The 56,386-nt window shown below is 71.6% G+C and carries 52 protein-coding genes and 1 riboswitch (2 of these 53 running past the window's edge); of the genes, 27 read left to right on the top strand and 25 right to left on the bottom strand.

Annotation, left to right across the window (positions count from 1 at the left end; translation table 11 throughout):
* The 4 genes from Saso_RS35220 to Saso_RS35205 form a co-directional block, all read right to left on the bottom strand.
* Positions 1-1,198, bottom strand: the 5' portion of a protein-coding gene (locus tag Saso_RS35220; RefSeq protein WP_189919902.1) for a ribonucleoside-diphosphate reductase subunit alpha. 1,190 nt of this gene lie to the left of the window's left edge; 1,198 of the gene's 2,388 nt are visible here — the first part of the coding sequence; its start codon is at positions 1,196-1,198; its stop codon lies beyond the left edge, outside the window.
* A 123-nt stretch (positions 1,199-1,321) separates the two neighbouring features.
* A riboswitch (cobalamin riboswitch) is annotated at positions 1,322-1,457 on the bottom strand.
* A gap of 210 nt (positions 1,458-1,667) precedes the next feature.
* The gene (gene mctP / locus Saso_RS35215; protein ID WP_189919899.1) at positions 1,668-3,296 is read right to left on the bottom strand and encodes a monocarboxylate uptake permease MctP; all 1,629 of its coding nucleotides are present in this window, start codon (positions 3,294-3,296) and stop codon (positions 1,668-1,670) included.
* Positions 3,293-3,583: a DUF3311 domain-containing protein gene (locus Saso_RS35210; protein WP_189919897.1), complete on the bottom strand. Its 291-nt coding sequence runs from the start codon at positions 3,581-3,583 to the stop codon at positions 3,293-3,295. Before Saso_RS35210 ends, mctP begins: the two co-directional genes overlap by 4 nt.
* A 99-nt stretch (positions 3,584-3,682) precedes the next feature.
* The gene (locus tag Saso_RS35205; protein WP_189919895.1) at positions 3,683-4,447 is read right to left on the bottom strand and encodes a GntR family transcriptional regulator; all 765 of its coding nucleotides are present in this window, start codon (positions 4,445-4,447) and stop codon (positions 3,683-3,685) included.
* Positions 4,448-4,820: 373 nt separating this feature from the next.
* Here Saso_RS35205 and Saso_RS35200 point away from each other — a divergent pair, with 373 nt between their 5' ends.
* From Saso_RS35200 to Saso_RS35185, 4 genes are all read left to right on the top strand, one after another.
* Positions 4,821-6,101, top strand: a complete 1,281-nt coding sequence (locus Saso_RS35200) for an extracellular solute-binding protein (RefSeq protein WP_189919893.1) — start codon at positions 4,821-4,823, stop codon at positions 6,099-6,101.
* 119 nt (positions 6,102-6,220) lie between these two features.
* Positions 6,221-7,219 (top strand): carbohydrate ABC transporter permease, encoded by a 999-nt coding sequence (locus Saso_RS35195; RefSeq protein WP_189919891.1) that lies wholly within the window; start codon positions 6,221-6,223, stop codon positions 7,217-7,219.
* Entirely contained in the window at positions 7,216-8,082 is an 867-nt protein-coding gene (locus Saso_RS35190) for a carbohydrate ABC transporter permease (RefSeq protein ID WP_189919889.1), read from the top strand. The genes Saso_RS35195 and Saso_RS35190 overlap by 4 nt, the downstream gene beginning before the upstream one ends.
* A gap of 8 nt (positions 8,083-8,090) precedes the next feature.
* The gene (locus Saso_RS35185) at positions 8,091-9,617 is read left to right on the top strand and encodes a glycoside hydrolase family 3 protein (RefSeq protein WP_189919887.1); all 1,527 of its coding nucleotides are present in this window, start codon (positions 8,091-8,093) and stop codon (positions 9,615-9,617) included.
* A gap of 89 nt (positions 9,618-9,706) precedes the next feature.
* Here Saso_RS35185 and nagB read toward each other — a convergent pair whose 3' ends face one another.
* The gene (gene nagB / locus Saso_RS35180) at positions 9,707-10,492 is read right to left on the bottom strand and encodes a glucosamine-6-phosphate deaminase (RefSeq protein ID WP_189919885.1); all 786 of its coding nucleotides are present in this window, start codon (positions 10,490-10,492) and stop codon (positions 9,707-9,709) included.
* 533 nt (positions 10,493-11,025) lie between these two features.
* Here nagB and Saso_RS35175 point away from each other — a divergent pair.
* Positions 11,026-12,501 carry a sensor histidine kinase gene (locus tag Saso_RS35175; protein WP_189919883.1) on the top strand — a complete coding sequence of 492 codons (1,476 nt, stop codon included), beginning with the start codon at positions 11,026-11,028 and terminating at the stop codon, positions 12,499-12,501.
* A gap of 278 nt (positions 12,502-12,779) precedes the next feature.
* Here Saso_RS35175 and Saso_RS35170 read toward each other — a convergent pair whose 3' ends face one another.
* Positions 12,780-13,037 carry a WhiB family transcriptional regulator gene (locus Saso_RS35170; RefSeq protein ID WP_006380970.1) on the bottom strand — a complete coding sequence of 86 codons (258 nt, stop codon included), beginning with the start codon at positions 13,035-13,037 and terminating at the stop codon, positions 12,780-12,782.
* Positions 13,038-13,356: 319 nt separating this feature from the next.
* Entirely contained in the window at positions 13,357-14,325 is a 969-nt protein-coding gene (locus tag Saso_RS35165) for a diacylglycerol/lipid kinase family protein (RefSeq protein ID WP_189919881.1), read from the bottom strand.
* A 148-nt stretch (positions 14,326-14,473) separates the two neighbouring features.
* On the opposite strand from Saso_RS35165, the gene Saso_RS35160 reads away from it, so the two are divergent.
* Entirely contained in the window at positions 14,474-14,914 is a 441-nt protein-coding gene (locus Saso_RS35160; RefSeq protein WP_189919879.1) for a hypothetical protein, read from the top strand.
* Between the two features lie 30 nt (positions 14,915-14,944).
* Here Saso_RS35160 and Saso_RS35155 read toward each other — a convergent pair whose 3' ends face one another.
* The 3 genes from Saso_RS35155 to Saso_RS35145 all read right to left on the bottom strand — a co-directional run bounded on the left by Saso_RS35155 (position 14,945) and on the right by Saso_RS35145 (position 17,071).
* Positions 14,945-16,057 carry an RNA polymerase sigma factor SigF gene (locus Saso_RS35155; protein ID WP_189919877.1) on the bottom strand — a complete coding sequence of 371 codons (1,113 nt, stop codon included), beginning with the start codon at positions 16,055-16,057 and terminating at the stop codon, positions 14,945-14,947.
* Positions 16,054-16,467, bottom strand: a complete 414-nt coding sequence (locus tag Saso_RS35150; protein WP_020130755.1) for an ATP-binding protein — start codon at positions 16,465-16,467, stop codon at positions 16,054-16,056. Before Saso_RS35150 ends, Saso_RS35155 begins: the two co-directional genes overlap by 4 nt.
* A gap of 343 nt (positions 16,468-16,810) precedes the next feature.
* Positions 16,811-17,071, bottom strand: a complete 261-nt coding sequence (locus Saso_RS35145; protein WP_189919875.1) for a UBP-type zinc finger domain-containing protein — start codon at positions 17,069-17,071, stop codon at positions 16,811-16,813.
* 60 nt (positions 17,072-17,131) lie between these two features.
* On the opposite strand from Saso_RS35145, the gene Saso_RS35140 reads away from it, so the two are divergent.
* Positions 17,132-18,730 (top strand): Na+/H+ antiporter, encoded by a 1,599-nt coding sequence (locus tag Saso_RS35140; RefSeq protein WP_189919873.1) that lies wholly within the window; start codon positions 17,132-17,134, stop codon positions 18,728-18,730.
* 75 nt (positions 18,731-18,805) lie between these two features.
* Here Saso_RS35140 and Saso_RS35135 read toward each other — a convergent pair whose 3' ends face one another.
* Entirely contained in the window at positions 18,806-19,690 is an 885-nt protein-coding gene (locus Saso_RS35135; protein ID WP_189919871.1) for a 1-aminocyclopropane-1-carboxylate deaminase/D-cysteine desulfhydrase, read from the bottom strand.
* Positions 19,691-19,865: 175 nt separating this feature from the next.
* On the opposite strand from Saso_RS35135, the gene Saso_RS35130 reads away from it, so the two are divergent.
* Entirely contained in the window at positions 19,866-21,272 is a 1,407-nt protein-coding gene (locus Saso_RS35130; RefSeq protein ID WP_189919869.1) for a family 2B encapsulin nanocompartment shell protein, read from the top strand.
* A 50-nt stretch (positions 21,273-21,322) separates the two neighbouring features.
* Positions 21,323-22,381, top strand: a complete 1,059-nt coding sequence (locus Saso_RS35125; RefSeq protein ID WP_229901194.1) for a family 2 encapsulin nanocompartment cargo protein polyprenyl transferase — start codon at positions 21,323-21,325, stop codon at positions 22,379-22,381.
* Positions 22,382-22,504: 123 nt separating this feature from the next.
* Here Saso_RS35125 and Saso_RS35120 read toward each other — a convergent pair whose 3' ends face one another.
* Positions 22,505-23,113, bottom strand: a complete 609-nt coding sequence (locus tag Saso_RS35120) for a TetR/AcrR family transcriptional regulator (RefSeq protein ID WP_189919865.1) — start codon at positions 23,111-23,113, stop codon at positions 22,505-22,507.
* Between the two features lie 122 nt (positions 23,114-23,235).
* On the opposite strand from Saso_RS35120, the gene Saso_RS35115 reads away from it, so the two are divergent.
* On the top strand, positions 23,236-23,820 hold the full coding sequence (locus Saso_RS35115; protein ID WP_189919863.1) for a dihydrofolate reductase family protein: 585 nt from the start codon (positions 23,236-23,238) through the stop codon (positions 23,818-23,820).
* Between the two features lie 268 nt (positions 23,821-24,088).
* On the opposite strand, the gene Saso_RS35110 is transcribed toward Saso_RS35115, so the two are convergent.
* Both Saso_RS35110 and Saso_RS35105 read right to left on the bottom strand, forming a co-directional pair.
* Positions 24,089-24,859: a CbtA family protein gene (locus Saso_RS35110; protein WP_189919861.1), complete on the bottom strand. Its 771-nt coding sequence runs from the start codon at positions 24,857-24,859 to the stop codon at positions 24,089-24,091.
* Positions 24,860-24,876: 17 nt separating this feature from the next.
* Positions 24,877-25,098 (bottom strand): CbtB domain-containing protein, encoded by a 222-nt coding sequence (locus Saso_RS35105; RefSeq protein WP_189919859.1) that lies wholly within the window; start codon positions 25,096-25,098, stop codon positions 24,877-24,879.
* 306 nt (positions 25,099-25,404) lie between these two features.
* On the opposite strand from Saso_RS35105, the gene Saso_RS35100 reads away from it, so the two are divergent.
* Positions 25,405-25,986: a histidine phosphatase family protein gene (locus tag Saso_RS35100; RefSeq protein WP_189919857.1), complete on the top strand. Its 582-nt coding sequence runs from the start codon at positions 25,405-25,407 to the stop codon at positions 25,984-25,986.
* A 99-nt stretch (positions 25,987-26,085) separates the two neighbouring features.
* Here Saso_RS35100 and Saso_RS35095 read toward each other — a convergent pair whose 3' ends face one another.
* From Saso_RS35095 to sodN, 4 genes are all read right to left on the bottom strand, one after another.
* Positions 26,086-26,865 (bottom strand): VOC family protein, encoded by a 780-nt coding sequence (locus Saso_RS35095; RefSeq protein ID WP_189919855.1) that lies wholly within the window; start codon positions 26,863-26,865, stop codon positions 26,086-26,088.
* Complete coding sequence (locus Saso_RS35090) at positions 26,862-27,275, bottom strand: VOC family protein (protein WP_189919853.1); 414 nt, start codon at positions 27,273-27,275, stop codon at positions 26,862-26,864. The genes Saso_RS35095 and Saso_RS35090 overlap by 4 nt, the downstream gene beginning before the upstream one ends.
* A 9-nt stretch (positions 27,276-27,284) precedes the next feature.
* Entirely contained in the window at positions 27,285-27,686 is a 402-nt protein-coding gene (locus tag Saso_RS35085) for a helix-turn-helix transcriptional regulator (protein ID WP_189919851.1), read from the bottom strand.
* A 160-nt stretch (positions 27,687-27,846) separates the two neighbouring features.
* Positions 27,847-28,242: a superoxide dismutase, Ni gene (gene sodN / locus Saso_RS35080; protein ID WP_020130742.1), complete on the bottom strand. Its 396-nt coding sequence runs from the start codon at positions 28,240-28,242 to the stop codon at positions 27,847-27,849.
* Between the two features lie 145 nt (positions 28,243-28,387).
* Between sodN and sodX the strand changes: the two genes are divergently transcribed.
* On the top strand, positions 28,388-28,822 hold the full coding sequence (gene sodX, locus Saso_RS35075) for a nickel-type superoxide dismutase maturation protease (protein ID WP_189920519.1): 435 nt from the start codon (positions 28,388-28,390) through the stop codon (positions 28,820-28,822).
* Here sodX and Saso_RS35070 read toward each other — a convergent pair.
* The 4 genes from Saso_RS35070 to Saso_RS35055 all read right to left on the bottom strand — a co-directional run bounded on the left by Saso_RS35070 (position 28,726) and on the right by Saso_RS35055 (position 32,320).
* The gene (locus tag Saso_RS35070; RefSeq protein WP_189919849.1) at positions 28,726-29,355 is read right to left on the bottom strand and encodes a CGNR zinc finger domain-containing protein; all 630 of its coding nucleotides are present in this window, start codon (positions 29,353-29,355) and stop codon (positions 28,726-28,728) included. The genes sodX and Saso_RS35070 overlap by 97 nt on opposite strands.
* 233 nt (positions 29,356-29,588) lie before the next feature.
* On the bottom strand, positions 29,589-30,350 hold the full coding sequence (locus Saso_RS35065) for an amino acid ABC transporter ATP-binding protein (RefSeq protein ID WP_189919847.1): 762 nt from the start codon (positions 30,348-30,350) through the stop codon (positions 29,589-29,591).
* Positions 30,347-31,318: an amino acid ABC transporter permease gene (locus Saso_RS35060; RefSeq protein ID WP_189919845.1), complete on the bottom strand. Its 972-nt coding sequence runs from the start codon at positions 31,316-31,318 to the stop codon at positions 30,347-30,349. The genes Saso_RS35065 and Saso_RS35060 overlap by 4 nt, the downstream gene beginning before the upstream one ends.
* Before the next feature lie 39 nt (positions 31,319-31,357).
* The gene (locus tag Saso_RS35055) at positions 31,358-32,320 is read right to left on the bottom strand and encodes an ABC transporter substrate-binding protein (protein WP_189919843.1); all 963 of its coding nucleotides are present in this window, start codon (positions 32,318-32,320) and stop codon (positions 31,358-31,360) included.
* Between the two features lie 610 nt (positions 32,321-32,930).
* Here Saso_RS35055 and Saso_RS35050 point away from each other — a divergent pair.
* From Saso_RS35050 to Saso_RS35035, 4 genes are all read left to right on the top strand, one after another.
* Entirely contained in the window at positions 32,931-34,160 is a 1,230-nt protein-coding gene (locus tag Saso_RS35050; protein ID WP_189919841.1) for an NAD(P)-dependent malic enzyme, read from the top strand.
* Between the two features lie 148 nt (positions 34,161-34,308).
* The gene (locus tag Saso_RS35045; RefSeq protein ID WP_189919839.1) at positions 34,309-35,274 is read left to right on the top strand and encodes a zinc-binding dehydrogenase; all 966 of its coding nucleotides are present in this window, start codon (positions 34,309-34,311) and stop codon (positions 35,272-35,274) included.
* A 113-nt stretch (positions 35,275-35,387) separates the two neighbouring features.
* The gene (locus Saso_RS35040; RefSeq protein WP_189919837.1) at positions 35,388-35,597 is read left to right on the top strand and encodes an HTH domain-containing protein; all 210 of its coding nucleotides are present in this window, start codon (positions 35,388-35,390) and stop codon (positions 35,595-35,597) included.
* Positions 35,597-36,205: a Clp protease N-terminal domain-containing protein gene (locus Saso_RS35035; protein WP_189919835.1), complete on the top strand. Its 609-nt coding sequence runs from the start codon at positions 35,597-35,599 to the stop codon at positions 36,203-36,205. Before Saso_RS35040 ends, Saso_RS35035 begins: the two co-directional genes overlap by 1 nt.
* A 46-nt stretch (positions 36,206-36,251) precedes the next feature.
* On the opposite strand, the gene Saso_RS35030 is transcribed toward Saso_RS35035, so the two are convergent.
* The 3 genes from Saso_RS35030 to Saso_RS35020 all read right to left on the bottom strand — a co-directional run bounded on the left by Saso_RS35030 (position 36,252) and on the right by Saso_RS35020 (position 38,899).
* Positions 36,252-37,442: a helix-turn-helix transcriptional regulator gene (locus Saso_RS35030; protein WP_189919833.1), complete on the bottom strand. Its 1,191-nt coding sequence runs from the start codon at positions 37,440-37,442 to the stop codon at positions 36,252-36,254.
* A gap of 1 nt (position 37,443) precedes the next feature.
* Positions 37,444-38,439, bottom strand: a complete 996-nt coding sequence (locus tag Saso_RS35025; protein ID WP_189919831.1) for a DUF4097 family beta strand repeat-containing protein — start codon at positions 38,437-38,439, stop codon at positions 37,444-37,446.
* Between the two features lie 280 nt (positions 38,440-38,719).
* Entirely contained in the window at positions 38,720-38,899 is a 180-nt protein-coding gene (locus Saso_RS35020; RefSeq protein ID WP_003992906.1) for a DUF6104 family protein, read from the bottom strand.
* 237 nt (positions 38,900-39,136) lie between these two features.
* On the opposite strand from Saso_RS35020, the gene Saso_RS35015 reads away from it, so the two are divergent.
* The 11 genes from Saso_RS35015 to Saso_RS34965 all read left to right on the top strand — a co-directional run.
* Positions 39,137-39,691: a CU044_2847 family protein gene (locus tag Saso_RS35015; RefSeq protein WP_189919829.1), complete on the top strand. Its 555-nt coding sequence runs from the start codon at positions 39,137-39,139 to the stop codon at positions 39,689-39,691.
* An 80-nt stretch (positions 39,692-39,771) separates the two neighbouring features.
* Positions 39,772-42,204, top strand: coding sequence for a VMAP-C domain-containing protein (locus Saso_RS35010; protein WP_189920517.1), 2,433 nt, complete (start codon positions 39,772-39,774; stop codon positions 42,202-42,204).
* A 109-nt stretch (positions 42,205-42,313) separates the two neighbouring features.
* On the top strand, positions 42,314-43,336 hold the full coding sequence (locus Saso_RS35005; protein ID WP_189919828.1) for an AAA family ATPase: 1,023 nt from the start codon (positions 42,314-42,316) through the stop codon (positions 43,334-43,336).
* A gap of 964 nt (positions 43,337-44,300) precedes the next feature.
* Positions 44,301-47,573: an SAV_2336 N-terminal domain-related protein gene (locus Saso_RS35000; RefSeq protein ID WP_229901169.1), complete on the top strand. Its 3,273-nt coding sequence runs from the start codon at positions 44,301-44,303 to the stop codon at positions 47,571-47,573.
* Positions 47,574-47,599: 26 nt separating this feature from the next.
* A complete protein-coding gene (gene fxsA, locus Saso_RS39200; protein ID WP_351003483.1) occupies positions 47,600-47,803 on the top strand; it encodes an FxSxx-COOH cyclophane-containing RiPP peptide in 204 nt (67 codons plus the stop codon).
* Positions 47,804-47,978: 175 nt separating this feature from the next.
* On the top strand, positions 47,979-49,163 hold the full coding sequence (locus Saso_RS34990; RefSeq protein WP_268253209.1) for an FxsB family cyclophane-forming radical SAM/SPASM peptide maturase: 1,185 nt from the start codon (positions 47,979-47,981) through the stop codon (positions 49,161-49,163).
* On the top strand, positions 49,153-50,592 hold the full coding sequence (locus tag Saso_RS34985; RefSeq protein ID WP_189920513.1) for an aKG-HExxH-type peptide beta-hydroxylase: 1,440 nt from the start codon (positions 49,153-49,155) through the stop codon (positions 50,590-50,592). The genes Saso_RS34990 and Saso_RS34985 overlap by 11 nt, the downstream gene beginning before the upstream one ends.
* Before the next feature lie 154 nt (positions 50,593-50,746).
* Positions 50,747-53,758: an FxSxx-COOH system tetratricopeptide repeat protein gene (gene fxsT / locus Saso_RS34980; RefSeq protein WP_189919822.1), complete on the top strand. Its 3,012-nt coding sequence runs from the start codon at positions 50,747-50,749 to the stop codon at positions 53,756-53,758.
* Positions 53,759-53,872: 114 nt separating this feature from the next.
* Positions 53,873-54,262: a CU044_2847 family protein gene (locus Saso_RS34975; RefSeq protein ID WP_229901168.1), complete on the top strand. Its 390-nt coding sequence runs from the start codon at positions 53,873-53,875 to the stop codon at positions 54,260-54,262.
* A complete protein-coding gene (locus Saso_RS34970; protein ID WP_229901167.1) occupies positions 54,259-55,191 on the top strand; it encodes an AAA family ATPase in 933 nt (310 codons plus the stop codon). Before Saso_RS34975 ends, Saso_RS34970 begins: the two co-directional genes overlap by 4 nt.
* A gap of 7 nt (positions 55,192-55,198) precedes the next feature.
* Positions 55,199-56,386, top strand: partial view of a magnesium chelatase gene (locus Saso_RS34965; RefSeq protein WP_189919820.1) — the 5' portion only. The gene runs 681 nt beyond the window's last position; the window shows 1,188 of its 1,869 coding nt (coding positions 1-1,188); the start codon lies at positions 55,199-55,201; its stop codon lies off the right edge, out of view.

The following is a 56,386-nucleotide window of genomic DNA, read 5'->3' as shown; positions in this document are numbered from 1 at the left end:
CGTAGAGGTCACGGGCGGGGATGGTCTTCTTCGCCAGTCCCTTCGCCTCGGCCGACCGGTAGGCCGCGTCGAACTCCTCGCCCCACAGGTCGACCAGCTCGGGCACGTCGGCCGGGGAGAACAGCGACCACGGCTCGTCCGCGTTGACCCGGCGCATGAACTCGTCCGGGATCCAGTGCGCGAGGTTCAGGTTGTGCGTACGGCGGGCGTCCTCACCGGTGTTGTCCCGCAGCTCCAGGAACTCCTCGATGTCGGAGTGCCAGGTCTCCAGGTACACCGCGGCCGCGCCCTTGCGCCGGCCGCCCTGGTTCACCGCGGCGACCGAGGCGTCCAGCGTCTTCAGGAACGGGACGATGCCGTTGGAGTGCCCGTTGGTGCCGCGGATCAGCGAACCACGGGAACGGATGCGGGAGTACGACAGGCCGATACCGCCCGCGTGCTTCGACAGCCGGGCCACCTGGTGGTAGCGGTCGTAGATGGAGTCCAGCTCGTCCAGCGGGGAGTCGAGGAGGTAGCAGGACGACATCTGGGGGTGCCGGGTGCCGGAGTTGAAGAGGGTGGGGGAGGACGGGAGGTAGTCCAGACGGCTCATCAGCCCGTACAGCGCGGCGACCTCGTCCAGCGCGCGGGGCGTGTCTTCCCCGGAGGAGGGACCCTCGTCGGCGAGACCGCAGGCGACGCGCAGCAGGAAGTGCTGCGGCGTCTCGACGACCTTGCGGGTGATCGGGTGCCGCAGGAGGTAGCGGCTGTGCAGGGTGCGCAGTCCGAAGTAGCCGAAGCGGTCGTCGGCCCGCTCGTCGATCAGCGCGTCGAGGCGGGCGGCGTGGACGCGCACGAACTCGGCGGTGCGGTCGGCGACGAGGCCCTCGCGGTGGCCCACGGCGACCGACCCGGTGAACGACGTGACGCCCTGGGAGGCGGCCTCCGCGGCGATGCCGACGGTGAGCAGCCGGGCGGCAAGCTTCGAGTAGGCGGGGTCCTCCGAGATCAGGCCGGCGGCCGCCTCCGTGGCCAGCTCGCGCAGCTCCGCCTCGTCGGCCCGGCCGGACCGGCCGCGCAGCGCTGCGGCGGCGACCCGGCCGGGGTCGGCGTCGGGCAGGTCGGCGGTCAGCTCGGTCAGGGTCCGCAGCAACGCGGTGCCGGGACCGTCGGACTCCGGTTCGGTGGCTGGAACCGGGCCGGCTGGCGCGATGGTCACGTGGGGCTCTCCCTCGCTCGGCGTGGGCCTTGCGCGGGGCAGGGGGCAGCACACGAGCGCGCGGGGGCGTCGCGTCCACCGGCCCACTCCACGAGACCCGGACGTCAGGGCACCCGGACCGGACGGCCGGGCGCGCTGTCGGCAGGACCTCGGACTGAACAGGCGTGCGCATACGGGTATGGATGCACGCGAGTACACCGTTGCGGGACAGTTCCGGATTCGCACCGGATTCCCCTGCGGCGACAGCGAGCATGAGCATACATCTTGTGCTCGCCCGTCACGCCACCCCCAGATGTTGTGTCGCGCTGGTTCCGGAGCGTCAACTGACGGGCGAGCAGAGTGATCCCGCCGGAACCCGACGGAGGGTGTGCCGGGCGGTGCGCTCCCCGCGCACGGGGGCGGGCCGCCGGATCGCTCCGACGGCCCGCCCGTGCCGGACGCGGACCCGCGGGGCCCGCGCCGGCGGATGCTAGTGGGACGTGCCCGCGGTCGCCGGCGGCAGCTCCACCTGGACGCCCGGGTCGCCCGCGTCCGCCGTGTAGTCCTCCGGCTTCGTCTCGTCGACGCCGTCGGGCGCCTTGGCCGCCCGCAGGACGAAGGTCAGCACCACCGTGACCACGACGTTGATCACGAACGCGGTGAGACCGATGTAGCCGATCTCGCCGATGCCCGGGATCTCCTTGGACGACCCGCCGAAGTGCTTCTGGGTCGGGGAGGCGACGCCGTAGGCGGCGAAGGTGCCGTAGACCATGCCGACCGCCCAGCCGGCGAGCAGGGCCCAGCGGTGGAACCAGCGGGTGAACAGGCCGCCGACCAGTGCCGGGAACGTCTGGAGGATCCAGATCCCGCCCAGCAGCTGGAAGTTGATGGCGACCGTCTTGTCCATGGTGAGGACGAAGACCAGCGCGCCGACCTTCACGAGCAGCGACACGATCTTGGAGACGCGGGTCTCCTCCTTGGGTGTCGCGTCCGGTTTGATGAAGTCCTTGTAGATGTTGCGGGTGAAGAGGTTCGCGGCCGCGATCGACATGATGGCCGCCGGCACGAGCGCGCCGATGCCGATCGCCGCGAACGCCACGCCCGCGAACCAGGACGGGAACATGTCCTCGAACAGCTGAGGGATCGCCAGCTGGCCGTTGGTGACCTTGACCCCCGCCGCGATCGCCATGAAGCCCAGCAGCGCGAGCAGACCCAGCATCAGCGAGTACAGCGGCAGGATCGTGGTGTTGCGGCGGATCACCTCACGGCTGCGCGAGGACAGGGTCGCCGTGATGGAGTGGGGGTACATGAACAGCGCCAGGGCGGAGCCCAGCGCCAGCGTCGCGTACGTCCACTGGCCCGGTTCCGCCGGTGCCAGCGCGCCGCGCGGTTTGCCCGTCGCCGGGTTGGTCTGGCTGAACGCCTCGCCCGCCTTGGCGAAGATGTCGTCGAAGCCGCCCAGCTTGATCGGGATGTAGATGATCGCCACCGCGATGACGATGTAGATCAGCGTGTCCTTCACGAACGCGATCAGCGCGGGGGCACGCAGGCCGGAGGAGTAGGTGTAGGCGGCCAGCACGCCGAACGCGATCAGCAGCGGCAGGTCCTTCACGAACCAGTTGGTGTTCTCGCCGCCGCCGACGCCCATCACGTCCAGCACCGCCTGGATGCCGACCAGTTGGAGCGCGATGTACGGCATCGTCGCCAGGATGCCGGTGACGGCGACCGCCAGCGACAGGCCCTTGGAACCGAACCGGCCGCGCACGAAGTCCGAGGTGGTCACGTAACCGTGCTTGTGGGACACCGACCACAGGCGGGGCAGGAAGGTGAAGATCAGCGGGTACACGAGGATCGTGTAGGGCACCGCGAAGAAGCCGGCCGCGCCCGCCGCGTAGATCGCCGCGGGTACGGCGACGAAGGTGTACGCGGTGTACAGGTCGCCGCCGAGCAGGAACCAGGTGACCCAGGTGCCGAACGAGCGTCCGCCGAGACCCCATTCGTCGAGGCTGTGCTCGTTCTCGGCCTTGCGCCAGCGCGCGGCCAGGAAGCCCATGACCGTGACGGCCAGGAAGAAGAAGATGAAGACGCCGAGCGCGACGCCGTTCACGCCGTCCTTCACCGCGACGCACCGCCCTTCGGGGCGGAGCCGGAGGCGGCCGGGGCGGTGGCGCGGGCGCGCTGGTCACGCCGCCACAGCTTGTACGCGGTCACGGTCAGCACGGCGGAGAGCGGCACCCACAGCATCTGGTACCAGTAGAAGAAGGGGATCCCGATGAACGTCGGGTCCACCTTCGCGTACGAACCCACCCACAGCATCGCCACGAAGGGCGCGAGCAGACACAGGGCGATGGCGACGCGCACAGGCGTCACCACCGGTCCCCTGGTCACTTCCGGGCTCTCTGACATCGGCGGCTCCGCCCCTCACTCGATCGCCTTGATCACAGGTGTAATGCGCAGGCAATGTAAGTGACGGATAAGCCCAGCGGAAGGCCCTCCACAGACCCTCTACTCGGCGGGCCGCTTCAGCCGTGCCACGAACTTGTAGCGGTCGCCCCGGTACACCGACCGCACCCACTCCACCGGCCGGCCCTCCTGGTCCAGCGAGTGACGCGAGAGCATCAGCATCGGCAGGCCCACGTCGGTGCCGAGCTGGCCCGCCTCGCGCGGGGTGGCCAGGGAGGTCTCGATGGTCTCCTCGGCCTCTGCGAGCCGGACGTCGTAGACCTCGGCGAGGGCGGTGTAGAGGGAGGTGTACTTGGCCAGCGACCTGCGCAGGGCCGGGAACCGCTTCGCCGACAGATGGGTCGTCTCGATGGCCATCGGTTCGCCGTTGGCCATGCGCAGCCGTTCGATGCGCAGAACGCGCCCGCCGGCCGTTATGTCGAGCAGGGCGGCGAGGCGGTCGTCGGCGGTGATGTAGCCGATGTCCAGGAGCTGCGAGGTCGGCTCCAGGCCCTGCGCGCGCATGTCCTCGGTGTACGAGGTGAGTTGCAGCGCCTGGGACACCTTGGGCTTGGCGACGAACGTGCCCTTGCCCTGGATGCGTTCGAGGCGGCCCTCGACGACCAGTTCCTGGAGGGCCTGGCGGACGGTGGTGCGCGAGGTGTCGAACTCGGCGGCCAGCGTGCGCTCGGGCGGGACCGGGGTGCCCGGCGACTGCGTCTCCGTGATGTCGAGCAGGTGCTTCTTCAGGCGGTAGTACTTGGGCACACGCGCGGTACGGACGGTCGCCCCACCCTCGTTCTCCGCACTGCTGACATCGGTGCTCATGGCCTGCCTTCCCGGCTTCGGATGCCGAAATGGCCGACACGCCGTCGGCCGCGGCTCACATCGTGGCACGGACGCGGGGGATGCTGCGCCACCGTTCCGTGATCCCTCTGTATACCGTCGCAACCTTTGCTGGTCTAGTCCACCAGGGCAAATGGTCTACCGGAGAGCCGCCCTCCGGAGCCGATGTTTTCGAGGGCTTCTTACTTAAAGGTTCCTGCATATGTAGGTCCCATAACGGCTGTTCGGAGGGGGTTCGGCCACCCTTGACAGGCTTATTGGTCTGAGCCAAGCTCTGCGCACTGGTCTACACCATTGGTCCAGATCGAGGTCCCGGCCCGTGGGCGGGGGGTGTGGCATCCCTGAGGAGGATGGCGTGAAGCGCAAGCTGATAGCCGCGATCGGTATCGCGGGCATGATGGTCTCCATCGCGGCGTGCGGGGACGACAGCGGGAGTGGGGACTCGAAGGGCACCGACGCCAAGGAGCTGACCGTCTGGCTCACCGTCGACGCGCAGAACAACTGGCCGGACCTGGTGAAGGCGGCCGACGCGGCGGTGCAGAAGGCCCACCCCGGCGTCAAGATCAACCACGAGTACTACGGCTGGCCCGACAAGAACGCCAAGCTCGACGCGGTCCTCGCCACCGACAAGGCGCCCGACGTGGTCGAGATGGGCAACACCGAGATGCTCGGCTACATGGTCAAGGGCGCCTTCGCCCCCCTCGACACCGCCAAGTTCGACAACTCCTCCGCCTGGCTCGACGGCCTCAAGGCCTCGGTCACCTACGACGGCAAGACCTACGGCGTGCCGTACTACGCGGGCGGCCGGGTCGGCAACTGGCGCAAGGACGTCTTCGCCGCGGCCGGCGTGAAGACCGCGCCGAAGACCTACGCGGAGCTGACCGCCGCCCTGGACAAGGTCCAGCAGAAGCAGGGCGACAAGTTCTCCGCCTGGTACCAGCCCACCCGTGACTGGTACGCGGCCATGTCCTTCGTCTACGACGCCGGCGGCTCGATCGCCAAGGAGGAGGGCGGCCAGTGGAAGGCCAACCTCTCCTCGCCCGAGTCCGTCAAGGGGCTCAACGAGTTCAAGTCGGTCGTCGACAAGTACATGCACGGCGACAAGACCAAGGACGAGTCCGACCGTTACATCGTCTACGGCCAGGGCAAGTCCGGGATGATCTTCGGTGCGGCCTGGGAGGGCGCGACCTCCGCCGACCCGAAGAACGACAAGACGGGCAAGCTCAAGGACAACCTCGAGAACTTCGTGATGCCCGGTCCGTCCGGCAAGAACCTCCCGGTCTTCCTCGGCGGCTCCGACCTCGCCGTGCCGGTCAAGTCGCACGCGCAGGCCCTCGCCGCCGAGTGGATCAACGCCTTCACCGGCCCCGCCGGGCAGAAGGGCCTGATGGCCAAGGGCAACCTGCCCAACAACAAGACCGACCTCGCCACCCTCAAGAACGACCCGGCCACCGCGGTGCCGGCCACCGCCGCCGAGTCCAACTGGTTCGTCCCGATGGCTCCGGGCTGGGGCCAGGTCGAGAAGGCCCAGGTGCTCCAGACGATGCTCCAGAGCATCGGCACCGGCAAGAAGACGGTCGAGGCCGCCGCGAAGGAAGCGGACGCCGCGATCGACAAGGTCATCAACAACAAGTGACCTGAAGGCAGGGCCCCGCGGACCCCGTAAGGCTTCGTCGGGGCGGGGCCCTGCCTCCCGTACGACCCGTACGGGGCTTCGCCTTCGTACGACCCGAGGGACCGCTGAGGAGCGCGCGGATGAGTGCCGCAGACACGACCACTGCCGAAGTGCCGCCGACGCGGCAGTCACCACCACCACCGCCCGCGGGCGGCCCCGGCGCGAAGAGAGCACGCGGCGGCCGCCGTTTTGGCGCGAGCGCGACGCCCTGGCTGCTCCTCGCCCCCTGCCTGCTGGTCCTCGCCCTCGTCATGGGCTATCCGCTGGTCCGGCTGGTCACCCTGTCCTTCCAGAAGTTCGGCCAGTCCCAGCTGTGGGGCTTCCAGCCGGCCGAGTCCGTCGGGTTCGGCAACTTCTCGGGCGTGCTGGCGGACGGCGAGTTCTGGCAGGTCGTGGTCCGCACGATCGTCTTCGCGGCCGGCTGCGTCATCTTCACGATGGTCATCGGCATGCTGATCGCGCTGCTCCTCCAGCGGGTCTCCGGCTGGGTGAAGACCCTCGTCAACATCGCGCTCGTGGCGAGCTGGGGCATGCCCGTCATCGTCGCCACCACCGTCTTCAAGTGGCTGTTCGACGCCGACTACGGCATCCTCAACGCGGTCCTCAGCAGACTGCCGGGCGTCGAGCTGATCGGCCACAACTGGTTCGCCAGCGGACCGCAGGGACTGGCCGTCATCATGCTCCTCGTCGTCTGGGGAGCCGTGCCCTTCGTGGTGATCACCCTCAGCGCCGGCCTCACCCAGGTCCCCGCCGAACTGGAGGAGGCCGCCCGCCTCGACGGCGCGGGCGCCTGGGGCGTGTTCCGGTACGTGACGCTGCCCATCCTCAAGCCGGTCATCGTGATGCTCACGACCCTGTCGGTCATCTGGGACATGGGCGTCTTCCCCCAGGTCTTCGTCATGCGCAACGGACATCCGGAAGCCGAGTTCCAGCTCCTGACGACGTACTCCTACGACCGCGCCTTCGTCGTCAACGACTACGGCCAGGGCTCGGCGATCGCCCTGATCACCGTGCTGCTGCTGCTCGGGGTGGTCGCCGTCTACATGCGCCAGATGCTGAAGATCGGAGAGGTCGAATGAGCGCCGTTGCCTCCGGGGCGGGCCGGGCGGGAAGCCGCACCGGGCGCCGCCGGTCCAAGCTGGGCTGGAACCTCCTCGGCCTGTTCGTCTTCGCCGTCATGGGCTTCCCCGCCTACTGGATGGTCGACACGGCGTTCAAGCCGGCCAAGGACGCGATCGACCCGGACCCGAGCCTGCTGCCGACGGGGCTCACCCTCGACAACTTCAGCCGCGCGCTGCACATCGCCGACTTCTGGGGCCCGGTGGGCCGCAGCCTGTTCGTCTCGCTCGCGGTCGTGGCGATCGGTGTCGTCGTCGGCCTGCTGGCCGCCCTGGCCATCTCCCGCTTCGCCTTCCGCGGCCGCAAGATCGTCATCGTCGGCATCCTGGCCGTCCAGATGATCCCGCTCGTCGCCATGATCATCCCGGTCTTCCTGCTGCTGAACGACCTGGACCAGTACGACAAGCTCTCCGGCCTGATCATCACCTACCTGACCTTCATCCTCCCCTTCACGGTGTGGACCCTGCGCGGCTTCATCGTCAACATCCCGAAGGAGCTGGAGGAGGCCGCGATGGTCGACGGCTGCTCCCGCACCGGGGCCTTCGTGCGGGTGGTCTTCCCGCTGCTGGCCCCCGGCATGGTCGCCACCTCGGTCTACGGCTTCATCCAGGCCTGGAACGAGTACCTGTACGCCCTGATGCTGCTCAGCCAGAAGAACCAGACGGCGACCGTCTGGCTCAGCAACTTCTCCACCAAGCACGGCACCGAGTACGCCCCGATGATGGCCGGCGCCACGATGATGGCCCTACCGATCGTCGCCCTCTTCCTCCTCGTCCAGCGCAAGATGGCCGCGGGGCTGACCGCGGGCGCCGTGAAGGGATAACGCCCCCGATGACGACAATCGCCAGCGGCACCGACACTCTCACCCGTGACGCCCTGACGGTCCTGCAACCCGGATTCCCCGGCACCACCGCCCCCGACTGGCTGCTGCGCCGTCTGGGCGAGGGCCTGGCGTCGGTGGGCCTGTTCGGCAGGAACATCGCCTCGCCCGAACAACTCGCCGCACTGACCGCGCAGCTGCGCGCCGAGCGGGACGACGTCCTGGTCGCGATCGACGAGGAGGGCGGAGACGTCACGCGCCTGGAGGTGCGCACCGGCTCCAGCTTCCCCGGAAACCACGCCCTGGGCGCGGTGGACGACGTCTCGCTCACCCAGGAGGTCGCCGCCGAGCTGGGCCGCCGCCTCGCGCGGTGCGGCGTCAACCTCAACTGGGCGCCCTCCGCCGACGTGAACTCCAACCCCGCGAACCCGGTCATCGGCGTCCGTTCCTTCGGCGCCGACCCGCACCTGGTCGCCCGGCACACCGCCGCGTACGTCACCGGCCTCCAGTCGGCGGGCGTGGCGGCCTGCACCAAGCACTTCCCGGGCCACGGCGACACCGCCGTCGACTCCCACCACGCCCTCCCACGCATCGACGCCGACCCGGCGGTCCTGGCGGAACGCGAGCTGGCCCCGTTCCGCGCCGCCATCGCCGCCGGCAGCCGCGCGGTGATGAGCGCGCACATCCTGGTGCCCGCCCTGGACCCGGCCCGCCCGGCAACGTTGTCCCCGCGCGTCCTGACCACCCTGCTGCGCGAGGAACTCGGCTACGACGGCCTGATCGTCACCGACGGCATGGAGATGCAGGCCGTCGCCGCCACCTACGGCATCGAACGCGGCAGCGTGCTCGCCATCGCGGCCGGCGCCGACGCCATCTGCGTGGGCGGCGGCCTGGCGGACGACGAGACGGTACGGCGCCTGCGCGACGCCCTGATCACCGCCGTCCGCGCCGGGGAACTTCCCGAGCAGCGCCTCGCGGACGCGGCGCGACGGGTCCGCGAGCTCGCCCGCTGGACCGCTCCCGGGCGCACGGCCGCGGCCGGCACCGGTGAGCGGCCGGGACCGGCCGGTCCGGGCGCCGTGCGGGCGGACGTCGGGCTGATCGCAGCCCGCCGGGCCCTGCGCCTCACCGGCGGGGACGTCTTCACCCCGCTCACCGATGCCCCGTACGTCGCCGCGCTCACCCCGGTCGCGAACATCGCCGTCGGTGACGAGACCCCCTGGGGCGTCGCGGCGGAACTCGCCCGGCTGCTGCCGGGGACGCGGACGGACAGCTTCTCGGGCGCCGGCGCGGGACACGAGGCGCTGGCCGCGGCGGGGGAGCGGCGGATCGTCGCCGTCGTCCGCGACGAGCACCGCCACCCCTGGATGGCGGCGGCCCTGGACACCCTCCTGACGGCCCGCCCGGACACGGTGGTCGTGGAGATGGGCGTCCCCCAGGCCCCGCCCCGGGGCGCCCTGCACATCGCCACGTACGGCGCGGCCCGCGTGTGCGGCACCGCGGCGGCGGAGGTCGTCGCGGGCGGCCCGCACGCCTGAGCGTCACCACGACGAGGCCGCCCGGCTCCCTCAGAGGACCGGGCGGCCTCGTAGTCCTACGGACGGCCCCGCCGGGCAGGAGGCGAGGCCTAGATGCCCTGCCACGCGGGCTTGTTCGCGAACGTGTGGCGGAAGTAGTCCGCGAGCTTCAGCTTGGACGCGGCGGCCTCGTCGACGACGACCGTCGCGTGCGGGTGCAGCTGGAGCGCGGACGCGGGGCACACGGCCGCGACCGGCCCCTCCACCGTCGCCGCGACCGCGTCCGCCTTGCCCTCGCCGGTGGCGAGCAGCACCAGGTGCCGCGCCTCCAGGATGGTGCCGATCCCCTGCGTGATGACGTGGTGCGGCACCTGCTCGATGTCCCCGTCGAAGAACCGCGCGTTGTCGACCCGGGTCTGCTCGGTCAGCGTCTTGATCCGGGTCCGCGAGCGCAGTGAGGAGCACGGCTCGTTGAACCCGATGTGTCCGTCGGTGCCGATCCCGAGCAGCTGGAGGTCGACCCCGCCTGCCGCGGCCAGCGCGTCCTCGTACGCCGCGCACGCGGCCTGCACGTCCTCGGCCGTGCCGTCCGGGCCGAGGAACGCCTCCGTGCCGATGCCCAGCGGTTCGAGCACCTCCCTGCGCAGCACCGAACGGTAGGACTCCGGGTGCTCGGCGGGCAGCCCCACGTACTCGTCGAGCTGCGCGATCCGCGCCCGCGCGGTGTCCGCGCCCCCGGCGCGCACCTGGGCCGCGAGTGCCTGGTAGACGGGCAGCGGGGTGGAGCCGGTGGCCACACCGAGCAGGGCCCGGGGCTTGCGCCGCAGGAGCTGGGCCATGGCCTCGGCGATGAGTTCGCCGCCCGACCGGGCGTCCGCAACGATGACAACTTCCACGCTGGCCTGCCGTTCTGAGAGGGGCTCGGGGGGCCCGGAAGGGCTATGTGGTTTAGACCAATCCAGAGGTCAATCTAACAGAGCCGGCCGTTTCCGTCCGGGGCGTCCGCACGGCGGACAGCGGAAAATGCCTGCCGTATCGGGCCCCGCGCGGGAACCCGCACAGGCTAGGCTGCGTTGTGGATGTAAGAGCGTCCGAAGACCCGCCACGACGAACAACCCTTCCACGCATGGACACCTCCAGTGGTCTAGTCCACAATGGGAAGGGAAAGAACCGAAGAACTTCCGTCTTCCCCGCACAGGAAGGCGGACCGAGGACCCGGAGCTCTCTGCCCTGACTGCCCCGGTTCCTCACCCTTCGGCCGACGGGACCGCACACCCCGCGGCCGATACTGCTCCGGGCTGCGGTGCCGGGTAGGGCTGAGGGTCCCTCCCAGGCGCCGCGGCCCGCGGGTGTTTCCGGGCCAGGCCGCAGCCCCGCGCGCCGCCGACGGGTTTAGGCCACGCACAGACCCGCGGGTACGCTCGCAGACGTGCCCTCCATGAACGAACTCGTACGCCAGCACACCGCACTCGACGACTCCGACCTCGAGTGGCTCCACCTGCTGGTCTCGGAGTGGCAGCTGCTCTCCGACCTCTCCTTCGCCGACCTGGTCCTGTGGGTGCCCACCCGGGACGGCACCCGCTATGTCTCGGTCGCCCAGATGCGGCCGAACACCGGCCCGACGTCGTACCAGGACGACATGGTCGGCCACCTCGTCCCGCGCGGGCGCCGCCCCCTGCTGGACGCCGCCCTGGACGAGGGGCGGATCGTGCGCGAGGGCGACCCGGAGTGGCGCGAGGAGGTCCCCGTCCGGGTGGAGTCGATCCCCGTGCGACGGGAGGGGCGCGTCCTCGGGGTCATCGCCCGCAACACCAACCTGCTCACCGTGCGCACCCCGAGCCGCCTGGAGCTCACCTACCTCCAGAGCGCCTCGGACCTCGCGCAGATGATCGCGGCCGGCTCCTTCCCGTTCCCCGACCAGCAGATGGACATGGACGCCGCACCGCGCGTCGGCGACGGCCTGATCCGGGTGGACGGCGAGGGGATCGTCCAGTACGCCTCCCCGAACGCGCTGTCGGCCTACCACCGCATGGGCCTGGCCTCCGACCTGGTCGGCCAGCACCTCGGCCTGACCACCGCCGAACTAGCCCCGACCCGGGGTCCCGTGGACGAGGCGCTCGCCAAGGTCGCGAGCGGCTGGGCGCCCCGCGAGTTCGAGATCGAGGCCAGGGACGGCGTCATCCAGTTCCGGGCGATCCCGCTCAAGCCCAAGGGCACCCGCATCGGCGCGCTCGTGCTGCTGCGCGACGTCACCGAACTGCGCCGCCGCGAGCGTGAGTTGATCACAAAGGACGCCACCATCCGGGAGATCCACCACCGGGTGAAGAACAACCTCCAGACCGTGGCGGCCCTGCTGCGCCTCCAGGCCCGGCGCATCGAGTCCGAGCGCGGCCGGGAGGCCCTGGAGGAGGCGGTCCGCAGGGTCGGCTCGATCGCCATCGTGCACGAGACGCTGTCTCAGAACCTGGACGAGCGGGTCGAGTTCGACGAGATCGCCGACCGGGTGCTGGCGATGGTCGCCGAGATCTCCCCGGGCAAGGTCTCCGGGCGGCGCAGCGGCCGCTTCGGCATCCTGGACGCCGAGGTGGCCACCCCGCTGTCCATGGTCCTCACCGAGATCCTCCAGAACGCCCTGGAGCACGGGTTCACCGAGGGCGACACCGGCACCGTCGAGGTCTCGGCCGTGCGCGGCGGCACCACGAAGGAGGGCCGTCTCCTGGTCACCGTCCAGGACGACGGCGTCGGCCTGCCCGACGGGTTCGATCCGCACACCTCGGGCAACCTGGGCCTCCAGATCGTACGGACGCTGGTGGAGGGCGAGTTGGGCGGCACGTTCGACATGGTCCGGGCGCCGGAGCGCGGCACGCAGGTGATCCTGGACATCCCGGTGCGCGCGCAGAAATAGCGCACGGGCGGCGCGGGCGATCGCCGGCGCCAGGTGGTGCGGGCGCCGCGTGTTGCGGACACCGCGTGTTACGGACACCGGACGGGCGCGGGCGCCGGACAGCAAGAAGCCCCGGACCGTTCAGGGGTCCGGGGCTCGAATGCTCGTTGCCAGCATGTGCTGCGCATCGGGGGTACTGCGCGCTGCGGCTCGGGGGCGGGAGATGCGTACTCGCTGTCGGCCCTGTCAGGCCGGCAGGCACACGCGCCGCCAAGCTGAGGCTTGCGGGGCGGGTGTTGTCAGGCGGTGGCCTGACGGGCCCGGTTGCGGGCGGCGCGGCGCTTCATGGCGCGACGCTCGTCCTCGCTGAGGCCACCCCAGACGCCGGAGTCCTGACCGGACTCGAGCGCCCACTGCAGACACTGCTCCATAACCGGGCAGCGACGGCAGACGGCCTTGGCTTCCTCGATCTGCAGCAGCGCAGGACCGGTGTTGCCGATGGGGAAGAAGAGCTCGGGGTCTTCCTCGCGGCAAACGGCGTTGTGACGCCAGTCCATGGCTGCTACCTCTCCTTGGTATTACGTGCAAGTTGCTTGTGAATGTGAACGCTTTCACGAATCCCTCAACAAGTGAAGGGCCACCAGCCAGGTTGCCCGGCGCGGTCCTGTTGTTTGAAGAGGGGTTCCGGTGATCAGTGGATGCCGGTGTTGCGGGCTGTCCCGATCGCCACGTAGAGACTCGCAAACCTCAGCGGCGGATACAACCCCTACCGGAAAGTTTTTTTTGATTCCTCGGTGTCGACTAGGTCACAGCCGTACTTCCATGGGGTGGATCCTGGCCTAAACGTTCGAGTGAAAGGACTTCAGCCCTTTCTGCTCACACAATCACACGCAGTGCACGGCGTACGCCTGTGAACGTCACGCTTGTTCGCAGCCCCAGGTGGTCACCGTCCATCTGAAGGGGCAGAGGGGCCTTCGAATGCAAGGTGAACCGGTCCAGGTCGTGCAGTGAGACCGCGTGCTTTCCGTGCGGGCCCCGGTCGGGGGACGAAGTGAGCAACTGGGTGCCATATCGGGCAACCGAGGCCGTGGACAGGCGGCTGAGACCGAGTACGTCGAGCCCGGTATCGAACGAGGCCTTAGGCGACGCGTACACCGGGCGATTGCCCAGATAGGTCCACGGAGCCGTGTTGCAGACTATGGACAGCACCAAATCGGTCACCGGATCCGCACCCGGCCGCTCCAGGGTGATCGACCCGTGCCGGCGCTGTGACTCACCCAACAACTGGCGGACGGCCTGGCGGATGTAAAGGGAATGGGTGGATCTGCGGCCGTGCTCACGCTGCTGCTCCACTCTTCCCACCACTCCGGCGTCGAAGCCGAGCCCGGCGTTGAAGGTGAACCACCGCGACGGCACCGCCTCGTCCTCCGTGCCCGGCGTCCCGGCGGCCAGGCCCAGCCCGACCGTGCGCTCCGTGTTCTCGCGCAGGGCGTCCAGCAGTGCGCCGGTGGCCTCGACGGGGTCGTTGGGCAGCCCCAGGGCGCGGGCGAAGACATTGGTGGAGCCGCCGGGGACCACCGCGAGCCCGGGAAGGTTCTCGGGGTCGGGCCCGGCGTGCAACAGTCCGTTGACGACCTCGTTGACCGTGCCGTCGCCGCCGAGGGCCACCACCAGGTCGACGTTCCCGCTGTCCGCGGCCTGCCGGCCCAGATCGCGCGCGTGCCCCCGGTACTCCGTGGTGACCGCCTCGAGCTTCATCTCGCTCGCGAGCGCGTGGATGAGGACGTCGCGCGTCCGTGCACTGGTAGTGGTTGCCGCCGGATTGACCACGAGAAGTGCACGCATGAGTTGCAGCGTACCTACTGGGTGGTACCGGGCACAGGCCAGGTGGGGATCGGGTAAGAGATCCGACCGTGAGCCTCGACACGGGCGCCGCGCCCGTGCGGACACGCGGTCCGGGACACCGGCGGAGGGCGCGGGCTACCCTTCAGGGGTGAGCAGTGACCGGACTCCCGACGCCCCCGAGACCCCTCTCTCCCGCCCGCGCCGGCTGACGTACGCCGCCGCGCTCGTCGCGCTGGAGGGGCTGGCGCTGGTCGTCGGCGGCCTGTGGATGCTGGTCCTCGGGATCAGCGGCGACCCGGACGACCGCAGCCAGGCCGTCACCGGCGGGGTCACGCTGATGGTGCTCGCGCTGCTGCCGCTGCTCGCCGCCCGCGGACTGCTGGGCCTGCGCGGCTGGAGCCGCGGCCCCGCCGTCATGACGCAGATCATGGTGCTGCCGGTGGCCTACAACCTGCTCCAGGCCGACAGCATGGCGATCCCCGCGGGCATCGCGCTCGCCGCGGCCGCCGTCGCCTCGCTCGTGCTGCTGGTCAACAAGGAGACGACCCGGGCCCTCGGGATCCGGGGACCGGGCCGCGCGTCGGAGTAGTCGCCGCTGCCGCGCCGGTCCTCCGCCGCCTCATTCCTCGACGAGCAGCTTCTCCCGCAGTTGGGCCAGGGTGCGGGCCAGCAGACGCGAGACGTGCATCTGCGAGATGCCGACCTCCTGCGCGATCTGCGACTGGGTCATGTTGCCGAAGAACCGCAGCAGCAGGATCCGCTTCTCGCGCGGCGGGAGGTCCTCCAGGAGCGGCTTGAGGGACTCCCGGTACTCGACGCCCTCCAGCGCCTCGTCCTCCGCGCCCAGGGTGTCCGCGACCGCCGGCGACTCGTCGTCGGTGTCGGGCACGTCCAGCGAGAGGGTGGAGTACGCGTTGGCGGACTCCAGGCCCTCCAGGACCTCCTCCTCCGAGATCGCCAGTTTCTCGGCGAGCTCGTGGACCGTGGGGGAGCGGCCGTGCAGCTGCGACAGCTCGGCCGTCGCCGTGGTCAGGGCCAAGCGCAGCTCCTGGAGCCTGCGCGGCACCCGTACCGCCCAGCCCTTGTCACGGAAGTGCCGCTTGATCTCGCCGACGACCGTCGGCGTCGCGTACGTGGAGAACTCCACGCCACGCTCCGGATCGAAGCGGTCGACCGACTTGATCAGGCCGATGGTGGCGACCTGGGTGAGGTCGTCCAGCGGCTCGCCGCGGTTGCGGAAGCGCCGCGCGAGGTGCTCGACGAGCGGCAGATGCATCCGGACCAGCTGGTTGCGCATCTCCGCGTACTCGACGCTGCCGTCCTGGAGCTTGCGCAGCTCGACGAACATAGCCCGTGCTCCGCTGCGGTCCCCCGGCGCGGGGGATGCCGGTGGTTCCTGCCGTGCGCCCGGCACGCTCTGTTCGCCGTCTCGCTCGTGCTCGCTCATTGTCCCGCCCGTCGCCCTCTGTCGAGCCCTCGCCTCTGCTCGGCCCGGGGGCGAGCCCCCGATCCGCCTCTCCCGGGGCGAGCCCTGCGCGGCACCCTCCGGCAGAGCCGCCCGCACGAAGGACGCGTCGTCCTCCGGATGCGGCCGGGCCTGCTCGGGAATGCCGTCGACCCCGTCCGCCATGTGTCGGGAACCGTCCGGAGAGACGGGAATCTCGGCGTTGTCGGCCGGCAGCTCCCGTGTGCCGCGCTCTTCGTCCCGCACCGGCCCGTCCCCGTCCCTCACGCCGGCCCGGGTCCCGCGCCGCGCTGTTTGTAGAGGCTGATCGTCACGGTCTTGTCCTCGTCGACGGCGGAGGACACCTTGCCCGCGAGGGCGGACAGGACGGTCCAGGCGAAGGTGTCCCGCGAGGGGGCGTGTCCGTCCGTGGTCGGCGCGGAGACGGTCACTTCGAGCGAGTCGTCGACGAGCCGGAAGACGCAACTGAGCACCGAGCCGGGCACGGCCTGCTGGAGCAGGATCGCGCAGGCCTCGTCCACCGCGATGCGGAGGTCCTCGATCTCGTCCAGGGTGAAGTCCAAACGGGCCGCGAGACCGGCCGTGGCCGTCCGCAGCACCGACAGGTAGGCACCCGCAGCCGGCAGCCGGACTTCCACGAAGTCCTGGGTCGCGGGCTCGCCTGCGATCTGGGACACCCTCACCTCCAAGGTGGTACAAGCTGTTCGGAGCCGAGGGTCGCCCCCCGGGGTAACGCCGTGTGTGGTGCAGCGGTGACGCTATCGCGCTCCCAGGTTTCTGTCCCCGGGACCCCAACCCCCTGACGTCACTCACAGTAAAGCTGTGAACACGCTCCGTGTCTAGAGGGTCCGTCGGCCCAAATGGGAAGAGGGCGCGCCGGGTTGACGTACCCAGACGTCAGACGGTCGAACCGTACCCGCCGGACGGCCGGGACGTCTCATGAGTTCAACGGTCGCCCCGCCCCGATGGTTCACGGGCGGCGGGACCGGACGGGGACCGGCCGTACGTGACATGGTCTCCTCATACGAGGACGTGGTCCACGAAACACCACCGCCAGTTCTCGCCGGGTTCGAAGGTCCGCATCACCGGGTGGCCGGACTCGTTGTGGTGCGCGGTCGCGTGCCGGCTCGGCGAGGAGTCGCAGCAGCCGACATGGCCACAGGTCAGGCAGAGCCGGAGCTGCACCGGGTGGGTGCCGTCCCGCAGACACTCCGGACACGTCTCACCGAGAGGGACGGGTTCGGGGTGGGGCAGCGCGTCGGAGTGCGTGCACTGTTTCATGATTGCCAGATTACGACGGGCGTGCGGAGGACCGCGCGGAAAAACGAGGGCGGGCGAGACATGGACGTGATGCCACTGCTGTTGCTGGTGGCCGGCAGCGCGGCGTTCGCGGCGGCTGCACGGCGCACACCGGTGCCGGCGCCGCTGCTGCTGGTGGCGGTCGGCCTGGTGGTGTCCTACGTACCGGGGGTTCCGGACTACACCCTGGACCCGGACGTCGTGCTGCCGCTGCTGCTGCCCCCGCTGCTGTACACGTCGGCCACCGACAGCTCGTACCTCGACCTGCGCGCCCAGCTGCGGCCGGTGGCGCTGCTCTCGGTCGGGTACGTGCTCTTCGCGACCTTCGCCGTCGGCTGGGCCGCCTACCTGATCGTGCCCGGGCTGCCGCTGACGGCGGCGCTGGTCCTCGGCGCGGTCGTGGCGCCGCCGGACGCCGTCGCGGCGACGGCCGTGGCACGCCGGGTCGGGCTGCCCTCGCGGATCACCACGATCCTCCAGGGCGAGTCGCTGCTGAACGACGCCACCGCGATCACCGCCTACAAGGTGGCCCTCGCGGTCGTCGTCGGCGAGGGCGCCTCCTGGGCCGGCGGCATCGAGGAGTTCCTCGTCGCGGCGGTCGGCGGGACCGCCGTGGGCCTCGTCCTGATGGCGCCGCTGCACTGGCTGCGCACCCATCTCAAGGAGCCCCTCCTCCAGAACACGCTGTCCCTGCTGATCCCGTTCGTGGCGTACGCGGCCGCCGAGCAGTTCCACGCCTCCGGTGTCATCGCCGTGGTCGTCGTCGCGCTCTACCTCGGCCACCGCGCGTGGGAGGTGGACTTCGCGACCCGCCTCCAGGAGGAGGCCGTGTGGAAGATGGTCGCCTTCGTCCTGGAGTCCGCGGTGTTCGCGCTGATCGGCCTCCAGCTCCCCGTCGTCCTGAAGGGCCTCGGCGCCTACGAGGGCCTGGACGCCGCCTGGTACGCCGTCGCCCTCTTCGTCGTGGTCGTGGTGGCCCGCTTCCTGTGGGTGTATCCCGCGACCTTCCTGCCCCGGCTGATGTCGGCGCGTATCCGCGCGCGGGAGGAGAACCCCACCTGGCGGGGGCCGATCGTCATCGCCTGGGCCGGGATGCGGGGCGTGGTCTCGCTCGCCATCGCCTTCTCGATCCCGCTCACCGTGGACCACGGCGACGCGCCCTTCCCCTACCGCAACCTCATCCTCTTCCTCACCTTCACCACCGTCATCGGCACCCTGGTCGTCCAGGGGCTGACCCTGCCGCCGCTGATCCGCCTCCTGAAGTTCCCCGAGCCCGATCCGCAGGCGGCGACGCTCGCCGAGGCCAACGCGCAGGCGCAGGCCTCCCGGGTCGCCGAGGAGCGTCTGGACGCGCTGCTGGCCGACGAACGCAACGCCCTGCCGCCGCCGCTCGCCGACCGCCTGCGCAGCGTCCTGGAGCGCCGCCGCAACGCCGTCTGGGAGCGCCTCGGGCAGGTCAACCCGGTCACCGGTGAGACCGTCGACGACACCTACCGCCGTCTCTCACGCGAGATGATCAGCGCCGAGCGCGAGATGTTCGTCCGACTGCGGGACGGCCGCTACATCGACGACGAGATGCTGCGCACGCTGCTGCGCCGACTGGACCTGGAGGAGGCGGCGGCCTACCGGGAGGCGGCGTAGGCCCGCCGCGGGCCGGCACGCGTGCGTGGCCGCCGGGGACGGGCGGGTGCCGCCGTGCCCCCCCCGTGCCCGGCGTCACGGGAACGGGCGGCCGGTGATCACGGCCGTCACCGTCGTCCCGCGCGGGAAGGCCCCCTCCTCGGCGAGGGCCGCAAGGCCGAAGAGCGACTTGGCGACATAGAGACGTTCGACGGGCACGCCGTGGCGTCGCTCGAAATCCGACGCGAAGGCCTCCAGGGCGGGGGTGACCCGGGCGTAGCCGCCGAAGTGGAAGCGCTCGTCGAGCCGCCACTCGCCCCGCCGGCCGCCGAAGGCCTCGTCCTGGAGCGCCGCTATGGCGTCCCCCAGGAAACCGCCCTTGAGGACCGGTATGCCCAGGGCCAGCTGGCCGGGGGCGAGCCCGGCGGCCAGCCCCGCGAGAGTGCCGCCGGTGCCGCAGGCGAGCGCGACGACGTCGGTACGGCCGCGCAGCTCCTCCCCGAGCGCCCGGCAGCCGCGGACCGCCGCCGCGTTGCTGCCGCCCTCCGGGACGACGTACGCGTCCGGTGCGCCGGCCCGCTCCAGGAGCGTCGCGAGCACGTCCGCCTCCGTCTTGCGGCGGTAGGTCGGGCGGTCCACGAAGTGCAGGCGCATGCCGTCGGCCGCGCACCGGGCCAGGGAGGGGTTCAGCGGCCGCCCGGCCAGCTCGTCCCCGCGCACCACCCCCACCGTGGGCAGGCCCAGGAGCCGGCCGGCGGCGGCCGTGGCCCGCAGGTGGTTGGAGTAGGCGCCGCCGAAGGTGAGCAGCGTCCGCCCCGCCGCCCGTTCCAGATTGGGCGCGAGCTTGCGCCACTTGTTGCCGATCAGCTCCGGATGGATCAGGTCGTCCCGCTTCAGCAGCAGCCGTACCCCGTGCCGTGCGAACCGGTCGTCGGACACTTCCCGCAGCGGGGACGGCAGGCGGGGGCGCAGGTCGGTCACCCGCCCATTGTCGAACACCGTTCGGGGAATCGTGCCTGTTCCCAGCGCCCGGTTGATCCATTCCCGCTCTTTCGGGTAATAGCACGAGCACACACCGTGATGGAAGGCTTGCCGCGTGAACGAAGTGCACCGGCGCAGTTCGGCGCCCGGTGCACGGATCGGGAGGGCATTTCTCATGTCGGTAGGCGAAGAGGTCCGCACGGATTCGGGCAAGCCGCAGCAGAGTCTCGGCACCGCGGCCGCGCGGAACCTGGCCACCACGACCAAGTCCGCGCCGCAGATGCAGGAGATCAGCTCCCGCTGGCTGCTGCGGACCCTGCCCTGGGTGGATGTGCAGGGCGGCACGTACCGGGTCAACAGGCGTCTGACGTACGCGGTGGGCGACGGCCGCATCACGTTCGTCAAGACCGGCGACCGGGTCGAGGTCATCCCGGCGGAGCTGGGCGAACTGCCCGCACTGCGCTCCTACGAGGACGAGGAGGTGCTCGGCGAACTCGCCCAGCGCTGCCGGCAGCGCGAGTTCGCCCCGGGCGAGGTGATCGCCTCCTTCGGCAGCTCGTCCGAGGAGGTCTACCTCCTGGCGCACGGCCGCGTGGAGAAGGTCGGCACCGGCCCCTACGGCGACGACCAGGTGCTCGGCGTCCTCGCCGACGGCGCCTACTTCGGTGAGGCGGCCCTGCTCGACGCCGACGCCATCTGGGAGTACACGGCCCGCGCGGACACGGCCTGCACGGTGCTGGTCCTGGCCCGGCAGGACGTCGAACAGGTCGCGGAACGCGCCGACACCCTGCGCGGACACCTCCAGCAGCTGCGCGCGATCCCGGAGCAGCGCACCAACAAGTACGGCGAGAAGGAGGTCGACCTCGCCGCGGGCCACGCCGGCGAGCCGGACATCCCGCACACGTTCGTGGACTACGACGCCCGGCCGCGCGAGTACGAACTGAGCATCGCCCAGACCGTGCTGCGCATCCACTCGCGCGTGGCCGACCTCTACAACCAGCCGATGAACCAGACCGAGCAGCAGCTGCGGCTGACGGTCGAGGCGCTCAAGGAGCGCCAGGAGCACGAGCTGGTCAACAACCGCGAGTTCGGACTGCTGCACAACTGCGAGTACGACCAGCGGCTCCAGCCGCACGACGGCGTGCCGAGCCCGGACGACCTGGACGAACTGCTCAGCAGGCGCCGCGGCACCAAGATGCTGCTCGCCCACCCGCGCGCGATCTCCGCGATCGGCCGCGAGCTCAACAAGCGCGGGCTGGTCCCCGAGAGCATCGACGTCGGCGGCAACCGGATCCCGACCTGGCGCGGGGTGCCGATCTACCCGTGCAACAAGATCCCGGTCACCGAGGCCCGCACCAGCTCGATCATCGCGCTGCGTCTGGGCCAGGAGGACCAGGGCGTCATCGGCCTGCGCCAGTCCGGCATCCCGGACGAGATCGAGCCGAGCCTGTCCGTGCGGTTCATGGGCATCAACGAACAGGCCATCATCAAATACCTGGTCACGGCGTACTACTCGGCCGCCGTCCTGGTGCCGGACGCGCTGGGCGTCCTGGAGAACGTCGAGATCGGCCGCTGGCGGTGACGTCCGCCGTCCGGGATCAGCGCAGCGGGGCACGCGAAAGGCGGGGGTCCATCGGCAGCCAGGGCGACAGCGGTCGGGTACCGGTGGACACGCACGAGGCGGCGGCGATCCTGGAGCGCTCCCGGGCGTCGGTCGACCCCGAACTGCGCGCCGCGATCGATCTGCTGCCCGCCTCGATGCGCCGGGTCGCGCTCTACCACTTCGGCTGGGAGCACGCGGACGGCACCGCGGCGGCGGGCAACGCGGGCAAGGCGATCCGCCCCGCCCTGGTGCTCGCCGCGGCCACCGCCCTCGGTGGCCCGGCGGCCCGGGCGGCGGCCCTGCGGGCGGCCGCCGCGGTCGAACTGGTCCACAACTTCACGTTGCTGCACGACGACGTGATGGACCGGGACACCACGCGCCGGCACCGCCCCACCGCCTGGACCGTGTTCGGCGACGCCGACGCGATTCTCGCCGGGGACGCCCTCCAGGCCCTCGCCCTGGGACTGCTGGCCGCCGACCCGCATCCCGCGTCCGCGGCGGCCGTCGCACGGGTCGCGGCCTGTGTGGTCGAGCTCTGCGCCGGCCAGCAGGCGGACACGGCGATGGAGAGACGCGGCCCCGCGGACATCACCCTCGACGAGGTGCTCGTCATGGCCGAGGCCAAGACGGGAGCGCTGCTGGGTTGCGCCTGTGCGGTGGGCGCGCTGTACGCGGGAGCGGCCGAGGAGGACGTGGAGGCGCTGGACGCGTTCGGCAGACAGGCCGGGCTCGCCTTCCAGCTCATCGACGACGTCATCGGGCTGTGGGGAGACCCGCTGCACACCGGCAAGCCGGCCGGAGCGGATCTCGCCGCCCGCAAGAAGTCCCTGCCGGTGGTCGCCGCGCTGACCTCCGGCACCCCGGCGGCGGGTGAGCTGGCCGAGCTGTACGCGGCGCCGTACGAGCCGGCCGACCTGGACCGCACGCTGCTGGCCGTCGAACGGGCCGGCGGCCGCGAGTGGGCGCAGGAGCAGGCGGCCGACCGGATGGCCCGGGCGATGCACGAACTGGCCCGGGCGATCCCCGACCCGGAATCGGCCGGCGGCCTGCTCTGTCTCGCCGAGTTCGTGACCCGCCGCAGCAACTGAGCGCTCCGCGGCTCCGGCACCCGGACAGCCGCGATCCGCCCCCGCGGCCGGCTTCGGCCCCGGGGGCGGACTCGGCTCCGGCCCCGGGGCTGCCCTCCGGCTCCCGCGCCCGAGGCGCGCGTTCTACTTGGAGGCCGCCTCCGGGCCGTCCGGCACCACCATGGCCACGATCTGTTCGACCAAGCCTTCTGGGACCGTCACCCCGGGCAGGACGTCGTTCAGGACGTCCGGCAGGGTGAGGTGTTCCAGGAGCATGCCCAGCATCGCCAGGTAGAGGACGACCACGGTCGCGTCGCCGCCGGGCAGCCCCGCCTCGCGGTGGAAGTCCATGCCCTCCTGGAGATCGCCGCGCACGGAGGTGGTGAAGGAGGCGCGCAGTTCGGGGCGCCGGGTCGCTTCGAGGCGCATCTCCAGCAGGGCCAGGTAGCCCGTCCGGTCGCGGGTCGCGCGGGCCGTCAGGTCGTGCATGAACGCCGTGACCAGGGCGCGGTCCCGGGGCCTGGCCATCAGCGCGCCGAGCACCTCGGGGTCGGGCGCCAGCCGGACGTGCAGCCGGGCGTCGATCTGCCGCAGCAGGTCGTCGCGCCCGGTGAAGTAGTTCGAGGCGGTGCCCACCGGGACCGCCGCCGCCGCGTCCACCGCGCGGAACGTCAGCCCGCGCGCGCCCTCCCGTGCGAGCACCTCGACCCCGGCGTCCACCAGGGCCGCCCGGCGCTCCGGATTTCCGGCCATGCGGAACCCTCTCTCTCACTTGGCCCCGTTTCCCGCGTCGCGGGAGAATCCTCTTGCAACCACTACAAGTGAAGTACTACAACTGAAGTGGTTCGGAAGGCAGCCTACGGAAAGAGACCCACTTGCGAAAGCTCACGTACTACGTCGCGTGCTCCGTCGACGGCTTCATCGGGGACGCGACCGGTGACGGCACGGCGATGCTCGCCTGTCTGGACGAGGAGTTCCTCGACTTCCTCCGGACCGAGTATCCGGAGACCGTGCCCACCCACAGCCGCCGCGCCCTCGGCTTCGACGACCTGGAGAACAGGCGGTTCGACACGATCGTCCAGGGCCGCGCCAGCTACGACCTGGCGCTGAAGGAGGGCATCCCGAGCCCCTACGCGCATCTGCGCCAGTACGTCGCCTCGCGCACCCTCGCGGTGTCGCCGTCCCCGGACGTCGAGATCGTCGCGGACGGCCTGGTCGACAAGGTCCGCGAGCTGAAGGCCGAGGACGGCGGCCTGGGGATCTACCTGTGCGGCGGCTCCCGCGTCGCGGGCGAGCTGTACGACGAGATCGACGAGCTCGTGATCAAGACCTACCCGGTCGTCTACGGCACCGGCATGCCGATGTTCGCCGCCGGCTCCGACCTCACCCGGTTCGGCCTCGCCGGGACGCGCACCTTCGGCAACGGCGCGGTCGTGCGCACGTACGCCCGGCAGCGGTGACGTACCGCGGGGAGCGCTCTCGCCCCGGCCGTCCTAGTCTGTAGGGCATGGACCGGGAACAACGCGTCTGTCCCGCTTGCGGGCAGCCTGTGCAGTCCGTCGTCCGGCGTCACAAGACGCTCGGCGCGTGGGTCCCGCGCTGGGTGGCGGGCCCTTGTCACAACACGGAGTGCGAGGCGTACACCGAGCCGGCCCCGCACCACGAGATGGCCCGGGCCGAGACGGAAGAGGAACCCGGGACCCCCGCGGCCCCGGCCTCCTCCTGACCTCAGTGCGCCGCGGGAGCCGCCTGCGCGGAGGCGCCCCGCTGTCCGGCGCCGGCCGGGCGGGGTGACAGCAGCCGCTCCGCCAGCAGCCCGAAGACGAGCCCGAAGGCCGTCCACAGGGTGAGCTGGATGGCGAGGGCGGCCAGCCGGAACTGCCAGAGCAGCGTGCCGGAGAAGTCCTTGGGGACCTCGTTGACGGCCGGCAGGAACGCGTAGGCGAGGCCGACCGTGAGGACGAAGAACGCCCCCGCGGCGATCGTCGCGTTCCACGTGCCCAGGCGGGGTGCGAGCCGCTTGCCCACAATGACCGTGCCGACGGCCAGGAGCACACTGAGCACCATCATCAGGAAGTACAGGGTGGTCCGCCTGCCGATGGTGTCGGGGTCACCGACGGAGGGCGGGTTGGCCGGGTACTTCAGGAACGGCACCACGTAGACGGCGAGCAGGCCCGCGCCCGACAGGAGCAGCGCGCTCGCCCGGGGGCCGAACCGGCCGATCCGGCCGAGCGCGAAGCAGTAGGCGAGGGCGGCGATGCCGCCGAACGCGACGCCGTAGAGCAGCACGCCGGTGGCCAGGCCGCCGGTGGACTGCATCGTGCGGGAGACGAGTTCCACGCCGTGCTCATGGGCGTGGGAGTGGGAATCCTCGTAGGCGATCGCCGAATCGACGCGCGGTTCGCCCAGGAAGTAGGCCACGGCGAGGGCGAGCAGTCCGGCGGCGAGGCCGGCGAGCATGCCGCGGACCAGGAGGTTCCTGACGATTGCGGAGTTCACGGTGTCCGGTTCCCCCGTCAGTGGCAGGGGAAGCCGAGCAGGTGGCGGGCGTCGTGCACCCACTCGTGGACGTCCTCGCCGGAGACCACGGAGGTGGCGCCCTGCTCGGCGCCGACGAAGTACAGCAGGACCATCATCAGGATGCCGAAGAAGACCGCCCAGGGGACGATCGCCCCGATCGGCAGCTTGGCGGGTACGGCGGCGGGGCCGGCGGTCGGCTGGGCGACGGTCTGCGCCATGGCAGGACCTCCTCGGGAGTTCGCGTCCCATCTCGGTGGTGCACGTGACGACGGGTGCGGGTCTGACTTGCTCGGCGTCCGCCACCACCCGTGAGGGGGAGGCTTCCGTCGGCTTACAGTGGCGCGACCGTGCCGGATTCCCACCGGACTTCCGCCGTACCGTCGTCAATGTCGCGCAGAACGTACCGCGTGGCGGCTGCGCGGCCAAGGGCGCATGGGGCGGCGCAGAAGCGCAAGGACCGGCGATCACGCCTCAACGTCCTTGCTGTGCAGGTGAGTTGAGAAGCGAAAGAAGGGCTTGGGAGATTGTCGAACAGTCAGGTGACCTTGATCTCACCGGCACTCTCGCCCGCTCTGCGCGAGGCGCGGTTCGACGACGGCGGCGGTGGGCTGGACGCCGCCGGGGTGCGCGCGGCGCGGTCGGCCGCGGCCCGGCTGCCGCTCGCGGACCGCACGGCCGCCTCCCCCTCCGCGCGGTGCCGGCTGACCGCCGAGGCGCTGGGCCTGTCCGCGCCCGGGGCGCCCGCGCTCGCCTCCCTCGACGTGGGCCGCTGGCGGGGTCTCACCCTCGCCGAGGTGACGGCCACCGAGCCGGACGCGGTGTCCGCCTGGCTGACGGACCCGGCAGCGGCCCCGCACGGCGGGGAGACGGTGCGCGAGCTGTGCGCCCGGGCCGGGGCCTGGCTGGAGGAGACCGGCCGCACCCCGGGCCGGACGATCGCGGTGACGGAACCCGACGTCGTGCGAGCCCTCCTGGTGAGCGGGCTCGGCCTGCCGGAACCGGCCTTCTGGCGCCTGGACGTACGCCCGCTGACCGCGGTGGAACTGAGCGGCCGGGCGGGACGGTGGAACCTCCGGATGGGAACACCGCTCGCAGCGGACTCCTAGCGGACTACTGACGGATTCCTGGCCGGAGGACGCAAGGGCCGGAAGGCTCATGGGCCGGGGGCGGGAGCCCGGGGGCGGCGGCCTTGCGGCCGTGCCCGGTCAGCGGCCCGTGGCGGGTTCCGGGGGAGGGGCGACGGGTTGCGGCAGTCCGCCCGTCCGCGCGTCGCGCCCGGTCAGGCAGTAGAGCCCGCCGGCCGGGTCGCGCATCACCGTCCAGTGGGGACGGCCGGCCACGACGACCGCGCCGAGCTCCTCGTGCCGTGCGCGGACGGCGCCGACGTCCGGGCCACAGGTCAGGTCGAGGTGGGCGCCCGCGGCGCGTTCCGTTTCGAGCCGCTGGAGCAGGATGCGCACCGGGAGCCCCGGCGGCTGCTCGACGACACGGAACTCGGGCCGTGATCCCGGCCGGGACGGCCAGTCGGGCAACAGGGCGCTCCAGAAGGCGACTTCGGTCGCGTACGCCGACGGCGGGACGTCCATGCAGATCTGGTCCACGCGGGCGCCGTCCACCACGGGCGGCCGCTCGGACTCCCCCTGCCAGGGCACCACACAGAGCAACTGCCCGGCGGGTGAGCGCAGTACGGCCCAGCCGTCGTGCCGGGCGGCCGTGCCCGCCCCCGACTCCAGCGCGGCGGCCACGAACGCCGGCACGTCGTCGACGGCGAGGTCGAGATGCGCGCCGCCGTCCCCGTCCGTGACCGCCTGGGCCTTCACGCACGCGTCGGATCCCTCCGGCACCAGGGTGACGAACTCGCCCTCGTCGCCCCTGGGTTGCGACAGGGCCGTCCCCGTGACAGCGGTCCAGAAGTCGCAGGCCCGCCCGAAGTGCGCGGCGGGCCGGTCGGCGAAGACGTAGGACCAGCGGACCGGTCGGCTCATCCGGGCCGCTCCATGAACCGCAGCATGTTCCCGGCCGGGTCACGGAAGGCGCAGTCGCGCACCCCGTACGGCTGGTCGGTCGGCTCCTGGAGCACATCGCAGCCGGCCTCCCGCACGCGCGCGTGCAGCGCGTCGCAGTCGGAGGTGGTGAAGATGACCCCGCGCAGCACGCCCTTGGCGAGCAGCCGGGCCATCGCCTCCCGGTCGGCCGGCGAGAAGTCCGGGTTCGCGCCCGGCGGCTCCAGCACGATGTTCACGTCCGGCTGGAGCGGCGACCCGACGGTCACCCACCGCATCCCCTCGAAGGAGACGTCGTTGCGGACTTCGAGGCCGAGCACCTCGACGTAGAAGTGCAGGGCCTTGTCGTGGTCGTCGACGGCGACGAAACACTGGTGGAGTTTGAGGTCCATGCGCCCAGCCTAGGCGCGCCGGTCCCGCCGCGGGCGGGTGTACGTGCGGGCGACGCACGCCGGGACCACCGCGCCGTCCTCGTGCGACCGCGCCCGGTAGGCGCTCGGCGTCTCGCCGACCAGCTCGGTGAAACGCGAGCTGAACGAGCCGAGCGAGGTGCAGCCGACCGCCATGCAGACCTCGGTCACCGTGAGGTCGCCGCGGCGCAGGAGGGTCTTGGCCCGCTCCACCCTGCGGGTCATCAGGTAGCCGTAGGGCGTCTCGCCGTACGCCTCGCGGAAGCTGCGCTGGAAGTGGCCCGGGGACATCAGCGCGGTGCGCGCGAGCGCGGAGACGTCGAGCGGCTCGGCGTACTCACGGTCCATCCGGTCGCGTGCCTGCCGCAGCCGTCTCAGGTCCTCGAGGGTCACGGGGCCAGCATCGCACGCGGGGCGCCCACGAGGGCGCCGGGCGGGAAAGGAGACCGCACCCGGACCGTCAGGAGCGCCGTGACGGGCGTCCTGCGGGCCGGGTGCGGACAGGCGGACCGGGCGACCGGGCGGTCGCGGGCCGCACGGCTCGATCGGGGGATCAGGCCTTCTTGGTCTCCCAGAAGATCTTGTCGATCTCGGCGATGAGCTCCAGGGCCTTCTCGCCGGTCTTCGGGTCCGTCGAGGCCTTGGCGGCCGACAGGGCCTTCAGGGTGTCGTTGACCAGCTGGTGCAGCTGGGGGTACTTCTCGAAGTGCGGGGGCTTGAAGTAGTCGCTCCACAGCACGGAGACGTGGTGCTTCGCCAGCTCGGCACGCTGCTCCTTGATGACGGTGGCGCGCGCCTGGAAGTGCGGGTCGTCGTTGGCGGCCATCTTCTCCTGGACGGCCTTCACCGACTCCGCCTCGATGCGGGCCTGGGCCGGGTCGTACACACCGCAGGGCAGGTCGCAGTGAGCGCTGACCTTGACCTTGGGGGCAAACAGGCGGGAAAGCATGGAGCGTTCCTTCCTCGTGATCGTCTTCTCAGGTGGGACATTACTCCCTGAGGGAAGCCTTTTCGCGGGTGCCCCCGTGGGCTTAGGACAAAAGTCCGGGGTCAGACTGGGACTGGTGGAGGATCGGACCGGGGAGGTGCCGGCGATGCCGGAGCTGTCGCACGAGACCGAGCGCGCGAGATCGGCCGCGCTCTTCGGACCGGCCGAGGTGAACGGCCCGTCCATGGTGCCCACGCTCTACCACGGGGACCGGCTGGTGGTGCAGTACGGTGCCCGGGTCCGGCCCGGAGACGTCGTCGTGCTGCGGCACCCCTTCCAGCAGGACCTGCTCGTGGTCAAGCGGGCCACGGAGCGCCGCGAGGGCGGATGGTGGGTCCGCGGGGACAACACCTACGCCGGCGGCGACAGCACCGACTACGGGACCGTGCCCGACGAGCTGGTCCTCGGCAAGGTGCGGCTGCGCTACCGCCCGCGCAAGCCGGATCAGCGCTCGCCGCTGGCCGTGGCGCGCTGGGCGCTGTCCGCGGTCAGACCGGTGACGGCCGTGCGGTCGGCCTCCAGGCGCTTGCGGGCCCGGTAGGCGGCCACGTTCGCGCGGGTGGCGCAGCGGTCGGAGCAGTAGCGCCGGGAGCGGTTGGTCGACGTGTCGAGGTAGGCGTTGCGGCAGGGGCCCGCCTCGCACAGCCCCAGGCGGTCGACGCCGTACTCGGTGAGGTGGAACGCCAGGCCCATGGCCGCGATGGCCGCGTAGCCGGCCGTCGCGTTCGACGGGTGGTCGGCCAGGTGCATGTGCCACAGCGGGCGGCCGTCGTCGTCGCGGACGTCGTGGCCGGAGATCTGCGGGCTCACCGGGAACTCCAGCAGCAGCGAGTTCAGCAGGTCCACGGCGAGGGTCTCGTCACCGCCGTCGGCCGCCTCGAACACCGCGCGCAGCCGGGCCCGGACCGCACGGAACCGGGTGACGTCCGCCTCGGTGGCGCGGCGGGCCGCCGACCGGTTGCCGCCGAAGAGGGCGCGGACCGCCTCGACCGAGGTCAGCGCGTCCTTGCCCCGGACCGGTTCCTCGCTGTTGACGAGGCGCACGGCATAATCCGAGTAATAGGCCAGTTCCACTTGTAGTCCTTACGGTGGCGCTCTGCGGTCCGGGTGCGGGCGGGGTAACGGCCGTTCGTGCCTCCAGGGTATTACGGGACACACCCGGACGACGTCACCCCGACGGACGCGCGGCCGGGGTGACGCCCCTTCGCCCGTCCCGCACCCCGGCGGCACGGCCGAAGGGGCGGTACGGAAGATCCGTACCGCCCCTTCGCCGTCGTACCGTACGCGTCACGGCACCGCCGTACGCGTCACAGCACCTTGGACAGGAACGCCTTCGTCCGCTCGTGCTGCGGGTCGGTCAGGACGTCACGCGGGTTGCCGGACTCGACCACCACACCGCCGTCCATGAAGACCAGGCTGTCGCCGACCTCGCGGGCGAAGCCCATCTCGTGGGTGACGACGACCATCGTCATGCCGGACTCGGCCAGGTCGCGCATGACGTCGAGGACGTCGCCGACCAGCTCCGGGTCGAGTGCCGAGGTCGGCTCGTCGAACAGCATCAGCTTCGGGTCCATGGCCAGGGCCCGGGCGATCGCCACCCGCTGCTGCTGACCGCCGGAGAGCTGCGAGGGGTAGTTCCCCGCCTTGTCGGCGAGGCCCACGCGCTCCAGGAGCTGGGCCGCGCGCTCCCTGGCCTGGGACTTGCTCACGCCCTTGACCTGGATCGGAGCCTCGGTGACGTTCTCCAGCGCCGTCATGTGCGGGAACAGGTTGAACCGCTGGAACACCATGCCGATGTCCCGGCGCTTCAGCGCGACCTCGCTGTCCTTCAGCTCGTAGAGCTTGTCGCCCTTCTGGCGGTAGCCGACCAGGTCCCCGTCGACGTACAGCCGTCCGGCGTTGATCTTCTCCAGGTGGTTGATGCACCTGAGGAACGTGCTCTTGCCGGAACCGGAGGGGCCGATGAGGCAGAACACCTCGCCGTTCTTGACCTCCAGGTCGATGCCCTTGAGGACCTCGACCGCGCCGAAGGACTTGTGCACACCCTCGGCCTTGACCATCGCGGTCATGACGCACTCCTTTCGCGGCCGATCGAGAGCAGGTTCGCCCGGATCTTCTGGAAGACCGTGGGCGGCAGGCTGCGGCTCGAACCGCGGGCGTAGTAGCGCTCCAGGTAGTACTGGAAGACGCTGAAGACGCTGGTCATGACCAGGTACCAGATGGAGGCGACGAACAGCAGCTCCATCACGGCGAACGACGAGGAGCCGATCACCGAGGTCGAGCGGAGCAGTTCGTTGTACGTCACCACGTACACCAGCGACGAGGTCTTCAGCATGTTGATGAACTCGTTGCCGGTCGGCGGCACGATCACCCGCATCGCCTGCGGGATGACGATCCGGCGCAGCGTCTTGGCGTGGCTCATGCCCAGCGCGTGCGACGCCTCCGTCTGCCCCTCGTCCACGGCCAGCAGGCCGGCCCGGCAGATCTCGGCCATGTACGCGGCCTCGTTCAGGCCGAGTCCCAGCAGGGCGCACATGAACGGCGTCATGACGTCCGTCATCTCGTCCTTGTAGATCGGACCGAGGTTCAGGACGGGGAAGATCAGCGCCAGGTTGAACCACATCAGCAGCTGCACGTACACCGGGGTGCCGCGGAAGAACCAGATGTACAGCCAGGCGACCGTGCTGGTCACCGGGTTCTTCGACAGCCGCATGACGGCCAGCAGAACACCGAGCACCACGCCCAGCACCATGGACAGCACGCTGATCAGCAGGGTGCGTCCGGCGCCCGCGATGACGGTCGAGTTGAACAGCTGGTCGCCGACCGTGCTCCACTGGATGTCGCCGTTGGCGAAGGCGTTGACCAGCAGCACCATCAGCGCGACGACGATCACCGCGCTGACCCAGCGGCCGTAGTGGCGCACCGGGATCGCCTTGATGGTCTCCGGCGGACCGGAGAACGCCGGGCCCTTGGCGACCGGCGGGGTGTCCTCGGGTGGTGCGCCGCCCGCGGAGGACTTGTCGAGCTTGTCAGTCATGGGGACTGCCCTTCGAAGACTGCAAAAGGTGCGGGTGGATCACTTGCCGCCGTTGATGGCGGAGGCCTTGATCGCCCCGCTCTCGGCGCCCCACTTCTCCAGCACCTTCTGGTACGAGCCGTCCTTGATGATCGCGTCGACGGCCTCCTTGAGGGCGTCGCGCAGCTGCGTGTTCTTCTTGTTCACGACGATGCCGAACGGAGCGGCCTCGTACTGCTTGTCGAGAACCTCGAAGGTGTTGCCGCCGCCGGCCTTGCGGGCCATGTCCACGGCCACCGGGTAGTCGTTGACGCCGGCCACGGCGCCGCCCGACTTCACGCGGGTCTGGGCCTCGGTGTCGTTCTCGAAGGACTCGATCTTGAGGGCCTTCTTGCCGCTGCCGGTGCAGGTCTTGGACTGCGCCTGGAGGGCCTCTTCGTAGGTGGTGCCCCGCTGCACGGCGACCGTCTGACCGCACAGGTCGTCGATGGTCTTGATGCCCTTGGGGTTGCCCTTCTGGACGTAGATGGCGGTGCCGGCGGTGAAGTAGTCGACGAAGTCGACGCCCGTGCCGAGCTTCTTGCCGCTGTCGTCCAGGCCCTCCTGGCGCTGCTTGTTGTCCGTGATCGACGACATCGCGATGTCGTAGCGGCCGGTGTTGACCGCCGTGATCAGGGTGTCGAAGCCGCCGGAGGTGAACTGGAAGTCGACGCCGAGTTCCTTGCCGAGCGCGGCGGCGATGTCGGGGTCGACGCCCACGATCTTGCCGCCCTCGACGGACTCCATCGGCGCGTACTCGGCGTTGGTGCCGACCTTGATGACACCCGCCTTCTGGATGTCGGCCGGGAGCTTCGAGAAGAGAGGGGCCTTGTCGGCGCCGCTCGACGACTCGGAGGAGCTGCCGCCGCTGTCGGTCTGGTCGCCGCAGGCGGAGAGCAGCAAGGCGCCCGCGACCGCGAGAGATCCGACCGCTGCCAGGCGGGTGCGCGCGGCGGTCGTGCGTCGGGTGGAGCTTGCGGTCATGGTGGGTTCCTCCGGCGGATGGATGGAGATGCCGATGGGTCGGCACATGCCGATGGGTCGACGAGAACACACACCTTCGGGTGTCGCGACCTCGTGTGATGACGGCATCTTGCCATTCGGACTACGCCAATCAGGGGGCCAGCCATGTCAAAATCGGATAACGGGCGACCCCCGAACCGCATCACTCCGGTACATCAAGGCCGGACGCAGCCGGATCATCTGCGGGAATCCCCCGTTCCGGCCGAAAGATCTTCGGTTGATCGCAAGATGTGGTCGCTCGACGTGTCCATGGACCGTCGGCGTCGGCCCGTGTCAAGGGTTTTCGGGCGCTCGGCGGGTCCGCTCGCATGAGTCATGTCACTCAGCGTGGCCTCTGTTCAAGGTCCACAGCGTGAGCCGTGTGACCTTGCACGGAATGGACTCGTCGGCTGCGGTCTCCGTCCGGTAAGAAGGATTTTTACACCCCTCATCCGGGGCTCAGGGCGCGTGTGCGGCGCGCCCGACGCGCAGGCGCCCGTACGCATCACCTCTGGGGCCCGCGCGATGCCCGCCCACTTCTCAATCAGGAGTGGCCACCCTCAAACCATGCAGACCTAAGGGGTACAACACAGTGGCAGCGGAGATCGTCAATCCTCGCAGCGAGAACGCCGACCAGACGGGCCGGGAGGGCGGTGCGGAGCCCCTCGACTCCTTCGACCCGGTGTTCGCGCTGCACCGCGGCGGAAAGATGGCCGTGCAGGCCACCGTCCCGGTTCGCGACAAGGACGACCTGTCCCTCGCTTACACCCCCGGCGTCGCGCGCGTGTGCACCGCGATCGCGGAACAGCCGGACCTGGTGAACGACTACACCTGGAAGTCGTCCGTCGTCGCCGTCGTCACCGACGGCACGGCCGTCCTCGGGCTCGGCGACATCGGCCCCGAGGCCTCCCTTCCGGTCATGGAAGGCAAGGCGATCCTGTTCAAGCAGTTCGGCGGGGTGGACGCGGTTCCGATCGCGCTCGCCTGCACGGACGTGGACGAGATCATCGAGACCGTGGTGCGCCTCGCGCCCTCGTTCGGCGGAGTGAACCTGGAGGACATCTCGGCGCCCCGGTGCTTCGAGATCGAGCGCCGGCTCCAGGACGCGCTCGACATCCCGGTCTTCCACGACGACCAGCACGGCACCGCGATCGTGACGCTGGCCGCGCTGCGCAACGCCGCGCGGCTCAGCGGGCGCGGCATCGGTGAGCTGCGGGCCGTCATCTCGGGCGCCGGCGCGGCCGGTGTCGCCATCGCCAAGATGCTGGTCGAGGCCGGCATCGGGGACGTCGCGGTCACCGACCGCAAGGGCATCGTCTCGGCGGGCCGCGAGGACCTGACCGACGTCAAGCGCGAGCTGGCCGGGTTCACCAACAAGGCCGGGCTGACCGGGTCGCTGGAGGACGCGCTGGCCGGTGCCGATGTCTTCATCGGCGTCTCCGGCGGGACCGTTCCCGAGGAGGCCGTGGCCTCCATGGCGAAGGGCGCGTTCGTCTTCGCGATGGCCAACCCGACGCCGGAGGTGCACCCGGAGGTCGCCCACAAGTACGCGGCCGTCGTCGCCACCGGGCGTTCCGACTTCCCGAACCAGATCAACAACGTGCTGGCGTTTCCCGGGATCTTCGCGGGCGCGCTCCAGGTGCGGGCCTCCCGGATCACCGAGGGCATGAAGATCGCGGCGGCTGAGGCGCTCGCCGGGGTCGTCGGCGAGGATCTCGCCGCGGACTACGTGATCCCGTCGCCGTTCGACGAGAGGGTCGCCCCCGCGGTCACCGCGGCCGTCGCCGCGGCGGCCCGGGCCGAGGGCGTCGCCCGCCGCTGACGCGGATCGATGGCCCCGCCGGTTGCGGCGGGGCCATTTCTTTGCCCATGCGGTCACCCACCCGGGTGATGGTCGGCATGTGCAAGAGGGCATGTGTCACACGGCCGTCCGGTTTCGCTCGTCCGGCCCGGAACCTAGGGTCGGTCCCATGTTCGCCGCCTATGCCGCCCGAATCGACCGCGACCAGCCGCTCACCGGCCTGGAGTTGGGGGAGCGTCCGGCCCCCGAGGCCCGGCCCGGCTGGAGCACCGTCCGTGTAAGGGCCGCCTCCCTCAACCATCACGACCTCTGGTCGCTCCGGGGCGTCGGTCTCCCGGAGGGCCGGCTGCCGATGATCCTCGGCTGTGACGCCGCCGGGATCGACGAGGACGGCAACGAGGTCGTCCTGCACTCCGTCATCGGCCAGAGCGGCCACGGGGTCGGACCGGACGAGCCCCGTTCCATCCTCACCGAGCGCTACCAGGGCACCTTCGCCGAGCAGGTCGCCGTGCCGACGTGGAACATCCTGCCGAAGCCCAGGGAACTCTCCTTCGAGGAGGCCGCCTGTCTGCCCACGGCCTGGCTGACGGCCTACCGCATGCTCTTCACCAACGCCGGGGTGCGGCCCGGTGACTCCGTGCTCGTCCAGGGCGCCGGGGGCGGTGTCGCCACGGCGGCGATCGTGCTGGGCAAGGCCGCCGGGCTGCGGGTCTTCGCCACCAGCAGGGACGAGGCCAAGCGCAAGCGGGCCCTGGAGCTCGGCGCCGTGGAGGCCGTGGAGCCCGGTGCGCGGCTGCCGCAGCGGGTGGACGCCGTCATCGAGACCGTGGGCGCGGCCACCTGGTCGCACTCGGTGAAGTCCCTGCGGCCCGGCGGCACGCTCGTCATCTCCGGCGCCACCAGCGGTGACCGTCCCTCGCACGCGGAGCTGACCCGGATCTTCTTCCTGGAGCTGAAGGTCGTCGGCTCCACGATGGGCACCAAGGACGAGCTGGAGGACCTGCTGTCCTTCTGTGCCGCCACCGGCGTCCGCCCCGTCATCGACGAGGTGCTGCCGCTCGACCGGGCCCGGGAGGGCTTCGAACGGCTCGCCTCCGGCGACCAGTTCGGCAAGATCGTGCTGACCGGCGGCTGAGCCTCCGCCTCGGCCTCCGACGGGCGGGTCCGGGATTCCCGGGCCCGCCTTTCGCATGCCGGTGATGTCAACCATGGTTGACAGGGGTCACATGTCAACGTAGGTTGACATGTATGACCGAAGCAACGGATCTCGCCGAGCGGGCCGGTGACCGCGATCCACGGGTGGGCCTGCGGGCCGTCGCCGCGCTGCGCAGGCTGCTGGAGCAGCTGGAGGCGGTGCAGGTGCGCAGTGCGCGCAACCAGGGCTGGTCGTGGCAGGAGATCGCCGCGGAACTCGGGGTCACCAGGCAGGCCGTGCACAAGAAGTACGGGAGGCATTGATGTTCGAGCGGTTCACGAAGGACGCCCGTGCGGTGGTCGAGGGCGCGGTGGGGCATGCCGAGCGGGAAGGCGCGGCCCGGGTCGAGGAGACCCATGTGCTGCTGTCCCTGCTCGACCGGGAGGGCAGTCGCGGTTCCTTCGCGCTGGCCTCGCTCGGGCTGCCGCCCGGCGGACGGACGGCGCTGTTGCGGGACCTGGACGAGACGCGCCGTCGCGGCGGACTGAGCCGCGCCGACGCGGACGCCCTGTCCGGCCTGGGCATCGACCTGACGGAGATCGTGTCCCGGGTCGAGGAGACGCACGGCGAGGGCGCGCTGGCCGCGGCCGGCCGGAGCGGCCTCCTGGGCGGACGGACCGGGCGCCGGCCGTTCGCCCGCGGCGCCAAGGAACTGCTGACGGGAACCCTGCGCGTCGCCGTCGCGCACGGCGAACGGCGCATCGGCGACGAGCATCTGCTGCTCGCGCTGACCGTCCGCCGCGGCGTGCCCTCGGAGGTCCTCGCCGACCACGGCGTCACGCACGCGTCCCTGACCCGGGTGCTCTACGGCGAGCAGGACCGAGGGGGCCGCCCCGGGACCGGCACCGGTCCGCAGGCCGAGGCGAGCTGAGACCGGCCGGGACCTCCGGCGCCGCCCCGGGTCCTGCGCGCGGGTGTCACACCCCGGGGGACCGGAGTATCACTCCGATGTGTGCCGCCGCCGTGGACAGGTGGCGGCGCGCCTCGCGGAGCTGGTCCGCCGTGACGCCGTGGTCGCGGGCGGCGTCGCGGATGTCGTCCCGGAAGCGGTCCAGGAGACGGTCCAGATCGCGTGTCGGCTCACCGCCGGTTTCCTCGTGGGCCCATGCCGGCTCGTACGCGGCGGGGAAGTCATCCGAGGTGACGGAGTACTCCGGCGCCGCAGTGGTGCCGGCCGGGCCGCGGGACGCGTCCGTGGTGGGGGCGCCCTGGGCCGGGGCGCCGGGAGGCTCCGGGGTGCGGGGCTGTTCCGGGCCCGCGGTCTTCCTCGGACCCGTCGCGCCCGTCGCGCCCGTCGTACCCGTGCGCCCGAAGCCGAAGTCCTTGCCGTACTCCCTTCCGAAGTCCTTGCCGAACTCGCCGAACTCCTTGGCGAGTTCCGTCAGGCCCTCCCGGACCCCGGTGGGCCAGTCGCCCCGGGCGAAGTGGTCCTGGACCTGTTCCTGGACCCGGCGTGCGATGCGCTGCACCTCTTCCTGGGCCTGCGAACGGGCGTGTTCCTGCGCCTCCTTGGCCTGGCGGCGGGCCCGCTGGGCCTCCTCACGGGCCCGGCGGCTCTCGTCCTTGGCCCGGCGCGCCTGTTCCTTCCACTCCTGCTTGACGCGGCGCATCTCCTCCTTGGCGGCGCGCCACGACTCCTTGTCGCCGTACTCCCCGGACTCCCCGGACTCCCCGTACTCGCCGGGTGCGGCGCGGTGCGCCGAACCGGTCCCGCCACCCCGGCGGGCCTCGGTGGCCGCCGCCCGCATCTCGCGGCGCAGGTCGCCCGCCGCGCCGCGCACGTCGGCCCGGATCTCGGCGGCCAGTTCGGCGACCGACTCACGGATCTCGAGCTCCAGGTCGGCCAGTTCGCCGCTGCGGTCCGCCAGCTCGGCCCGGCCCGCGTCCGTGATGGCGTACACCTTGCGGCCGCCCTCGGTGGTGTGGGTGACCAGCCCCTCGGCCTCCAGCTTGGCCAGGCGGGGGTAGACCGTGCCCGCCGACGGCGCGTAGAGCCCCTGGAAGCGTTCTTCGAGGAGGCGGATCACCTCGTAGCCGTGGCGCGGCGCCTCGTCCAGCAGCTTCAGCAGGTAGAGACGGAGGCGGCCGTGGGCGAAGACGGGAGGCATGTCAGAGCACCTTCTTGTCGGTCGTGCTGTCGGCCGGGTAGCCGGAGGAGCTCTCGCCGCCCGGGCCGGAATCGGCATTGTCCCCCGAGCCGGCCGGTGCCTTCGGCTGCCGCCCGTCGTCCCTCGCGTCCTGCGTCGCGTGTTCCCACGCGTCGCCCGCCGTGCCGTCCCGGGGGGCCTGTGCCGTCTCGTCGGTCGCGGGCCGTCGCAGCAGGGCGATCGAACCGGTGACCGTCGTCGCCTTCAGGGTGCCGTTGCCCGCGCCCAGCCGGCCGGTGATGCGCTTGGCGCCCCACTGGCCGCTGACCTTGAGGTCCTCGAAGGCGTTGGAGACCGAGCCGCTGGCGGTGTTCGCCTCCACCCGCGCGTCCGCCGGGTGGGGGAGCCGGATGGCGATCTCCCCGGAGACGCTGGTCAGGTCGATCGTCGTCGGGCGGCTCGTGGGGTCGAGGTCGACGATCATCGAGCCGCTCACGGAGTCCGCCTTCACCGAGGAGCCCGCCTCGACCACGGTCAGGTCGCCCGACACGGAGTTGAACCGAAGGTCGCCGGTGAGCGCCTGTGCCTCCACGCTTCCGGAGACGGTGTCCGCGCGCACCGGGCCGGCGAGTCCCACGAGGGTCGTGTCGCCATTGACCCCCTTCACCTCCGCGTGGCCGTCGATGCCGGAGACCACCGCCCCCGCGCTCACCACGCCCACCTCCACGCGGGTGCCGGCCGGCACGGCCAGCGAGACCACGGCGCTGCGCCGCCAGCCCTTGCGGTCGAGCCACTTGAGGAAGCCCTTCCAGGGCAGGTCCTCGTACGCCACCGTCAGGTTCCCGTCCTGATGGCTCACCACCAGGGGCGGCCCCTCGAGCCGCGAGACCTCCAGACGGGCGACGGCCTCGTCGGTGCCCACGACGTTCACCGTGCCGTCGACGATGCGCACGTGCAGTTCGTTCACGGGCTCGTCGAAAGAGAGCTTCCTCGGCTCTGCGACGGACCATTCGGACATGGCGCGGACCTCCTCCACGGCGGCGGGCAGGACACGCCATATCGCGTCTCCTGTCAAACACGATATATCGCGGACACGGAAAGTCAAGACACCCGTTCGGGTGCTCACGCCCGCCTCGGCGCACGGGAAAGGGGCGCCCGGAGGACGCCCCTTTCGCGGTGGACCGTGCGAACGGCCCGCCCGCCCGTTCCCGCCTGCGGGCCGCGGCCCGCTGTGTCCCGTCTGCCGTCTGCCGTCTGCCGTCTGTCGTCTGGCTCTGGCGTCCGGCGTCGTCGGACGGCTACTCGTCGTCCTCGTCGTCCAGGCGCGCCAGCCAGGTCGCCAGCCGCTCCACCGGTACTTCGAAGTCCGGGTTGAGGTCGACGAACGTCCGCAGCTGCTCGGCGAGCCACTCGAAGGTGACTTCCTCCTCGCCGCGCCGCTTCTCGAGTTCCTCGATTCCGCGATCGGTGAAGTACATGGATCGTGCTCCGTGGGTCTGTCGCAGGGATAGGGATCCCCCCTCGGGGGAAGGACCCTTGTTCCTGTGAGGGGAGGAAGAGATCCGCTCTCCGGTAGGGAGGGGACAGGAAAAGGATAGGCGCAGGGGGAGGGCGTCCCGCGGGCCGCCGGGATCCCCGCCGCGGCCGCAACGCACGGCCGCGGCGCGCACCGGGGTGAGCCGGTCCGGGGGGACCGGGGAGAACGGGGGAGTGTCATGAGAGGCGAGGACGTGACGAGGGTGGCGCGTATCGCGCTGCCGGACGGAACGCCCGTATGGGCGCGGATCTCGGGAGCGGGGGAACTGGCCGCGCCGCCCGGGCGGCTGTCGTACAGCGACACCGGGTTCGCGGAGCGCGTCGAGGCGAGCGTGGAGAGCCTGCACGCGCTCGTGACGGGCGTCGCGCGGTCGCTCGCCGAGCCGCTGCGCGCGGTCCGGCCCGACGAGGTGAGCGTCGAGTTCGGCATCGAGCTGACGGCCAAGGCCGGGAAGGTCGTGGGTCTGCTCGCGGACGGAGAGGCCAAGGCCGGCATCACCGTCACCCTCACCTGGAACAGCGGCCCGCCGGACCTGGATGCGACCCCGGATGCCACCTCGGACGCCTCCCCGCAGACGCCTCCCGGCCCGCCTCCGGCCGCACCCCCCGCTCCCGCGTCGGACGCACACGCGCGTGGCGGGGCGTCGTCCGGCCAGGTCCGGCGCGCGGGCGCGTCCCCCGGCGCGCCGATGCACGGGGGCGCCGACGGCACCGCGGCCGGGGGCGCCGCGTGACGGGCGGGCACGCCCCGGGCGCATCGAACGCGTTCGATGCGGCCCGCCGTGCGCTGCGTGGACTCGTCGTGGCGGCGACCGTGCGCATTCATCGCCCGGTCGTCGGGTATGCCCTGGAGGAGCCCGGCACGTTCCTCGGGAGCGGCTTCTTCGTCGCCCCCAACTGGGTTCTGACCTGCGCACATGTGGCCTGCGGCGGGGAGGGGGGCGAGGTCGCCGTGGTGTACGAGACGGCACCGGGGCGCGGTACGTCCTCCGCCCCCGGGCGGGTGGTGGCGACGCTCCCCGACCTGACCGACCGGACCGGTCGAGGCGCCCGGGCCGACGGTGCCGAACCGGCCGGCCGCGCCGAGTGGGGGCCGCCCGCCGCCGACCGGCTGCCCGTCGGCAACTGGCCCGCCCCGGATCTGGCCCTCGTCCAGCTCACCGAACCCGTCGACGACCACGAGTGCGTCTACGTCTCCGAGCGCCCCGCCGCCTACTACGGCGAGGGGCGCGTGCTCTACGCCGGCTGGACGGAGAACGAGGGCCGCTTACAGGTCATGGACGGCACCCTCACCGTGCAGGGCACCATCGGCGGCTGGTCGTCGGACGTGCAGATGCGGCTGGGCGACAACGACCTGCCGTACGGCGTCTCGGGCGGCCCGGTGATCGACCCCGTGCGCGGAGAGGTGATCGGGGTTCTCAAGGCACGCTCGGACCACCGTCCGGGCGGCACGTCGACCGGGATCGAGCAGCTGCGCACCCTGCGCGTCCCCGCGGAGGCGGTGCGGGCCGAGCACGGCGACCTCTACCAGGCCGTCTTCCACGCCCACGACCGTTACCACCGCGACCGGCAGCGCCATCCGGCCTCCCGGCGCCAGACCTGGACCGACGTACAGGGCCGCCTCGGCGCACGGCCGGGCCGCACCCTCAGTCCGGACGAGCGGATCCAGCTGCTGGGGCGGCTCGCCGAACTCCCGCCGCCGCAGAGCACCCGCGGCCTGCTGGACATCCTCGACTCCCTGCCGGACTTCCAGACCCTCAGCCCGCTGCCCGCGCCGCGCGGCTGGCGCGACGGGCTCGGAGCGCTGTACGAGAGCGCGAGTGACGACGGCGCGCTGGAACTCGTCCTCGACTACGCGATGCGCGCCATGTCCGCTCCGCGCCCGTTCGTCGTGCCGAGCACCCCGGACGCCGAGAAGGCCCTGTGGGTCTGGGTGTGGCAGGCCGCGCAGCGGCTGAGCGCCCGCTACCGGGCCGGTCTCGCCGAGCAGCGCATCGAGCGGCTGCGCCGGCGGGACGAGGCGCAGCACGACGTCCCCGACACCTTCTGGGGCGGCGCCCACTCCGCCGGCGGTCCCGGCGGGCGCGTGCCCCATCGGCGCGGCGGACCCCACGCACGCGCGCGTGCGGGCGTCGGCGCCGGTGCCGTGGGCAGCGCGGCCCGGCCCTCCGCCCTGCTCGAACTGGTCCTGCGCGGCTGGGAACCGGACCGCTGCGACTGGTCGGTGTCGGTGGCCGCGCCCGGCGGGGAGGTGGTCCGCCTGCGCGAGGCCGAACGCACCCCGCTGGCCGACCTTCCCGCGCACCTCGCGGGCCCGCTCGGCGAGGCGTTCCGCCACTGCGACGAGCCCGGCAGGCCGGCGCTCCTCCAGGTGGCGCTGCCCCACGCGCTGCTCGGCCTGGAGGTCGACACCTGGCGACTGCCGCCCGACGACGAGCCGTTGGGCGCCCAGCGCCCGCTCGTCGTGCGCTGCGCCGACCGCGACCTGCTCCCCGACGAGGCGTACGGCGCGTATGCGGGGGTCGGGGCGTACCCGGGGGACCTCGCGTATCCGGGGAACGGTGCGGACGGAAGGGGCGGCACCGGTGCGGGCGACCCGCACGGTGCGCGCCACCCGGCTCCATCGGGCGGTCCCGCCGGGCCGGGCGATCCGCACGGCGTGCGCTCTGCGGGCGAGCGGGACGACCCGGCCGGTCCGGACGGTGCGATCGATGTGGACGACACGTACGGCGCGGACGACGCGGTCTACGTGGACGACGCGGACGACGCGGACGACGTGGACGACGTCGACCGGGAGCGACGGGCCCGCTGGCGCTGGCTGCACGCGCACCGCGCGAAGGCCGAAGTCCTGGACTGCGACGAGGGGTTGCGCAAACCCGTACCGACCGTGGAGGAGTTGCGCGCGCTGTCGCACGGGACCGTCCCGGTGCTCTGCCGCTACGGCGACCTCCGCTACGAGGACGACGCCGAGGCGCTCGCCCGGATCGTGCTCGGGGGCTACGGCGTGGCCCTGTGGCGCCGACGGCGCGGCCGGCCCGACACCGTCTGCGGGGAGTTCCACCGCGGCACGATCGACGGCATCGCCGAACCACCCAGCGCGCGGTATCTGCCGGAGGCCGTGCACGAGCTCCGCATGCGGCTGCGCGCGGGCCGTACGGAGTCCTTCTGGGCCGACGGCCTGACCCTGTTGTACGACGACCCCCACCAGCCCCTCCCCGGAACGGGTGACCTGCTGGAGGCCCCTTGAACGCACCCGCCCACGGGGCTCGTCGTCCCCTTACCAGGCACCTCCAGGATGGATAACGTGATGCACGTTCGGACGGCCGCGGCGGTGGACGAGTGACGAGGACCGGATCATGACCGAATCCAGTGAGTGGCTCATCTACCGAGGCGCCGGCGAACCGCACGACGGGATCGAGCGGCTGCCCGATCCGCCCCCCTGGCGGGACTTCACCAGCCGGGACGCGGCCGGTTCCGGCGACGGGTCCGAGGATCGCAGGCTCGGCGCCCACCGCCACCTGGCGGAGCTGCACCGGCCGGGCGCCGAGGAACTGGAGATGATCAACGCGGCGCTGTATCTGCGCCGCCCCCTGCTCGTCACCGGCAGCCCCGGCGCGGGCAAGAGCACGCTCGCCCACTCGGTGGCCTACGAACTGGGCCTCGGCAACGTCCTGCGCTGGTCGATCGTCAGCCGTTCGGCGCTCCAGGACGGGCTCTACCACTACGACGCGATCGCCAGGCTCCAGGACGTGCAGATCGCCGCGCAGGGCGGGTTCGGTTCGGCGGGCGGCTCGCCGGGCGCGGTCGAGGGCATCGGCAGCTACATCCGTCTCGGTCCGCTCGGCACCGCGCTGCTGCCCTCCGACACCCCGCGCGTGCTGCTCATCGACGAGCTGGACAAGAGCGACATCGACCTGCCCAACGACCTGCTGAACGTGCTGGAGGAGGGCGAGTTCGCCATCCCCGAGCTGGAGCGCATCGCCGACCGGCTGCCGGACGGGGAGGCGGAGGTGCTGACGGCCGACGGGGTGAAGGTACGGGTGCGGGACGGCCGGGTGCGCTGCCGCGCCTTCCCGTTCGTCGTGCTCACGAGCAACGGGGAGCGCGACTTCCCGGCGCCGCTGATGCGCCGGTGCATCCACCTGGAGCTGGGGCGCCCCGACCACAACCGGCTCGCCACCTTCGTCCGCGCGCATCTCGGTGTCGAGGCGGCGCGCGCGGGGGACGATCTGATCACGCGGTTCCTGGAGCGGTCGCGCAGTGAACTCCTCGCGGCGGACCAGTTGCTGAACGCGATCTACCTCACCGACGCGGCCGCGCCCCCCAGTCGTGACCGTCTGGCCGACCTGCTCATCCAGCGACTCGACCGGCCGAGGTGAGGGCCTGATGCCCGACGCAGCGGCTCGCCACGGCCCCGTCCCGCCCGACGGCCCCGCCCGGACCAGCGGCCCCGCCCGGACCGGCGGCCCGGTCCGGACCGAGGGTCCCGCCCGGTCCGGCGGCTCGGCCCGGACCGGCGATCCCGTCCCGGAGAGGCGGTCCCTCTCGGACGGGCGGTTCGCCCTGGGCGGGCGGTCTCTCCCGGACGGGCGGTCCCTCCGGGACGGGCGGGCCCTCCCGGACGAGTGGGCTGTCCTGGACGGTCGGTCCGGTCCGGCCGAGGGAGCCGTCCCGGCCGACGGCCTCGTACCCGGCGCTCCGCCTCCCGTCCGAGGTCGTGGCCCCGGTCCTGCCGGGGCTGCCCCCGGCCCCGCGAACGGGCCGTCTGCCGACGGACCGGAGGCCGCGGGTGCCAGCCCGGTCGCCTTGGCCGCACCGGCCGCACCGGCCGGAGCGGAGGAGCCGTACGGTCCTCGCGAGGCCGGCGAGGCCAGCGAGGCCAGCGAGGCCAGCGAGACCAGCGAGCCCGGTGGGGCCGAGGAAGCCGGTCACCCTGACGGGGCCAAGGGGGCCAGTGACCTTGGCGGGGCCAGCGAGGCCGGCGAGCCCGGTGGGGCCGGGGAGGCAGGTCACCCCGGTGGGGTCAGGGGGGCCAACGGGACCAGTGACTTTGGCGAGGCCAGCGGGTCAAGTGGGGCCAGTGGGGTGAGCGGGTCACGTGGGGCCGCCGGGGCCGGTGACTCCGGTGGGCCCAGCGGGGCCAATGGGGCTACCAGGGCCGACGGGCCAGGCGAGGCCGGTAAAGCTGCCGGAGCTGCCGGAGCTGCCGGAGCCGGCGGAGCAGCCGGCTCCGGTGGGCCCGCCGGGCCGGCGGACGGTGCCGCGGCCGGCGACGCCGCCGGTGCTGGGGATCCGCTGGCCGAACTCGTCGCGCGACTGCGCGCCGTAGGGCTCGACCCGGACGTGCCGCAGCTGTGCGACGCGCTCTGGCTGGCCCGGTGGACGCGGCCGGTGGAGGACCCGGAGCCGGAGGGTCCGGCGGCCCGGACCGACGGCCGTCCCGCGCCCCGGCGTGACGGCTCGCACGGACGGAGCGGGGGCGGACGCCCGGAGACCGGGCGGACCGAGCGCCCGGAGCGGCCGCAGCGCAACGCGGGCGACGACGGCCGGGTGAGCCTGTACCCGGTGCCGCAGGACGGAGCGCCGCAGGCCCGCGGCGCGGGACGCGCGGCCGCCCTGCCGGTCGGCGTACCGGCTGCCCCCGTGCTGCCCGCCCCGCTCGAACTCCAGCGCGCATTACGGCGGTTGCAGCGCTACCGGAGCCCGGCGCCGCCCCTGCGTCTGCGGCTCGACGAGACGGCGACGGCGGAGCGGAGCGCGCAGGCCGGCGGACTGATCCTGCCCGTCCACCGGGCCGTCACCCGGGGCGACGCCCGGCTCCAACTGGTCCTGGACGCCTCGTCCTCGATGCGTGTGTGGGACCGGCTGTTCATCGAACTTCAGGATGTGTTCGGTCAGTTGGGTGCCTTCTCGGACATCCAGGTCGCCCATCTGCACCAGGGACCCGACGGCGAGCCGGCCGTCAGCCGCAGCCCCGACGCCTACGCGGCGCCGCTGCACTCCGCGGACCGGCTCAGCGACCCCACCGGACGGCGGATCGTGCTGTTCGTCAGCGACTGCGCGGGCCCTCTGTGGCACAGCGGCCACGCCCACCGCCTGCTGCACCAGCTCTCCCGGCAGGGCCCCGTCGCCGTGCTCCAGCCACTGCCGCAACGCCTGTGGAACCGCACCCGTCTGCCGGTGCTGTTCTGCCGGCTGAGCCGCGGCGAGACGCTGGGCGGAGCGTCCGCGCTGCGCGTGCGCACCGCCACGGGCGGCCCGGTGGAGGTGCGCCGCGGAGCGGTGCCGGTGCCCGTGCTGCCGCCCGAGCCGGTCGCCCTCGGCGCCTGGGCCAGGCTGCTGTCGGGCGCGGGCGCAGGGCCCGTCCCGGGCGCGGTGGGCTGGGTGCGCGCGGACCAGCCGCCCGCGCCGACGGCACGGGCCGACCGCAGGCGCACCCCGTTCGAACGGGTCAGCAGGTTCAGCTCCAGCGCCTCCCCGGCCGCCGGGCGGCTCGCCGTCTACCTGGCCGCGGCACCTCTGTGCCTGCCGGTGATGCAGCTCGTGCAGCGCACGATGCTGCCCGACTCGGGCCCGGCCGAACTCGCCGAGGTGCTGGTCGGCGGGCTGCTCACACGCGCGTCGGAGGAGTACGCGGACGGCGGCGCCCAGTGGTACCGGATCGAGCCGGACGTGCGGGACGCCCTGCTGTCCCGGCTGGGTCGCGACGAGGCCATGCTGGTGCTCAAGCACTGCTCGGAGTACATCGAGCAGCGTTTCGGCAAGGGCGGCCCCAACTTCCCGGCGCTCGCCCTGGCGCAGCTGGGCGACGGCGGCGCGGGCCGCCCCTACGCCCCCGCCACCCACCGCACGGACCACGGCGACGACGGCGGCCGCACCGACCACGGGGACAACGGCGGCGACGGCGACGAAGCCCCCGTGCCGCAGCCCTTCGCGGAGGTCGCGGCGCGCGTCCTGCGGCGGTTCATGCCGCTGCCGGAGCAGTTCGAGAGTCACAACGGCCGCGGCGGCCCGGGACACGCCGCGGACCGGCCGACCCACCGGGCGGTGCGCAGGGCCCGCACGCTGATCGAGCGCTTCGACAGCGAGGGCATGATCCAGGACGCCATCGACGCGGTGCAGCTGCTGCGCGGCGCCACCGAGCGCGAGCGTGAGGGCGCGGATCCCGAGCTGTGGGCCGAGTACGCGGCCTGCACCCTGCGCCTGTGGGAGGTGCAGGGCGGCGACGAGCTGCTCCAGGAGGCCGAGACCGCCGCCGAACGGGCCACCGCGCATCCCCGCAGACTGCACGAGCGCGCCGTGCTGGCCAAGGTGCTGCACGCCGCCGCGACCGACCGCAGGCGGCGCGGCGACCGCACCGGCGCCCTGGACCTGCTGCGCCGCGCCGACCGGGAGTACGCCGTCGCCTGCGCGGCACCCGGCCTCGACGAGAACCAGGCGCTGAAGCTCACCCTGGAACGGGTGCGCGCACTGGAGGCGCAGTGGCGGCTCGGCGGTGACAGCGCGCTGCTCCAGGGCGCCGTCGGCATGCTGGAGGCCTTCGCCGACGTCTGGCCGGACCGGCGCCTGCGCCCGCCGGAACTCCCGCTGGAGCACGGCCGGATCCTGCTGCGGCTCTCCGGCGCCACCGCCGACCCCGTCCAGGCCCGGCTCTACGCCGAGCAGGGCGCGCAGTCGCTGCGCAACGCCCTGGACACCGGCGGGCAGCCGTACACGGCCGAGTCGGCACGCGCGCGGGTGCGCGTCCTGCTCGACCTGGTCGACGCGCTGCTCCAGGCGGGCGGCTCCCTGGACGACGCCCAGGCCCGGGTCGACGAAGGGCTCGCCCTGGTGCGCGAACAGGGCCGCCGGGCGTCCCTGCTGGCCCGGGCCGGCCGGATCGCCGTGGCCCGGTACGCCGAGTCGGGCGAACCCGCCGACCTGGAGGCGGCGGCGGACCACTTCGGGCAGGCGGCCCAGCGCATGTCCCGCGACGCGCCCGCGCACGCCGACATCCTCGCCGAGTGGGGCGAGGCGCTGCTGCGGCTGGCCGGACTCCCGTACGCGCGCGCCCAGGGCATGCTGTCCCCGGCGATCCGCGTCCTGCGGGACTGCCGGATGGAGACCCCGGCGGGCAGCCCCCGGGTCGCCCACCGGCTGCTGCTGCTCGGCCGCGCGCTGATGCTGCGCTACCGGGCCCGCGGCGACCGCGTCGACCTGCGCGAGGCCGAGCACCTCTTCGGCCTCGCGGCGGCCGAGGCGGGGGATCCGCTGCTCGCCGCCCACTGCCGCCTGGAACTCGGCCAGGTCCAGTTCGAGGCCTACCGCAGCCTGCGCCGCCCGGCCCGCCTCGACCTGGCGGTCGACGCCTTCCGCGACGCGGCGGAGGCGGCCCGGGAGGCCGAGGGAGTGGCCGAAACGGACCGCGGACGGCAGGAGGCCGTCCAGGCGGGTGCGCAAGCGCACCACTGGCGGGGTATGTCCTACGAGGCGGCCGCTCGTCCGAGGGCCGCCCGGGACGCCTACCGGGCGGCCCGAGCGGAGTGGTCGCGCCTGCCGGAGGGCAGCCTGGTCACCGAGGGCCCGACGGCCCCGGAGACGACCCGGCGACTGGCCGAACTGGAGCGTGTGTCGTGAGCGGGCGAACCCGGGAGGGCCGAGTGATGGGCGCGAGGGACGAGTCGTCGGAGGGCGCGGGGGGACCGGAAGCGTGTGGACCACCGGGCCCACTGCCTGACCTGCTGGCCCTCGGTCTGGGGGAGTTGAGCACGATCGAGCATCCCGTGCTGAGGGAGGTCCTGAAGGACCTTCGGGAGCGAGCGACACAGCCGAGTGAGATGTTGTGGGGCTTCAACAACGCACTGTGAGGGTCCGGCGGATCCCATGGCCTCTCACATTCTTTGAGTGACAATTCCGGTCGCCGCTCAAAGCGAAATGGACAATCCCGATCGCTCGGGGGTTTGCGTCGGATGCCCGTCCGGGCATGTGCCGGGTGCGGGAGGAAGGGCCGCTGTGCGGGCCTCGCGGCATGGGGGTGCTGGAGTGTCTGGAGGGGCGGCCACCGATGAACTCCCCTATCCTTTTCGTCAGTTCATCATCAAGATGCACGGCCGGTGCAACCTCGCCTGCACCTACTGCTACCTCTACCAAGGACCGGACAACACCTGGCGCGATCGCCCCCCGGCGGCCTCGGCCGAGGTGCTGGACGCCGTCGCCACCCGTATCGCCGAGCATGCGGTCGCGCACTGCTTGCCGGCCATCTCCCTCGTCCTGCACGGAGGCGAGCCTCTCCTGGCGGGCGCCGGGACTCTGACCCGCTTCACGGCCCTGGTGCGGGACCGCGTTCCGGCCGGATCCTCGGTGCACGCGGTCGTCCAGACCAACGCCACCCTGCTCACACCGGAAATCCTCACTGCGCTGGCCGGTGCCGGCATCCGGGTGGGGGTGAGCCTCGACGGAGGACTGGCCGGGCACAACGCACGCCGCGTCGACCACGCCGGACGTCCGTCTTGGCCCGCCGCCGCCCGCGGAGTGCGGCTCCTTGCCGAGCGGTATCCGCAGTCGTACGCCGGAGTCCTCACCGTGGTCGATCCCACGCTGGACCCCGTGGAAACGTACGAGTCCCTCCTCGACCTGCGCCCGCCGGCGCTGGACCTCTTGCTGCCGCACGGCAACTGGTCGGCTCCGCCCCCGCACCTGGACGGTGCCCGCCATGGCGAGTGGCTGTGCGCCGTGTTCGACCGATGGTGGACGGCGGGGCGGCGGGAGACGGGCGTGCGGTTGTTTGAGGAGTGCCTCGCCTTGCTGCTGGGGTTTCCGGCTGCCACGGAATCGCTGGGTCTGTCGCCGTTCGACGCGGTGGTCATCGAGACCGACGGTTCCGTCGAGCAGGTGGACTCACTGAAGTCCGCGTACCACGGAGCGGCACGGACCGGGCTGGACGTCTTCCGGCACGGCTTCGACGACGCACTGCGGCACCCCGCCGTGGCCGGACGGCAGGCCGGAGCCGCGGCCCTTGCGGAGCAGTGTGCGTCATGTCCTTTGCTGACCGTCTGCGGCGGAGGCCACTACGCCCACCGCTACCGGGCGGGCCATGGATTCCGCAACCCGTCTGTCTACTGTTCCGACCTGCAGCTCTTCATCCATCATGTGGCCGGACGGCTCCACGACGACGCGACTCGCGCCGTACCGGCCCCCCGTGAAGGGGGAGCCCGTGATCCTTCCTGAGGTCCCGGAGAGCGTTCTTGTCGACCTCGGCCGCACCGGCGCGGGCCCCGAAACCCTGGCTCTGCTGGTACGTGACCAGGACGTCCGGCGGCTCCTGGTGCTGCGCGCGGTACTTGAGGCGGCCGAGGCGGCGTCACCTCGGCTCTGTTCAGCCGGGCAGAAAGCGCGCTTGCGGCAGGACTGGGCATTGCTCGCGGAAGCTGACCGCTCGGCGCAGAGGGGTGGGCCGTCCGGCTCGACACCCGCTCGAGCCCGGCTCCTCTACCCGCTGACCGGTGCATGGGGCTGGCGTTGCCTGCGCGATCTCTCCGAGGGAGAGGACTTATCGGCTTCGGGGACCGAACACGCCGACCGCCTCGCACACGACCTGGCGCATTTCAGCGCGCTCGCCGCCGCGGCCGCCGTTCGCGCCGGGGTCCCCTTCTCGGTTCGGCTGAACGTCTTCGAGGGCAAGCTGGTCCTGCCGTCGCTCGGCGCCTTGCAGACCGCCCGGAGCGGGGTCACGGACGTCGAAGTACGACACGAGAACGAGCGTCTGATCCTCCGCCAGGCAGCGGCGCCGGATCTCGTCGTGCACCCGGAGAGCGACTTCGGCGCCTGGTCCGGCTCACACGCCTGGACATCGGCGTACGCACTACCGGGGCTGCTGCCCGGTACCCCTCCGGTGCCGCTGGACGACCTCGACCCCTACCGTACGGTCCGCGATCCCCGCCATCGCGCCCTGAGCGGACCGACGACACTCGACAACGCCGAACGCAAGCAGTGGCTGCAGGCCTGGTCGAGTACGAGCGTGGCACTGCGCTCGGGTGGAGAGCAGCGGGTGACGGAGGCGATGACGCTGCTGCGGTGTCTGGTACCGCTGGCGTCACCACCGGGTTCCACCGGCTCCGGTCACGGCAGTTGCAGCGCCACCAGGCGCGAGGCCTTCGGTGCCCTGCTGAGCAGTGTTCCGTCCGATCCGGTCACGCTCGCGGCGACGCTCGTACACGAACTGCACCATGCCAAACTGGCGGCCCTCTCCGACATGGTCCCGCTGCATCGGGCGCCCGGCGACGAGCGGTACTTCGCACCGTGGCGGCCGGACCCCCGGCCGTACGACGGCTTGTTGCAGGGCGCGTACTCCCACTTGGCGATAGCCGACTACTACCAGCGCCGTGCTCTGGCGGAGGGCACGGCGCAGCGCGAGTCGGCCTGGGCCCAGCACGCCCGTTACCGCGTCCAGGTGGGTGCCGTGCTCCCTGCGCTTGTCGCCTCTCCCGATCTCACGCCACGAGGACGTCGCTTCGTCGACGAGATGATCGCCGCCTACGAACACATGGCCGCGCACCCCGCCCCCAGGGGGCACACGGCCCGCGCGCAGGCATACGTGAACAGTGCCCGCACTCTGTGGAGACAACGCCACGCCTTCGCCCGGCGCCCGAACGAGTGAGGGGTTCGCACGTGAGTGAGGATTCCAGCCTGCCACGGCCCCGTGTTGCGCGAGGATCGTCGGGCCCGGGGGTGCGCTCCTCCGGTCCCGGGACCTTACGAGCGCGGCACCTAGGTTCTACGATTTCTTGGGATTACGCGCTGGAGGCCGCCCCATGTCTGGAGTCCGCACGACGGTCAGGTCAACCGATAGGGGGGCTTCGAGGCAGGCGGTCACCGTCCACTTCGCCGGCTTCAACCGGGCTTGGGCCGCCTGGATCGGGGACCGCCTGGAGCGGCGTGGTATCCGGGTGGTGTACCTGCGCTGGGACTCACCCGCCGATGTCCCGCTAGTCGATCTGCTGCGCGACTTGAAACTCGCCGAGGGCCGGATCCTCATCCTGGTGAGCGAGTGGTACTTCCAGTTGGGCCCGCGTACCCACGAGGAATGGAACGTCGCTCTGCGTGAGGTGGTGGCTCCGGACCCGTCCCGTTTTGCGGCCGTGTCCGTGACCGCCGCGCCGGTGCCGACGGCCACCGCGGTCCTTGCTCCCGTGAACCTCACCAACATGGGGGCCGAAGAGGCGGAACGACGGCTACTGGACCGGTTGGACCTTCCCTACGACACGTCGACGCAGCAGTCCGACGACTTCGCGCGCGGTCCGAGGTTCCCGGCCGCGATGCCTGAGGTGTGGGGTGGCGTGCCTCGCCGCAACACGCGTTTCACCGGTCGTGAGTCGCTGCTCAACGACGCCTACCACCTGTTGCAGGGCGCCGAGCCGGGTGCTGGCGTGGTGACGTTCTACGGTATGTCCGGAGTCGGCAAGACCCAGATGGCCGCCGAGTACGTCTACCGCTTCGGCTCCGAGTACGACGTCGTGTGGTGGGTCAACGCCGAGAAGCGGGTCACCTACCGGCGCCTGCTGGCCGAACTCGCCCCCAAACTGGGCCTGCAGACCGGTCAGGAGTACGGCGAACGGCTCCGCGCCGTGCGGGATTCGTTGCGCCGCGGCGACCCGTACGGGCGCTGGCTGCTCATCCTCGACGGGGCGGACGAACCCGACCAGATCTGGGACCTGGTGCCCACCGGCCCCGGCCACGTCATCATCACCTCCCGCAATCCGGAATGGACCGAGCACAACAGCAAGCTACTCGAGGTGCCCGTCTACGACCGTGACGAGTCGGTGGCGTTCATCAGACGGCGCGCGCCCAGGCTGACCGAGGTGGAGGCCGACCAGCTCGCGGAGGCACTGGAGGACCTGCCGCTGCTGCTCGACCAGACGGCGGGCTGGCTTAACGACTCCGACCTCTCGGTCAGGGAGTACATCGCCCTGCTGGACGGCGGCATCGACGGCGATGTGGTGAAGGTGTCGGCCGACTTCCCGCTGGCCTTCCAGACCGCCTGGTCGATACTGCTGAACAAGCTGCGCGACACCGTCCCCGAGTCGGTCGATCTGCTGAGGCTGTGCACGTTCTTCGCCCCGGGCTTCATCCCCGTCCGGCTGCTGCGGGAGATGTCCAGTGAACAGCTGCCCGAACAGCTGGCCGGACTGCTCAACGACCCGTTGCTGTGGAACAGGGCGATCAACCAGCTCCGTCAGTACTCCGTGGTCCGCCTGGAGTCCCACGAGGCGGCCGGTGACGAGGGAACCGCCTCCGGAGAGTCGCTTTACCTGCACCGCATGGTGCATCAGATCGTCCACAAGGACATGCCGGACGAGGATCGCAGGGAGTTCATCGAAGTCGTACGGCAGGCCCTCGCCGCAGCAGACCCGCGCCGCCCCACCGATCCCGACCTCTGGCCGGGCTACGCCGAGATCGTGCCGCACCTGAAGTACGCGGACGTGCTGCAGACACAGGACGCCGCCGTACAGCGGCTGGTCTTCAACTGCCTTCGTTACATGTACTTCTCCGGCGAGTACAACGCGGGCATCAAGCTCGGCGAGCGGGCCATGGACGCCTGGCGGGCGTTGCTCGGTCCGGTCCATCCCAGGATCTGGGAACTGACCTACCACTACACGAACCTGCTGCGCGCCGTCGGCGACTACGCGCGCACCGAGGGCCTCAGCAGGGCGGCTTCCGAGCACCTCAAGGCGGAGCGTGGTGCCCAGGACCTGGAGCATCTGCGCGCTGCCGGCGGTCTCGCGGCCGACCTGCGGGGGCTCGGCCGTTACGACGAGGCGCTGGAGCTCTCCCGATGGGTCCTGGTGGCCTACCGTGACCTGCTGGGCGAGCAGGACTCGCGAAGCCTCAACTCGCTGAACAACCTCGCCGTCTCGCAGCGGCTTCTCGGGCGTTACGAAGAAGCCCTGAACATCGACCGGCAGACGATGGAGGCCCGCCGCCAACTGCTGCGGGCCCGTCACCCCTGGACGCTCGACTCCGAGATCTCCTATGCCATCGACCTGCGCCTGCTGGGCCGTTACACCGAGGCCGAGTCGATCCAGAGCCGGAACGTGCGGGAGAACCGCATCGTCATGGGCGAGGACAACCCGCAGACCCTTCGCGCCGAGTACAACCTCGCGCTGTGCCACTACCGGGGAGGTAACCGGGAGGAGGCGGGCCGGATCCTGACCAGGGTGCTCGAACGCGGCGAACGCGTGCTGGGCGAGACGGATCCCGTGACGCTGATCTTCGCCTCCGCCCAGAGCTGCTTCACCCGTGAGCACGGTGACATCGACCAGGCCCGTGAGCTCAGCGAGGCCGTCGGGGCCCGCTACGAGGTCATGCTGGCCGAAGGGCACCCCTTCATCGCCGGAGCGCGCTCGAACCAGGCGCTGATCCTGCGTAACGTCGGTGAACGCGAGTACGCGCACGTCATGGTGGAACAGGCGGTGGCCGACATGACGTCGGCGGTGGGGGAGAGCCACCCTTGGACGCTGGGGTGCGCTCTCAACGCCACCGCCCTGCGCAACCTCGTCGGAGACACCGAGGGAGCGGCCGCACTCAGTAGGGACACCGTTTCCCTGGCCATCGAGTCGCTCGGCCGTACTCATCCGCTGACCCTGTCCGCGCGGATCGCGCACGCGGCCGACCTGCGCGGCCTGCGTGACCGCCGACAGGCGGAGAAGGTCGAACTGGAGGCACTGTCGGATCTTGAGGCGACGCTGGGCAAGCAGCACGTCCACACGATCTCGGCCCGCTCCCGGCACCGCCCGTTCTGGGACTTCGAGCCGCAGACGACCTGACGAGCGGCACCGGTGAAGTGGGCTGCCGTGGCGCGCATAACCCCCAGGGCGTCGGGGAAAGTACCGGGTCTGTCAACCGGCGTGCAGCACACGTGAGTTGAAGCAAGGGGGCGTGTGGCTATCTTGATCGGGCCCGTATCCGGGGACGCAGACGGGCCCATCCCGGTCGAGGTCGGAGCGGACGAGGACAACGGCCTCGACGAGGTGTACGGCGACGAGGAGACCCGCGACGGGCCGTCCGGGCGGGTCGTCCGCGTCGCCCGGGCCGTCTACACCGACGGCCTGGACCTCGCGCGGCGCTGTGCCGTGCAGGCGGTCCGGCAGTTCGGGGAACTCCCGGAGAGCGAGCGGCCCGACGAGATCGAACTGCAGCTGTCCATCAGGATGGACGCCGGACTGGCGACCGTGGTCAAGAGCGGGGCCGAAGCGCAATTGCAGTTCACCTTCCGCTGGCAGCCCGGGAGCGCTGGACTCCACGGCACGGGTACGGGGACGGTGTCGTGAGCCACGCGGCGGGCGGAGTGCACATCCTGCCCTACTCCCGTGTCGTGGGGCAGGACGAGCTGAAGCTCGCGCTGGAACTCAATCACGTGGTCCCCCGCATCGGCGGTGTCCTGATGGCCGGATCCCGCGGGACCGCCAAGTCCACCCTCGTACGTGCTTTCGCCCTCATGGCCCATGGCGAACTGCCGGTCACTCTGCCCATCAACGCCACCGACGACCGCGTCCTCGGCGGCTGGGAACTCGACGCGCTGATCCGCGGCGAGGCCCGCCCGCAGCAGGGACTCCTGGAGGACGCGGCCCTCAGCGGCATGCTCTACATCGACGAGGTGAACCTCCTCGAGGACCACCTCATCAACGTCATTCTCGACGTCGTCTCGACCGGCGTCCTTTCCGTGCAGCGAGAGGGCCTCGCCACTGCCAAGCACTTGGCCTTCGGACTCGTCGGCACCATGAATCCCGAAGAGGGCGGGCTGCGGCCGCAACTGCTCGACCGTTTCGGCCTGATGGTCGCCGCGGAGCACCTGGATGTCGACGCACGCCAGCGCCTGATCCGCACCGTGCTCGACTTCGAGGAGGAACTGGCCGTCGCCGGCTCCGAATGGCTCGCCGTCGCGGAGCGGGACGACGCCGCCATCAGGGCACGACTGGAGGAGGCCCGACAACGGGTCCGGCACATTCCGGTGCCCGACACCGTCGTACGGCTCTGTGCGCAGGCGGCAGAGAGGATGGACGCCGTGGGACAGCGGGGCGAGATCGTGGCGACGCTCGCGGCCCGGGCACTGGCCGCGAGGGAGGGCGCGGACCTGGTGGAGCCCCGGCACCTTCAGCGGGTGCTCCCCATGGCTCTGCGGCACCGGAGGCCGGAGAGCTCGTTCGAATGGGGCTTCGAGGACGAGGACCGCGTCAAGGACCTCTTCGAAACGGTCTGACCCGGTCATGGTCACACCCCCGCCCCGCGACGCCCCACCCCCGCAAGGCTCCCGAGCCCCGGAACCGGATGAACCGGTTCTGCGGCTGACCCGCTTACTGGCGTGTTCGGCGATCGAGCCGCGCCTTGCCGGAGTTCTCCTCTTCGATCTCGAGCCGCACCTGATCGACCCTGTCGCCCACCTGTTCGCGGAACTGCTCGGCATCACGGGACCACCGCTCATGCTCGGGGCCCAGACGCGGGACGAGGACCTGTGGACCCGGACCCGGCTGCGGCAGGACGGTGGCCAGGTCTCGGTCAGTACCGGACCCGGTCCGCTGATCGAAGCCGACGGACGCGACGGTCCGCCGCAGTTGGTCGTCGTCCCCGAACTGACCAGACTGAGCGTCGCCGGCATGCGGGCCGCCGTCCAGCTCCTGGGCTCGGACGTCGCGGTGGTCGAACACACAGGACTCCGCCACATCGCGCGTCCCCGAGCACGCTGGCTCGCCGTCTGCGGATCGGCCGAAGCCGCGCAGCTCAGCCCTCACCTGCTGGACCGGTTCGCTCTGCGCGTCCCGATGGCCGAACTGCGGGGTGCACGGCCCCGGCGGCTCCTCACCGCCGTGCCCGCACTGCGGCACGCCACGGAGCACATCGCCCCGGTATCCGTTAGCAACGATGCCCTCGGCCGTGTGAGAACCCTTCTCGGCCCGGAGGCCGGTATCCGCAGGGAACTCGCGCTGGCCCGACTCGCCCGCACGCTGGCAGCTCTGGACGGGGACCGCGCGGCCGAGGCACGGCACGCCGACGAAGCGGCCCGGCTGATCGGCCTGCCCGGTGTCGCCGCACCGAAGACGAGGGCCCTGGAACGGGGGCCGTCCAGCGGATCCTCAGGCCGACCCGGAGCAGGGGACCGGCCCGACACGGACAGGGACGTGCCCGGTGCCGGCCGTGAAGCGGAGGAGCGCCCTGGCGGGCCGGGCCGTCCGTTGGAAGGACCCGGTCCCGAAGAACAGGTCGGCGCGGATCCCGCGGTCGTCCGCGACACCCCGTTCCCCGAGGACGCGGTGAGTGTGCTGCGGGACTTCGCCCCGCTGCGCAACCTCTGGCAGCGCACGATGGGGCCGGCAGCGGCCCGTGGGGCGGTGGTCGGCAGCCGCAGGGCCGAGGACCTGCGTGATCTCGCCTATGTACCGACGGTGCGGGAAGCAGCC

Source organism: Streptomyces asoensis (genome assembly GCF_016860545.1).
In the GTDB taxonomy this organism is placed as follows: domain Bacteria; phylum Actinomycetota; class Actinomycetes; order Streptomycetales; family Streptomycetaceae; genus Streptomyces; species Streptomyces asoensis.
The sequence above is the reverse complement of the archived record's forward strand: the minus strand, read 5'-3'. Positions and strand labels throughout refer to the sequence as shown.

Excerpts from the sequence above, each read along its gene's own strand:
- Saso_RS35040 (WP_189919837.1), top strand. The coding sequence starts at position 35,388 with ATGACCGAAGCAACGGATCTCGCCGAGCGGGCCGGTGACCGCGATCCA.
- fxsT (WP_189919822.1), top strand. The coding sequence starts at position 50,747 with ATGTCTGGAGTCCGCACGACGGTCAGGTCAACCGATAGGGGGGCTTCG.
- Saso_RS35025 (WP_189919831.1), bottom strand. The coding sequence starts at position 38,439 with ATGTCCGAATGGTCCGTCGCAGAGCCGAGGAAGCTCTCTTTCGACGAG.
- Saso_RS35035 (WP_189919835.1), top strand. The coding sequence starts at position 35,597 with ATGTTCGAGCGGTTCACGAAGGACGCCCGTGCGGTGGTCGAGGGCGCG.
- Saso_RS35210 (WP_189919897.1), bottom strand. The coding sequence starts at position 3,583 with ATGTCAGAGAGCCCGGAAGTGACCAGGGGACCGGTGGTGACGCCTGTG.
- Saso_RS35090 (WP_189919853.1), bottom strand. The coding sequence starts at position 27,275 with ATGGACCTCAAACTCCACCAGTGTTTCGTCGCCGTCGACGACCACGAC.
- Saso_RS35195 (WP_189919891.1), top strand. The coding sequence starts at position 6,221 with ATGAGTGCCGCAGACACGACCACTGCCGAAGTGCCGCCGACGCGGCAG.
- Saso_RS35140 (WP_189919873.1), top strand. The coding sequence starts at position 17,132 with ATGGACGTGATGCCACTGCTGTTGCTGGTGGCCGGCAGCGCGGCGTTC.
- Saso_RS35065 (WP_189919847.1), bottom strand. The coding sequence starts at position 30,350 with ATGACCGCGATGGTCAAGGCCGAGGGTGTGCACAAGTCCTTCGGCGCG.
- Saso_RS35145 (WP_189919875.1), bottom strand. The coding sequence starts at position 17,071 with ATGAAACAGTGCACGCACTCCGACGCGCTGCCCCACCCCGAACCCGTC.
- Saso_RS35205 (WP_189919895.1), bottom strand. The coding sequence starts at position 4,447 with ATGAGCACCGATGTCAGCAGTGCGGAGAACGAGGGTGGGGCGACCGTC.
- sodX (WP_189920519.1), top strand. The coding sequence starts at position 28,388 with ATGCCGGAGCTGTCGCACGAGACCGAGCGCGCGAGATCGGCCGCGCTC.
- Saso_RS35130 (WP_189919869.1), top strand. The coding sequence starts at position 19,866 with ATGTCGGTAGGCGAAGAGGTCCGCACGGATTCGGGCAAGCCGCAGCAG.
- fxsA (WP_351003483.1), top strand. The coding sequence starts at position 47,600 with ATGGGCGCGAGGGACGAGTCGTCGGAGGGCGCGGGGGGACCGGAAGCG.
- Saso_RS35190 (WP_189919889.1), top strand. The coding sequence starts at position 7,216 with ATGAGCGCCGTTGCCTCCGGGGCGGGCCGGGCGGGAAGCCGCACCGGG.
- Saso_RS35120 (WP_189919865.1), bottom strand. The coding sequence starts at position 23,113 with ATGGCCGGAAATCCGGAGCGCCGGGCGGCCCTGGTGGACGCCGGGGTC.
- Saso_RS35165 (WP_189919881.1), bottom strand. The coding sequence starts at position 14,325 with ATGCGTGCACTTCTCGTGGTCAATCCGGCGGCAACCACTACCAGTGCA.
- Saso_RS35095 (WP_189919855.1), bottom strand. The coding sequence starts at position 26,865 with ATGAGCCGACCGGTCCGCTGGTCCTACGTCTTCGCCGACCGGCCCGCC.
- Saso_RS35060 (WP_189919845.1), bottom strand. The coding sequence starts at position 31,318 with ATGACTGACAAGCTCGACAAGTCCTCCGCGGGCGGCGCACCACCCGAG.
- sodN (WP_020130742.1), bottom strand. The coding sequence starts at position 28,242 with ATGCTTTCCCGCCTGTTTGCCCCCAAGGTCAAGGTCAGCGCTCACTGC.
- Saso_RS35105 (WP_189919859.1), bottom strand. The coding sequence starts at position 25,098 with ATGGCGCAGACCGTCGCCCAGCCGACCGCCGGCCCCGCCGCCGTACCC.
- Saso_RS35170 (WP_006380970.1), bottom strand. The coding sequence starts at position 13,037 with ATGGACTGGCGTCACAACGCCGTTTGCCGCGAGGAAGACCCCGAGCTC.
- Saso_RS35015 (WP_189919829.1), top strand. The coding sequence starts at position 39,137 with ATGAGAGGCGAGGACGTGACGAGGGTGGCGCGTATCGCGCTGCCGGAC.
- Saso_RS35045 (WP_189919839.1), top strand. The coding sequence starts at position 34,309 with ATGTTCGCCGCCTATGCCGCCCGAATCGACCGCGACCAGCCGCTCACC.
- Saso_RS35185 (WP_189919887.1), top strand. The coding sequence starts at position 8,091 with ATGACGACAATCGCCAGCGGCACCGACACTCTCACCCGTGACGCCCTG.
- Saso_RS35030 (WP_189919833.1), bottom strand. The coding sequence starts at position 37,442 with ATGCCTCCCGTCTTCGCCCACGGCCGCCTCCGTCTCTACCTGCTGAAG.
- Saso_RS35055 (WP_189919843.1), bottom strand. The coding sequence starts at position 32,320 with ATGACCGCAAGCTCCACCCGACGCACGACCGCCGCGCGCACCCGCCTG.
- Saso_RS35020 (WP_003992906.1), bottom strand. The coding sequence starts at position 38,899 with ATGTACTTCACCGATCGCGGAATCGAGGAACTCGAGAAGCGGCGCGGC.
- Saso_RS35005 (WP_189919828.1), top strand. The coding sequence starts at position 42,314 with ATGACCGAATCCAGTGAGTGGCTCATCTACCGAGGCGCCGGCGAACCG.